General features: G+C 59.3%; 49 protein-coding genes and 3 pseudogenes (1 of these 52 only partly in view). 26 read left to right on the top strand and 26 right to left on the bottom strand.

Features of this window, described 5'->3' with window-relative positions:
* From pqqB to AC07O1_RS14650, 5 genes are all read left to right on the top strand, one after another.
* A protein-coding gene (gene pqqB, locus AC07O1_RS14670) for a pyrroloquinoline quinone biosynthesis protein PqqB (RefSeq protein WP_495089170.1) crosses the window boundary here: on the top strand, window positions 1-388 show its final stretch. Its footprint begins 524 nt before the window's first position; only the last 388 of its 912 coding nucleotides appear in the window; its start codon lies off the left edge, out of view; it ends in the stop codon at window positions 386-388.
* A 137-nt stretch (window positions 389-525) separates the two neighbouring features.
* Window positions 526-1,278, top strand: coding sequence for a pyrroloquinoline-quinone synthase PqqC (pqqC, locus tag AC07O1_RS14665; protein ID WP_495022771.1), 753 nt, complete (start codon window positions 526-528; stop codon window positions 1,276-1,278).
* On the top strand, window positions 1,275-1,550 hold the full coding sequence (pqqD, locus tag AC07O1_RS14660; RefSeq protein ID WP_494990579.1) for a pyrroloquinoline quinone biosynthesis peptide chaperone PqqD: 276 nt from the start codon (window positions 1,275-1,277) through the stop codon (window positions 1,548-1,550). Before pqqC ends, pqqD begins: the two co-directional genes overlap by 4 nt.
* Window positions 1,522-2,694: a pyrroloquinoline quinone biosynthesis protein PqqE gene (gene pqqE, locus AC07O1_RS14655; protein ID WP_495089169.1), complete on the top strand. Its 1,173-nt coding sequence runs from the start codon at window positions 1,522-1,524 to the stop codon at window positions 2,692-2,694. Before pqqD ends, pqqE begins: the two co-directional genes overlap by 29 nt.
* Entirely contained in the window at window positions 2,660-4,495 is a 1,836-nt protein-coding gene (locus AC07O1_RS14650; protein ID WP_495089168.1) for a S9 family peptidase, read from the top strand. The genes pqqE and AC07O1_RS14650 overlap by 35 nt, the downstream gene beginning before the upstream one ends.
* Before the next feature lie 50 nt (window positions 4,496-4,545).
* On the opposite strand, the gene AC07O1_RS14645 is transcribed toward AC07O1_RS14650, so the two are convergent.
* The 4 genes and pseudogenes from AC07O1_RS14645 to AC07O1_RS14630 form a co-directional block, all read right to left on the bottom strand.
* On the bottom strand, window positions 4,546-4,866 hold the full coding sequence (locus AC07O1_RS14645; protein WP_495089167.1) for a helix-turn-helix domain-containing protein: 321 nt from the start codon (window positions 4,864-4,866) through the stop codon (window positions 4,546-4,548).
* Window positions 4,859-5,214: pseudogene (locus AC07O1_RS14640) on the bottom strand (type II toxin-antitoxin system RelE/ParE family toxin). Before AC07O1_RS14640 ends, AC07O1_RS14645 begins: the two are co-directional and overlap by 8 nt.
* Window positions 5,215-5,456: 242 nt before the next feature.
* Window positions 5,457-5,777: pseudogene (locus AC07O1_RS14635) on the bottom strand (aminotransferase class III-fold pyridoxal phosphate-dependent enzyme); the annotation flags it as partial.
* Window positions 5,774-6,472, bottom strand: a complete 699-nt coding sequence (locus AC07O1_RS14630; RefSeq protein ID WP_495089166.1) for an MOSC domain-containing protein — start codon at window positions 6,470-6,472, stop codon at window positions 5,774-5,776. The gene AC07O1_RS14630 and the pseudogene AC07O1_RS14635, both read right to left, overlap by 4 nt.
* Window positions 6,473-6,573: 101 nt before the next feature.
* On the opposite strand from AC07O1_RS14630, the gene AC07O1_RS14625 reads away from it, so the two are divergent.
* A complete protein-coding gene (locus AC07O1_RS14625; RefSeq protein ID WP_495089165.1) occupies window positions 6,574-7,503 on the top strand; it encodes a LysR family transcriptional regulator in 930 nt (309 codons plus the stop codon).
* A 249-nt stretch (window positions 7,504-7,752) separates the two neighbouring features.
* Here AC07O1_RS14625 and AC07O1_RS14620 read toward each other — a convergent pair whose 3' ends face one another.
* The 3 genes from AC07O1_RS14620 to AC07O1_RS14610 all read right to left on the bottom strand — a co-directional run bounded on the left by AC07O1_RS14620 (window position 7,753) and on the right by AC07O1_RS14610 (window position 13,545).
* Window positions 7,753-9,531 (bottom strand): acyl-CoA dehydrogenase C-terminal domain-containing protein, encoded by a 1,779-nt coding sequence (locus AC07O1_RS14620; RefSeq protein WP_495011973.1) that lies wholly within the window; start codon window positions 9,529-9,531, stop codon window positions 7,753-7,755.
* Between the two features lie 193 nt (window positions 9,532-9,724).
* Window positions 9,725-11,014: a GGDEF domain-containing protein gene (locus AC07O1_RS14615; protein WP_495089164.1), complete on the bottom strand. Its 1,290-nt coding sequence runs from the start codon at window positions 11,012-11,014 to the stop codon at window positions 9,725-9,727.
* 386 nt (window positions 11,015-11,400) lie between these two features.
* A complete protein-coding gene (locus AC07O1_RS14610; RefSeq protein ID WP_495089163.1) occupies window positions 11,401-13,545 on the bottom strand; it encodes a cytochrome-c peroxidase in 2,145 nt (714 codons plus the stop codon).
* Window positions 13,546-14,888: 1,343 nt separating this feature from the next.
* Between AC07O1_RS14610 and AC07O1_RS14605 the strand changes: the two genes are divergently transcribed.
* A complete protein-coding gene (locus tag AC07O1_RS14605) occupies window positions 14,889-16,640 on the top strand; it encodes a hypothetical protein (protein WP_495089162.1) in 1,752 nt (583 codons plus the stop codon).
* Window positions 16,641-16,762: 122 nt separating this feature from the next.
* Here the strand turns inward: AC07O1_RS14605 and AC07O1_RS14600 are convergent, their stop codons facing one another.
* The 7 genes from AC07O1_RS14600 to bioB form a co-directional block, all read right to left on the bottom strand.
* On the bottom strand, window positions 16,763-18,568 hold the full coding sequence (locus AC07O1_RS14600) for a phenylacyl-CoA dehydrogenase (RefSeq protein ID WP_495089161.1): 1,806 nt from the start codon (window positions 18,566-18,568) through the stop codon (window positions 16,763-16,765).
* Between the two features lie 274 nt (window positions 18,569-18,842).
* Window positions 18,843-19,139 (bottom strand): pyrroloquinoline quinone biosynthesis protein PqqE, encoded by a 297-nt coding sequence (locus AC07O1_RS14595; protein ID WP_495089160.1) that lies wholly within the window; start codon window positions 19,137-19,139, stop codon window positions 18,843-18,845.
* A 107-nt stretch (window positions 19,140-19,246) separates the two neighbouring features.
* Window positions 19,247-19,927, bottom strand: a complete 681-nt coding sequence (gene bioD / locus AC07O1_RS14590) for a dethiobiotin synthase (protein ID WP_495089159.1) — start codon at window positions 19,925-19,927, stop codon at window positions 19,247-19,249.
* Entirely contained in the window at window positions 19,924-20,736 is an 813-nt protein-coding gene (bioC, locus tag AC07O1_RS14585) for a malonyl-ACP O-methyltransferase BioC (RefSeq protein ID WP_495089158.1), read from the bottom strand. Before bioC ends, bioD begins: the two co-directional genes overlap by 4 nt.
* Window positions 20,729-21,460 carry an alpha/beta fold hydrolase gene (locus tag AC07O1_RS14580; RefSeq protein WP_494990593.1) on the bottom strand — a complete coding sequence of 244 codons (732 nt, stop codon included), beginning with the start codon at window positions 21,458-21,460 and terminating at the stop codon, window positions 20,729-20,731. Before AC07O1_RS14580 ends, bioC begins: the two co-directional genes overlap by 8 nt.
* Window positions 21,453-22,631 carry an 8-amino-7-oxononanoate synthase gene (bioF, locus tag AC07O1_RS14575; RefSeq protein ID WP_495089157.1) on the bottom strand — a complete coding sequence of 393 codons (1,179 nt, stop codon included), beginning with the start codon at window positions 22,629-22,631 and terminating at the stop codon, window positions 21,453-21,455. Before bioF ends, AC07O1_RS14580 begins: the two co-directional genes overlap by 8 nt.
* A gap of 151 nt (window positions 22,632-22,782) precedes the next feature.
* On the bottom strand, window positions 22,783-23,838 hold the full coding sequence (gene bioB / locus AC07O1_RS14570; RefSeq protein WP_495011980.1) for a biotin synthase BioB: 1,056 nt from the start codon (window positions 23,836-23,838) through the stop codon (window positions 22,783-22,785).
* 90 nt (window positions 23,839-23,928) lie between these two features.
* Between bioB and AC07O1_RS14565 the strand changes: the two genes are divergently transcribed.
* The 5 genes from AC07O1_RS14565 (at window position 23,929) to rarD (ending at window position 29,911) form a co-directional block, all read left to right on the top strand.
* Window positions 23,929-24,669 carry a ComFC family protein gene (locus tag AC07O1_RS14565; protein WP_495089156.1) on the top strand — a complete coding sequence of 247 codons (741 nt, stop codon included), beginning with the start codon at window positions 23,929-23,931 and terminating at the stop codon, window positions 24,667-24,669.
* Window positions 24,670-24,733: 64 nt separating this feature from the next.
* Window positions 24,734-25,498, top strand: a complete 765-nt coding sequence (locus AC07O1_RS14560; RefSeq protein ID WP_495089155.1) for a TOBE domain-containing protein — start codon at window positions 24,734-24,736, stop codon at window positions 25,496-25,498.
* A 280-nt stretch (window positions 25,499-25,778) separates the two neighbouring features.
* The gene (locus AC07O1_RS14555) at window positions 25,779-27,680 is read left to right on the top strand and encodes a PhoX family protein (protein ID WP_495089154.1); all 1,902 of its coding nucleotides are present in this window, start codon (window positions 25,779-25,781) and stop codon (window positions 27,678-27,680) included.
* Between the two features lie 185 nt (window positions 27,681-27,865).
* Complete coding sequence (locus AC07O1_RS14550) at window positions 27,866-28,840, top strand: serine/threonine protein kinase (protein WP_495089153.1); 975 nt, start codon at window positions 27,866-27,868, stop codon at window positions 28,838-28,840.
* A 183-nt stretch (window positions 28,841-29,023) separates the two neighbouring features.
* A complete protein-coding gene (gene rarD / locus AC07O1_RS14545; protein WP_495022756.1) occupies window positions 29,024-29,911 on the top strand; it encodes an EamA family transporter RarD in 888 nt (295 codons plus the stop codon).
* 224 nt (window positions 29,912-30,135) lie between these two features.
* On the opposite strand, the gene AC07O1_RS14540 is transcribed toward rarD, so the two are convergent.
* The gene (locus AC07O1_RS14540; RefSeq protein WP_494990601.1) at window positions 30,136-30,654 is read right to left on the bottom strand and encodes a glycine cleavage system transcriptional repressor; all 519 of its coding nucleotides are present in this window, start codon (window positions 30,652-30,654) and stop codon (window positions 30,136-30,138) included.
* Between the two features lie 491 nt (window positions 30,655-31,145).
* Here AC07O1_RS14540 and AC07O1_RS14535 point away from each other — a divergent pair, with 491 nt between their 5' ends.
* Complete coding sequence (locus AC07O1_RS14535) at window positions 31,146-33,323, top strand: malate synthase G (protein ID WP_495022755.1); 2,178 nt, start codon at window positions 31,146-31,148, stop codon at window positions 33,321-33,323.
* A 190-nt stretch (window positions 33,324-33,513) separates the two neighbouring features.
* Here AC07O1_RS14535 and AC07O1_RS14530 read toward each other — a convergent pair whose 3' ends face one another.
* Window positions 33,514-33,960: a response regulator gene (locus AC07O1_RS14530; protein WP_494990603.1), complete on the bottom strand. Its 447-nt coding sequence runs from the start codon at window positions 33,958-33,960 to the stop codon at window positions 33,514-33,516.
* 405 nt (window positions 33,961-34,365) lie between these two features.
* Between AC07O1_RS14530 and AC07O1_RS14525 the strand changes: the two genes are divergently transcribed.
* The 3 genes from AC07O1_RS14525 to AC07O1_RS14515 all read left to right on the top strand — a co-directional run bounded on the left by AC07O1_RS14525 (window position 34,366) and on the right by AC07O1_RS14515 (window position 37,804).
* Window positions 34,366-36,306, top strand: a complete 1,941-nt coding sequence (locus tag AC07O1_RS14525) for a putative nucleotidyltransferase substrate binding domain-containing protein (protein WP_495089152.1) — start codon at window positions 34,366-34,368, stop codon at window positions 36,304-36,306.
* On the top strand, window positions 36,303-37,010 hold the full coding sequence (locus AC07O1_RS14520) for a 3'-5' exonuclease (protein WP_495022754.1): 708 nt from the start codon (window positions 36,303-36,305) through the stop codon (window positions 37,008-37,010). The genes AC07O1_RS14525 and AC07O1_RS14520 overlap by 4 nt, the downstream gene beginning before the upstream one ends.
* A 164-nt stretch (window positions 37,011-37,174) precedes the next feature.
* Window positions 37,175-37,804 carry a glutathione S-transferase gene (locus AC07O1_RS14515; RefSeq protein WP_495089151.1) on the top strand — a complete coding sequence of 210 codons (630 nt, stop codon included), beginning with the start codon at window positions 37,175-37,177 and terminating at the stop codon, window positions 37,802-37,804.
* A gap of 81 nt (window positions 37,805-37,885) precedes the next feature.
* Here AC07O1_RS14515 and rloA2 read toward each other — a convergent pair whose 3' ends face one another.
* Window positions 37,886-38,383 (bottom strand): retropepsin-like aspartic peptidase RloA2, encoded by a 498-nt coding sequence (gene rloA2 / locus AC07O1_RS14510; RefSeq protein ID WP_494990607.1) that lies wholly within the window; start codon window positions 38,381-38,383, stop codon window positions 37,886-37,888.
* Window positions 38,384-38,695: 312 nt separating this feature from the next.
* Here rloA2 and yihG point away from each other — a divergent pair, with 312 nt between their 5' ends.
* Window positions 38,696-39,583, top strand: coding sequence for a 1-acylglycerol-3-phosphate O-acyltransferase, YihG family (gene yihG / locus AC07O1_RS14505; protein WP_495089150.1), 888 nt, complete (start codon window positions 38,696-38,698; stop codon window positions 39,581-39,583).
* 1 nt (window position 39,584) lies between these two features.
* On the opposite strand, the gene AC07O1_RS14500 is transcribed toward yihG, so the two are convergent.
* Window positions 39,585-40,151, bottom strand: coding sequence for a DUF2780 domain-containing protein (locus AC07O1_RS14500; RefSeq protein WP_495089149.1), 567 nt, complete (start codon window positions 40,149-40,151; stop codon window positions 39,585-39,587).
* Window positions 40,152-40,386: 235 nt separating this feature from the next.
* On the opposite strand from AC07O1_RS14500, the gene AC07O1_RS14495 reads away from it, so the two are divergent.
* The 7 genes from AC07O1_RS14495 (at window position 40,387) to AC07O1_RS14465 (ending at window position 45,455) form a co-directional block, all read left to right on the top strand.
* Window positions 40,387-40,980 (top strand): fasciclin domain-containing protein, encoded by a 594-nt coding sequence (locus AC07O1_RS14495; protein WP_494990610.1) that lies wholly within the window; start codon window positions 40,387-40,389, stop codon window positions 40,978-40,980.
* Window positions 40,981-41,035: 55 nt separating this feature from the next.
* Entirely contained in the window at window positions 41,036-41,680 is a 645-nt protein-coding gene (locus AC07O1_RS14490; RefSeq protein ID WP_495089148.1) for a sigma-70 family RNA polymerase sigma factor, read from the top strand.
* Complete coding sequence (locus AC07O1_RS14485; protein ID WP_494990612.1) at window positions 41,677-42,351, top strand: anti-sigma factor; 675 nt, start codon at window positions 41,677-41,679, stop codon at window positions 42,349-42,351. The genes AC07O1_RS14490 and AC07O1_RS14485 overlap by 4 nt, the downstream gene beginning before the upstream one ends.
* Window positions 42,352-42,812: 461 nt before the next feature.
* Window positions 42,813-43,085 (top strand): hypothetical protein, encoded by a 273-nt coding sequence (locus tag AC07O1_RS14480; RefSeq protein WP_494990613.1) that lies wholly within the window; start codon window positions 42,813-42,815, stop codon window positions 43,083-43,085.
* 298 nt (window positions 43,086-43,383) lie between these two features.
* Complete coding sequence (locus tag AC07O1_RS14475; protein ID WP_495089147.1) at window positions 43,384-43,563, top strand: hypothetical protein; 180 nt, start codon at window positions 43,384-43,386, stop codon at window positions 43,561-43,563.
* Window positions 43,564-43,726: 163 nt separating this feature from the next.
* Complete coding sequence (locus AC07O1_RS14470) at window positions 43,727-44,374, top strand: RHS repeat-associated core domain-containing protein (protein WP_495089146.1); 648 nt, start codon at window positions 43,727-43,729, stop codon at window positions 44,372-44,374.
* A gap of 37 nt (window positions 44,375-44,411) precedes the next feature.
* Window positions 44,412-45,455, top strand: coding sequence for an RHS repeat-associated core domain-containing protein (locus AC07O1_RS14465; protein WP_495089145.1), 1,044 nt, complete (start codon window positions 44,412-44,414; stop codon window positions 45,453-45,455).
* On the opposite strand, the pseudogene AC07O1_RS14460 reads toward AC07O1_RS14465, so the two are convergent.
* Window positions 45,436-45,738, bottom strand: a pseudogene (locus tag AC07O1_RS14460) (hypothetical protein); the annotation flags it as partial. The gene AC07O1_RS14465 and the pseudogene AC07O1_RS14460 overlap by 20 nt on opposite strands.
* Before the next feature lie 126 nt (window positions 45,739-45,864).
* On the opposite strand from AC07O1_RS14460, the gene AC07O1_RS14455 reads away from it, so the two are divergent.
* Window positions 45,865-46,953, top strand: coding sequence for an RHS repeat-associated core domain-containing protein (locus AC07O1_RS14455; protein WP_495089144.1), 1,089 nt, complete (start codon window positions 45,865-45,867; stop codon window positions 46,951-46,953).
* A 120-nt stretch (window positions 46,954-47,073) separates the two neighbouring features.
* Here the strand turns inward: AC07O1_RS14455 and fdhA are convergent, their stop codons facing one another.
* The 7 genes from fdhA to glyA form a co-directional block, all read right to left on the bottom strand.
* Entirely contained in the window at window positions 47,074-48,273 is a 1,200-nt protein-coding gene (gene fdhA, locus AC07O1_RS14450) for a formaldehyde dehydrogenase, glutathione-independent (protein WP_123581242.1), read from the bottom strand.
* A gap of 199 nt (window positions 48,274-48,472) precedes the next feature.
* On the bottom strand, window positions 48,473-49,330 hold the full coding sequence (gene purU / locus AC07O1_RS14445) for a formyltetrahydrofolate deformylase (protein ID WP_494990616.1): 858 nt from the start codon (window positions 49,328-49,330) through the stop codon (window positions 48,473-48,475).
* A 139-nt stretch (window positions 49,331-49,469) separates the two neighbouring features.
* Window positions 49,470-50,102, bottom strand: a complete 633-nt coding sequence (locus AC07O1_RS14440) for a sarcosine oxidase subunit gamma (RefSeq protein ID WP_495089143.1) — start codon at window positions 50,100-50,102, stop codon at window positions 49,470-49,472.
* A 193-nt stretch (window positions 50,103-50,295) separates the two neighbouring features.
* Window positions 50,296-53,313 (bottom strand): sarcosine oxidase subunit alpha, encoded by a 3,018-nt coding sequence (locus tag AC07O1_RS14435; RefSeq protein WP_495089142.1) that lies wholly within the window; start codon window positions 53,311-53,313, stop codon window positions 50,296-50,298.
* Complete coding sequence (locus tag AC07O1_RS14430) at window positions 53,310-53,639, bottom strand: sarcosine oxidase subunit delta (protein ID WP_494990619.1); 330 nt, start codon at window positions 53,637-53,639, stop codon at window positions 53,310-53,312. Before AC07O1_RS14430 ends, AC07O1_RS14435 begins: the two co-directional genes overlap by 4 nt.
* A gap of 14 nt (window positions 53,640-53,653) precedes the next feature.
* Entirely contained in the window at window positions 53,654-54,904 is a 1,251-nt protein-coding gene (locus AC07O1_RS14425; protein ID WP_489362507.1) for a sarcosine oxidase subunit beta, read from the bottom strand.
* A gap of 23 nt (window positions 54,905-54,927) precedes the next feature.
* Window positions 54,928-56,181, bottom strand: coding sequence for a serine hydroxymethyltransferase (gene glyA, locus AC07O1_RS14420; RefSeq protein WP_494990620.1), 1,254 nt, complete (start codon window positions 56,179-56,181; stop codon window positions 54,928-54,930).
* 324 nt (window positions 56,182-56,505) lie between these two features.
* On the opposite strand from glyA, the gene AC07O1_RS14415 reads away from it, so the two are divergent.
* Complete coding sequence (locus AC07O1_RS14415) at window positions 56,506-57,546, top strand: threonine aldolase family protein (RefSeq protein WP_495022748.1); 1,041 nt, start codon at window positions 56,506-56,508, stop codon at window positions 57,544-57,546.
* The last annotated feature ends 125 nt before the right edge of the window (window positions 57,547-57,671 follow it).

Raw genomic sequence — 57,671 nt, 5'->3', positions numbered from 1 at the left:
GCACCCCGGCGACAACATCGGGCTGATCGTCGAAGACCTGCACACCGGCGGCAAGCTGTTCTACGCCCCTGGCCTGGGCAAGGTCGACGCACCGCTGCTGGAAATCATGGCTGGCAGCGACTGCCTGCTGGTGGACGGCACGATGTGGGATGACGACGAAATGCAGCGTCGTGGCGTCGGCACCCGAACCGGTCGGGAAATGGGACATCTGGCACAGAACGGCCCCGGCGGCATGCTGGACGTGCTGGAGCGGTTGCCCAAGCAGCGCAAAGTGCTTATCCACATCAACAACACCAACCCGATACTCGATGAAGACTCGGCCGAACGTGCCGAACTTGTACGACGAAATGTCGAGGTGGCTTACGACGGAATGAGTATTGAGCTGTAACAGGGATCGTCTCACGATCAATCGCGGGCAAGCCTCGCACCTCCAGTGACCGCAATTCCCTGTGGGAGCGAGCTTGCTCGCGATGGCGCCCGACCAGACGACATAAAAATTCACGGTTGTTCCGCTGGAGAACCGAAATGCCTGACACACCGCTGTCCCCCGCCGAATTCGAACAGGCGCTACGCGCCAAGGGCGCCTACTACCACATTTATCACCCCTACCATGTGGCGATGTATGAAGGCCGGGCGACCCGCGAGCAGATCCAGGGTTGGGTCGCCAATCGCTTTTACTATCAGGTGAACATCCCGCTCAAGGACGCCGCGATCCTGGCCAACTGCCCGGATCGGGAAGTGCGCCGCGAATGGATTCAGCGTCTGCTCGACCACGACGGCGCGCCCGGTGAAGAGGGCGGCATCGAAGCCTGGCTACGTCTCGGCCAAGCCGTCGGTCTGGACCCGGATCAGCTACGCTCCCAGGAACTGGTCTTGCCCGGCGTGCGCTTTGCCGTGGACGCCTACGTCAACTTCGCCCGCCGGGCCCGTTGGCAGGAAGCTGCCAGCAGCTCGCTGACTGAACTGTTCGCCCCGCAAATCCACCAGTCGCGACTCGACAGTTGGCCGCAGCACTACCCGTGGATCGACCCGGCCGGTTATGAGTATTTCCGCACTCGCCTGGGCCAGGCTCGACGTGATGTAGAACATGGTATGGCGATCACTCTGCAGCACTACACTACTCGGGAAGGCCAGGAGCGCATGCTGGAAATTCTCCAGTTCAAACTGGACATCCTTTGGAGCATGCTCGATGCCATGAGCATGGCCTACGAACTGAACCGCCCGCCTTATCACAGCGTGACCGGGCAACGGGTCTGGCATAAGGGAATAACCCTATGAGCTTCGATCGCGGCAAGATCCCGAGCTGGCGGACCGGCTACCGTTACCAGTACGAACCAGCGCAAAAGGGCCACGTGCTGCTGTACCCCGAAGGTATGATCAAACTCAACGAGAGTGCCGCGCTGATAGGCGGCCTGATCGACGGTGGGCGCGATGTCGCGGCAATTATTGCCGAACTGGACGCCCGGTTCCCCGGCGTACCCGAGCTCGGTGACGACATCGAACAATTCATGGAGGTCGCCCGTGCCAAGCACTGGATCGAACTCGCCTGAGCAGGCTCAGCCGCTACCGCCCAGGCCTGAGATCGGCCTGCCATTGTGGCTGCTGGCCGAGCTGACGTACCGCTGCCCGCTGCAATGCCCCTACTGCTCAAACCCGCTGGATTTCGCCGAGCAAGGCAAGGAGCTGAGTACCGAACAGTGGATCAAGGTATTCCGCGAAGCACGGGAAATGGGCGCCGCGCAGTTGGGCTTTTCCGGTGGCGAACCGCTGGTGCGTCAGGACCTGGCCGAGCTGATCGGTGAAGCCCGTAAACTCGGTTTCTACACCAACCTGATCACCTCGGGCATCGGCCTCACCGAGCAGAAAATCAGCGACTTCAAGAAGGCCGGGCTGGACCATATCCAGATCAGCTTCCAGGCCAGCGACGAGCAGGTGAACAACCTGCTGGCCGGCTCGAAAAAAGCCTTCGCGCAAAAACTCGAAATGGCCCGTGCGGTGAAAGCCCACGGCTATCCGATGGTGCTGAACTTCGTCACCCATCGGCACAACATCGACAAAATCGACCGCATCATTGAACTGTGCATCGCGCTGGAAGCGGACTTTGTCGAGCTCGCCACCTGCCAGTTCTACGGCTGGGCGCAGCTCAACCGCGTCGGCCTGTTACCGACCAAAGAGCAACTGGTTCGTGCCGAGCGCATCACCAATGAGTACCGCGCCAGACTGGAAGCCGAAGGGCATCCCTGCAAGCTGATTTTCGTCACCCCGGACTACTACGAAGAACGCCCCAAAGCCTGCATGAACGGCTGGGGCAGCCTCTTTCTCACCGTGACCCCGGACGGCACCGCCCTGCCGTGCCACGGCGCACGACAGATGCCGGTGCAGTTCCCGAATGTGCGCGACCACAGCATGCAGCACATCTGGTACGACTCGTTCGGCTTCAACCGCTTTCGCGGCTACGACTGGATGCCCGAGCCGTGCCGCTCCTGCGATGAAAAGGAAAAGGACTTCGGCGGCTGCCGCTGCCAGGCATTCATGCTCACGGGTGACGCCAGCAACGCTGACCCGGTGTGCAGCAAGTCAGAACATCACGGCGTGATCCTTCAGGCCCGCGAAGAAGCCGAACACGCTACCCAGACCATCGAACAACTGGCCTTTCGCAATGAACGAAACTCACACCTCATCATTAAAGGTTGAACCCATCAGCGCCGCCGAAGCCGTTGCTGCCGGTATCGACTTCGCTGAATTGCGCGTCGGCCCGCACGGCCTGTTCTGGAATGAATACCGCCCCGAAGACGCTACCTGCCGAATCTGGTACCGGCGCGACGGCCAGACCAGCTGCCTGACGCCGTCGGGGTTCAGCGTACGCAGTCGAGTCTATGAATATGGCGGCAGTTCGTTCTGCCTGAGCGCTGACGGGCTGGTGTTCGTCAACGAAGCGGATCAACAGCTTTATCGGCAATCGCTGCAAGGTGAGACGCCCCAGGCGTTGACCCAGGGCGAGTGCCGCTACGGCGATTTGCAGTTCGCTGACGGGCAGGTTCTGGCCGTCGAGGAAAACCACAATCAACACCGACTGATCGCTATCGATGTCGCCAATGGACAACGCCGGTTACTGGTTGAAGGCGCCGACTTCTATGCCGCGCCGACCCTGAGCCCAAACGGTCAGCGACTGGCGTGGATCGAATGGAGTCGCCCGCACCAGCCGTGGACCTCTACGCGATTGATGGTCGCCGAGCGTCAGGCCGACAGCAGTTGGAGCGCGCCGCGCTGTGTAGCCGGTGATGGCACTGAAGAATCCCTGCAACAACCTCGCTTTGATGAGGCCAATCGCCTGTATTGCCTGACCGATCGCGGCGGTTTCTGGCAGCCATGGATCGAATCCGAATCAGGCTTGAACCCGCTCTCCAGCGCTGAAGCGGATCACGCACCCGCGCCTTGGCAACTGGGTAGCAGCACATGGCTGCCGCTGGGTGAAGGTGCCTATCTGGCGAGCTGGACCGAGAATGGTTTTGGCCGACTCGGACTGTGCCAAGGCGATGGTTCGCTACAGGATTTCACCGGCGACTACAGCCGCTTTCGCAATCTGGCGCTGGATGAACAGTTTATTTACTGCATCGCTGCGTCGCCAGTCAGCCCATCCGCGGTGGTCGCCATCAACCGCGACACTCATCGAGTCGAGGTGTTGGCTGGCGGCGTTGCGCCGTTGCCCGCCGACCAGATCAGCTGTCCGCGAACCTTGCGCTACCCAAGTGGCAAGGGTGAAGCCCATGGTTTTTTCTACCCCGCCATGAACGGCGCCACTAAACCGCCTCTGGTGGTGTTTATCCATGGGGGCCCAACCTCCGCCTGCTATCCGATGCTCGATCCACGCATCCAGTATTGGGTGCAACGGGGCTTTGCCATCGCCGACCTCAACTATCGCGGCAGCACCGGCTACGGTCGCGCCTATCGACAGGCGTTGCATTTGAGTTGGGGCGCAGTGGATGTCGAGGACGCTTGTTCGGTCGTCGCCTACCTCGCTGGACAAGGGTTGATCGACGGCGAAAAAGCCTTCATTCGCGGTGGCAGTGCTGGCGGTTACACCACCCTGTGTGCACTGGCGTTTCAGAATGTATTTCTTGCCGGCGCCAGTCTGTACGGCGTCAGCGATCCGACCGCCCTGGTCCGCACCACCCACAAATTCGAGGGTGATTACCTCGACTGGCTGATCGGCGACCCCGAACAGGACGCCGAACGTTACAACGCCCGGAGTCCACTCCTGCACGCAGGCAATATCCGCGTGCCGGTGATTTTCTTCCAGGGTGAGCTCGACGCAGTGGTCGTGCCGCAACAGACCCGCGACATGATCAAGGCCTTAGAGGACAACGGCCTCCCGGCCGAAGCGCATTACTACCCCGATGAACGTCATGGCTTTCGCAAGGCCAGCAATCTGGCCCATGCGCTAGAGCAGGAGTGGTTGTTTTATCAGCGGGTGATGGAGCTGATGGATTTGTAATCCGTCGATGCGACCCAGGCGTCCCGAAAAGATCGTCCGAACGCGCCGCATCAAGCGAGTATTTCGATACCGTACTTCTGCACGATACTCAGTAGTTTGAGCGCCATGCCACTAGGGTGCTTGTCACCCGACTCCCACTGTTTGACGGTGGAGGCGCTGGTATTCAGATAGCGCGCGAACACTGGCTGGCTGACATTGCTGCGCTCGCGCAATTGTTTGATTTGCTCCGCTGGAATTTCAGCAGGCACAGTCGCCAGGCATGATTCATCGAATTGGCGCATGGTGGTCTTGCTGATAGCCCGGGCCGAAAGCAGAGCACTGGCCGAATCATGGATCGACTCAAGTGCTTCACTCTTGAATTTCCTACTCATGGTTTATCTCCACAAACTCTTTCATGTCCAACAACTGCTGGACTTGCCTGTCACTCAGGCCCTCATAGGCCTTGGCCAACTCCCGGAAAGCAACCAGCTCCGACCTGCTGATGTTGCTTTGGTTCTGCTTGGCAAACAAAAACTGAAAGTCCAGTAACAACCACCCTTAGCCAAGACAATCGAGCGGTGGCGATTTGCGTCCAAGCGTTTCTTCCACACTCCGCCGCCGAGATTGTCAGCCTGTCCGCTGAGCATTTCGCTGAATGCAGCAATCAGGGCTGCATCGCAAATCAACGCTTTGCTGGCTTGAGTCGCAAAGCGTTTGGTCTTGAATAACCTGAACATCATAGACATCCTTTTCACAAACATACCACTCAGTGGTATATATCTCCAATGTCAGCCACCGTGGAAACTTTTCGCAGTGGCAGCAGCCGTCCATGCCGATTCCGTTAAAAAGCCATTGTTCTAACGATCGCTCAAGCACGAGGTGGTGTTTCGCAAAGCGCGGAGACAAAAAAAACGCCCCATACCAAAAGAATCAGGCATGAGGCGACGCGTTATACCGCGAGACGGTTCGGGAGTCAGAGAGGGGCCAAATTGAGCTGAGCGCGATGGTGCAGACCGGCACCCGGATTGATCAGCGCCTGGGCCTGAGAGGCAATGGCATTCACTAACACCGAAGGGCTGTGACCAAGACTGTTGACCGCACCAGCTTGAGTGAAATCCAGATACGCGCGGTCTGCGCTGTCCCACAGCCAGGAACCCTGGCCACGAACAAAAATCTGCCGGGGTCGTTCGACACTGGGCATCAGGCACTCGCTGGAAAGGTTATCGCCCCGGGATGACCAACACCGATCCGCCGTTAAATCATCAAGGCTTGGGGAATTGCGACGCAGGTTGAACAGACTCATGCACGCAGCCCCTCAAGCGGTAGGCCGAGCAAACGTGAAGACCAGTCTTCGACCCGGCCGGTGCGCATGCGCTTGATCGCAATATCGCGCCAGCGTGAGGACAGCGCCGGGCAATCCACCAGTTTCTTCAAACCTGCATGCTCCAGAGGCTCCTGATAAAAACAGCGTAAGGCCCAGGCCACGGTCAGCCCGGGGTAGCTGCGCTGGATCAGCTCGAATGGCTGATCGGCACTGACGAAACCAGGCTTGAGCACTCGATAGAACCAGCCGCAACGACCTGCGTCCTGCGCCTGTTGCGGCAGAGACTGCAACCCCCAGCGATGGCTCAGGCGATAACACGGCGAACGCGGCTGGCTGATCTGCAGCAAAGAGCCGCCCCAGCGGAACATGTCGCCCAGACACACCTGCTCCTCCGTCAAACCATGGGTCGAGAGGTTTTCGCCGAACGCCGGTGCACACCAACCGATCTGTGGATAACGTTTGCGCCAATAGACATAGTGCTCGGCCGGGTAATGATGCAGAGCGCGTTCTGGACCTGTGTGAAAACGCGGATCGCCGTGCTCATCGCTGCCCAGGCCTTGCGGCCACAGCCAGAGTCGATTTTCAACCCGGTGCTTATCCGTATCGCTGATCAAACCTTGCCCGAGGTTTTTTGCCTTGCCTATGTAAACACCATCAACGTAAACGGTATTCATCGCGCTCTATGGCCCTGTAAGCCTTGAGAAGGCGGTTAGACTAGGCTTCTGAACGGCCATGGGCCATTTCGATTTTCCAGCTTCTTCGATAAGAATTACTTATGGATTTCAAACAACTGCGTTATTTCGTCGCGGTGTATGAAGAAGGCCATGTGGGACGGGCCGCAGAGCGCTTGTCAATCTCCCAGCCGGCGCTCTCGCAACAGATTCGCCAACTGGAACAGAACCTCGACGTCAGCCTGTTCGAACGCAGCAGCAAACGCCTGTTGCCGACCCTGGCCGCCCACACCTTGTATAACCACGCCCTGCCCTTACTCGATGGCATGCAGCGGGCCCGTGAGGCGCTGCGCAACTTCAAGGGGCAGGCGCTGCGAACGCTGGCCATCGGCGTACTGCAGACCGTACACACCAGCCTGGTGCCACAAATGCTGGAGCGGGTGCGCAAAGCGCAACCGCACCTGGTGGTGCAGATCTATGAGCTGACGGGACTTGAAATCGAAAAACGGCTGCTTAACGGTTCACTGGACATTGGCATCAGCTATCTACCGCCGCGCCAACCGGGGCTGCAGGGTGTGCTGTTGTATGAGGATGAGTTGACCCTTGTCATCCCGGCCGAGCATCCGCTGCGCGAATTCAAGAAGGTCTCAATGAGCCAGGCTGCAGAATTACCAATGTTATTGCTGGGAGAGGAGTTCCAGGTGCGACAGATCTGGCAGGCGCAATTGGCCAATCTCGGACGACGCCCGCAGGTGCAGGCAGAACTGAACAATATGGCCGGGATTCTCGACAGCCTGCCCCACACAAAACTGGCCACCGTATTGCCCGGCCGCTCCCGGCAGGAACACAGCAACAAGGCGTTGCTATGGAAACCGTTGAGTGAGCCGCGGGTACCGCTGAAGGTCGGTCTGGTGTGTCGCGATGTACAACGTCAGCAAGCCACGCTCGAACTTCTGCGCACTTTGCTGGAAGAGGTGATGAATGGCCCGGACGGACGGATAGCGAGCCCGGCAACACTGGATGTGCTGGGCTGAAAGCAGGTTCCTTGCCACAACAACTTTTCTCGCCACAAAAAGAAAACCCCGCCGAAGCGGGGCTTTGCAGACTGTTTCCCTGACATCCATTTCACTCCGCCATCCTGGCAGAATCCTACGTGTCCGTGTTGTTGCTTTGCGCTTCCTGCGCGACGTCCATGTGAAGTAGATTAGCTGTGGATCCAATCTGAGGCTATGGGAGAACGACAGTACGTAATGTAAGAGAATGCTTACATTAGGTAACATTCTTCAGAACTGCGCTGCATCCAGCAGAAACAGCGATTCACTGCCCGCCTTGACCGAGGCGCTCAGCGAGTGAATCCGCGGCAACAGGCGGGCGAAGTAGAAACGTGCCGTGCCCAGTTTGCTGGCGTAGAAGTCATCCTGCGCTTCCTTTCCAAATGCCGCCTTGGCCATCAATGCCCACATGTAGGCGTAGGCCATGTAGCCGAATGCCTGCAGATACTCGACCGACGCGGCGCCAATCTCGTTTGGATTGTTCTTCGCACGGTCCAGCAGCCAGGCCGTCAGCTCGTCGAGGGTATCGACGGCATCATTCAACGGTTTGCTGAACTCGGCCAGGTCGGCACTGGCGGTCGCAGTGAAATGACGAATCTCGTCGGCGAACAGTTTATAGAACGCCCCGCCACTACCGACGATCTTGCGACCCACCAGGTCCAGCGCCTGAATACCGTTGGTACCTTCATAAATCTGGGTAATGCGCACGTCACGAACCAATTGCTCCTGGCCCCACTCGCGGATATAGCCATGGCCGCCGAAGATCTGCTGGCCATGAACGGTGGTTTCCAGCCCCAGGTCGGTGAGGAATGCCTTGGCGACCGGCGTCAGCAAGGCCACCAGATCATCAGCGCGCTTACGGGTAGCGGCGTCTTCGCTGAACTTGGCGGTGTCCAGTTGCATCGCCACGTAAGTGGAGAACGCACGGCCGCCTTCATTCGAGGCTTTCATGGTCAGCAACATGCGACGCACGTCAGGGTGGACGATGATCGGATCAGCGACTTTGTCCTTGGCTTGTGGACCGGTTGGCGAACGGCTTTGCAGCCGATCACGGGCGTACTCGACCGCGTTCTGGTAAGAGCGCTCGCCAGACGCCAGGCCTTGAATGCCGACGCCCAGACGTTCGTAGTTCATCATGGTGAACATCGCCGCGAGGCCTTTGTTCGGCTCGCCGACGATGTAACCCACCGCCTCATCGAAGTTCATCACGCAGGTGGCGGAAGCCTGGATGCCCATCTTGTGTTCGATCGAACCGCAGGTCACCGGGTTACGTTCACCCAGGCTGCCATCGGCATTGACCATGAATTTCGGCACCAGGAACAGCGAGATACCTTTAGGCCCGGCCGGTGCGTCCGGCAGTTTGGCCAGCACCAGATGGATGATGTTTTCGGTCAGGTCGTGCTCACCGCCGGTAATGAAGATCTTGGTTCCGCTGACCTTGTAGGAACCGTCGGTCTGCGGCTCAGCCTTGGTGCGGATGATCCCCAGATCGGTCCCGGCATGAGGTTCGGTCAGGCACATGGAGCCCGCCCAGACGCCGGCGTACATGTTTGGCAGGTACGTAGCTTTGAGCTCTTCGCTGGCATGGGTGTTGATCGACACACAGGCGCCAGAGGTCAGCATCGGATACAAACCGAAGGCCAGGCTGGACGAGTTGATCATCTCTTCGACCTGGGCCGAGACCGCCTTAGGCATGCCCATGCCGCCGAAAGCAGGATCGCCACCGACACCCACCCAGCCACCTTCAGCGTAGGTCTGATATGCCTGTGGGAAACCTTGCGGCGTGGTGACCACACCGTCGCTCCAACGGCAGCCTTCTTCGTCAGCGTTACGGCTCAGCGGCGCGATGCTTTTGCTGGTGACTTTGCCGGCTTCTTCGAGAATCGCCTCGACGGTTTCAGCATCGACTGTGTCAGCCAGAGCAGGCAGTTCGGCCCAGAGTTTGGCGACCTCGAAAACTTCATTGAGGACGAAGCGCATATCGCGCAGGGGCGCTTTGTAGTCAGCCATGGCAAACCTCGTGAGAACTTGACAAGTGATTCGTAGGATCGGTTTTACGCTAGATCCCGAGTGTAACCGAACAACTTTTAAGACACATAGGGTCAGCTAGTGACTATTTTGTAAAGTTTAGTCATCAAGACCAGGCTATAGATTCTCAGTGTAGGTGCGTATGTTTCGCGGGAAAGTCTCGCGGCGCCGACACTCAACCCGCTGCGGCGTCCATACGCACTGCGCCACGGCGGTTTTGACCGAATGCCATGACGCAGTTACGCCCGGCACCCTTGGCACTGTACAGCGCCTGATCCGCCGATTTGAGCACTTCTTCCGGGGTTCGTTGCTCGATCCGCTCGGCCACCCCGATGCTGACCGTTACCGAAACGCTGGAGGCCGAGGCGCCGGCCCGGCGCTGTCGCCCCTGCTGATCGTCCTGTGGGCGGCTGTCCTGGTTGCGCAAATGGATGTCGTAGGTAGCAATCGATTCGCGGATGACTTCAAGGTGCGGCATGCACTCTTCCAGGGTCTTGCCGGCAAACACCAGAGCGAACTCTTCACCACCGTAGCGATAGGCACGTCCACCGCCGCTGATTTTCGACAGTTTGCTGGCCACCAGACGCAGCACCTGGTCGCCGACGTCGTGGCCGTGGGTGTCGTTGAATTTCTTGAAATGATCGACGTCACCCATCGCCAACACATAGTTGCGGCCCAGGCGCTGCAAGCGTTCGTTCAGGGCGCGGCGTCCGGGCAGGCCGGTCAGCTCGTCGCGGAAGGCCATTTGATAGGCTTCGTGAGCAACCGCCGCAGCGATCATCAACATCACCTGGCTGCACATGATGTTCAGGGTGAACGGCAAAATGAAGGTCTTTGGCAACATCCAGAACAGCCCGAGCAAACCCACCAACTGCGCCGCATGCAACGGCCTTGGGTTGCACCAGTACTGCACGGCCAGCAGCAGGAACGAGGCGAAGAACACCGGGTAAGACAACTGGATCAGACTCATCCAGCTGCCATGCAACGCTGGCCAGCGGATCTCCGCCAACCAGGCCAGCAGCGCTTGCGGAAAACTTTGCTCAAGGCTCAGCGCGACACTGCCAAACACCAGCAACACGGCGAAGCGCGCCACCATGTCCTGAAACAAATGAGTGCGCTCCTGCCAGGCGGCGAACAATCCATACAGCAAAGGCAGCAGCAGGCAACACAGATGGAACACTACCGCAGCGTCTTCACGGACTTTTCCGTTGTCGCGGTAATAGTCGGTCTGGGTGTCGAGCAGAAAATAGGCGGTGTACACCGTGACCATCAGAAACAGTTCACGCTGACGTCGATAAACCGCGCAGTAAGAACCGCCAAGCAACAGTACCAAGGTCGGCAGCACGTTGAACAACGAGGTGAAGAAGACGTTGAGATCCTTGACGTAGGCAGCCGCAAGCCCCGCGAGCAATAGCAGTAATGAGGGCAAAAAATGACTGAAACGTACAGCGCTGGAACGCGGCAAGGGTAAAACTCCGACCCGGCAAATCAATAGATGGCATTGTGCCTGCATTTCTCGCAATTAAGCACACGCAGAGTGACGCGCATCACACTGCACACCCTTTAACGGCAGCAAAAGCGTTCTACTTAGCGTTTTAGTCGGGAATTTTTTGCGATTAAGTCGGTGCTGCTGAGTCCTGCAGGAGCGAGCGGTGCAGCGATCCGACTTGCCCGCGAAACAGACGCTGCGGTCCTGCAGATGGACCGCATGGTCTTTCATCGCGGGCAAGTCTCCCTGAAACGCCGGTTTCCCGAGGTACCACCTGACCCGATTTCAGCTCGTCCTTGAGCCGGTAGCTCTGCCCGCAGACCTGCACGACGTGAGATCCAGCAGCACGGAGGTCATCCAGATCAAAGGTCGTTGTTGAACGGCTGCAAAGGCCCCTCTTTGATGGTGCGACCTTTTGCACCGACGGCTTTGAGCGACAACCGCGCATCTACCGCCTGCGAGCTCGTAATCTTGGGATTAATCGGCCGTCCCACCACGGAGTTTTCGTCACCCAACTCGCCTTGCGGAATCACAAGCGACGGATGATCGAATGGCGCTTGCTCCCAGGCGACCCGCGGATCGGTCAACCCGACCTCCAGGAACTTGACCAGTGCGTCCATTTCCGCGGGGGTGAAGTTTATAGGGGCAATATCCGGATCGAGGTTCGAGGTGTTGTGCTGATTCGCGCCGGGATTATCGAATCCACTGCTGTTGTTCGCATCCTGGCCACGCCGATCACCGCCGCGGTTGTAGAACTCTACGACCTGTTGCAGGGTCGCCCGGCTGCCATTGTGGAAATACGGCCCGGTCAAAGCGATGTTGCGCAGCGTCGGCACCTTGAAGGCGCCATCGACGGCATCGCGGAAGCCGACTTTGGGCGTGAGCGTCGGGTCACAGGGTATCGCCGAGCTCAATGGCACTGCGAACAAGCACACGTCGACAGTAAAAGGGTCAGGCACCTGGCCGCCTTGCAGCATGGTGTTGTATTCGCGAGTGAATGACAGCGGGTTACCCCATGGATCCTTATCGCCGACCCCCACGTCCTCCGAGGTCGGGCGCACACCGATGTTGTAGAAGGAGTTGTCATAGAGCGTAGTCAGGCCGTCAGCCATCACCATACGTTCGACGAGCGCAAGGGGCGTGAGGTGCAAACGGGTGGCTGCGCCGGTCAATTCCGGCCCGCCGTGGCAATTGATGCACCTGCCCTTGCCAGTGAAAAGATTCATACCCTCGACTTGCTGGGCATTCAATGCCTGACTATCACCCAGCAAATAGGCATCCAGCGGCGTATGATCCGAGACCAGGGTGGATTCGTACATCTGGATCGCGAGCCCGAAGAAGAGCGGGAAGTTGGCCTCCATCTGGCTATACGGCGCGCCACCCAGCGAAACCTGCTGCGTCGCGTTCCACAGCCGTGGCCGGAAGGCCTTCTGGACCAGTTCACGATAGGAAGGTCGGCGGCCGACAATGGGGGCCAATACCGAATCGGTTAATGAGATCTGCTGCTGCTTGAGTATCAGATTGTCGAGCATGCGTCGGCCGATGTCCGCGAAGGTGCGCCCGCCGCAGGACATTTCGACTGGGCTGCCGGGAGGTCCCACGGCCTGCGAGGCGGCAGAGGCATCCTTGAGTGCTAGCCGCACCTTGGCCGCAACCCCGCTGCTGTCTCTGGTAACGAAGATGGCGGCATCGGGATCGCGATTGCCGAACGGCGAGAAGCCATTGAAGACGTTATTGGCCCGGCCATCCCAGAAATTGCGCACGTTGAAGGCGGCGTTGATTACCGTAGGTGCGTTGCGCCCTGTACTACGACGGACATTGATGCCATTGACCTGGAAGATACCGTCCGGCTGCCGCTTGCAATCGTCGAAACGCGATTGACGCGGCTTGACGAAGTTGGCGTCGAACACGCCTTGTGAGCCGATCACATCGTCGGTCGAGTAGAGGATCGGTGAATTGCGATCGAGCGGATTAGCCAGCACATGGGTCGGAAAGTCGGTTTTCTTGAGCGTGTAGTTCGGGCCGCCCTTGCCACCGGATCTGGTCGTGTATGAGGCCACGTCGCCGGGGATGTCGGACGCTGCGAATGGTTTGTTGAAGAGCGACGCGACGTTCGCATTGGTGTTTCTCTGGCCGGGGTTGATCTGGTTGGTGATCCGGTGATCGGCCCCGGCGTGAAAGTGGCAAGTCGCGCAAGCGGTGGAGCCATCGCTGCCGACCTCCATGTCCCAGAAAAGGGCCTTGCCCAATTGGATCGCCGCTGTGCGATTTTGCACGTAGTCGCCCATCAGAGTGACTTCGAATCCGTCTTCGGTTCCCGAGGGGTCGGGCGGTGTGATACCGCTCAGCGGCTGCAGGGTGGGTAGTACATCCACAAGCGGTGGAGCAGCGATCACTGGTGCTGTAGCGGCGAGGGCATTCTTGAAGGGCAGACTCACTACAACCAGGCCGCCTGCGATCGCGCAGGTCAAGCGGATAGTTCGATGGATGCTCAAGTGTTTCATCATGATGACACTCTCGTTCAATATGGGGTTGTCCCGTTGCGAGATAAACTCCTGGCCAGGAATCTTGCTGCTCGCGCAAGTTATAACTCCGATTGGAAGTTGGCTGGCGTGAGGCGTAGTCGAACTGGCAAAGTGCTCTCTTGTTTTAGGCCGAATTGAAATGTTCTTTTGTCACACCACGATGGGCGTCCAAGTGGACTCTAGCTGCAATGGAAAATTTTAGTAGTCGAATTTTAAATATTTTTTATCGAACAGACCATTTGTCAGCTTAAAAAAAACAACCGAGCACAGATGAGCAGCAACAATCAGAAAGAGCGGTTACACCCCCCTCAACTTCGGTGTGAAATTCCCCACTATTGGGTGTAATTCCCCAGTAGCATCCGCGTCTTTATTCACGCAGGATCTCAGCCAATAGCCAATGTTTACGGAGCCTTCATGGCAAATTAAATATTTTTCATACGGCTGGCAGAGTAAATGCAGAGTGGGTTCACCCCATCTATAAAAGTTGGAGAGTTGGAAAATAGCAAGTGCCCAATTTGTGTGATGATATGGACCGTTGGTTTGCACCATGAACCACCCTGAACATATGAGCGCGCAGGTCGCACTACATTGGTTATCGGCATTGATTATTCTATGATCATTGAGTGCCGATTCTTACGCTGCCTTATTCAATGTATCGGCAGACGTCAAACTAACCATTACCACATTGAATATTTCGATAACGACATCGCTCATACTGTTTTTTATGGCGCGTGTATGTTTGCGCTTTAACCATTGACGCAAACACTCGTCCAGGCCGGGTGAATTACCGGTCGCCTTTGTCCTGCTCTCGAGCCCGCGAGAAAGGCTTAATCGACAACTCACGGCGGCCAGCGGCATCAGACGGGCTATCCAAGCCAATCCCTGTACTCCCCCTCCCCCACACAAAATCACAAAAAACACTGCGAGAAAAAATCACTGCATTGCTCGGTACCGGTACGAGCGATCTGCGGATGACGGTTGAGGCGGTGCGCCTGGGTTGTGGCCTGGCGCAGCAGGCCTGCCGCCATCCTCAACTTCGCGCCACACTCCCCGTGTCTGGGGACATCTCCCCCCACATCTGCGCTTCGAACAGGTCTGTGCGGAGTGCAAAAAAAAGGCGCCGCAGCCAGCATTTCCGCGCGTTAGCGACTGATTGTGCAATTAGGCACGACAACTGCTTTACACGCTCCAGGCTCAGAGAAATGTCTCTCGCGAGCCCCAATTCGACGCTGCTCTGCTCCGTATTTTTTGCGCAGCCTTAGTGCATCACCGGGTAGGCGAGTCGATTGACCGGCAACTGGCCCAGCAAGATATTGGAGAGGACCATGAGCATACGTGAAAAAGCAAAAACGCTAGCCACACCACCGTTTCACAAACGATTCAACGGCATCATCGCTCGTCCCACACTGATCGCCGGTGCGGTCGCCTTCGCTCTGGTCCTTGGGGGGGGAGGTTATGCACTTGCCAAAGGTGGGACTGCCACGCCCCCCGCCCCGGGCGCAACAACGCAGTTCCCAACGGCCACGCTCCCTGATCCGCTATTCGCGAACCAGAATGCGATTCACCAATTCGACGTCGTTGGCTTTATCCAGAACATGACCCTGGACACCAGCAATGCCGCCTGCCCTAACACCAGCGCCCCTGGCCGCTTTGGTGGTACGGTCCAACTGAATGGCGTTACGTATACAGTCCCTTGCAACACTGTTATCCAGATGCCGGCCAATACCCTGACGTGGGCCCAATTCGTCAACGGTGGATCGCTGGCCCTCAGTAAAGTCCCGCCTGCTTACCCATCGTTCGAGATCCATGTGGTTGGCAATACCGTCGGCACCAAGCAAATCGCCGGGCTGATAACTGTCTCCCAGCAATCAATCAACGCCGGCAGCGGCGTCATCACCAAGATCGACTACGCCACTGGCAACATCCAGGTTGACAGCGGCAACCCGCTGCAGCCGACGATCATCCAGATCAACGATCCGAATGGGCGCTTTGGCCGTCCCCAGAGCCCCGACCCGCGCTTCTCCGTCGATGACGCCAACCCGACTATCTACGCCGCCACCGGCTACCCGATGTGCGTGCCACGCACGGCAGGTGGGAGCGACACACTCTGCCCAGAGAAAAACCGGCCAAAGGTCGTTTCCGCGACCAGCTCTAACAACTGCCGAAACTTCAGCCAGGCTGGCGTAGCTCCCCCTAGAAGCGGAGAGCTTACCCCGCCGAGCCTGGGCCAGCTCTATTGCAGCCAGTACGTCATGAAGAGCTTCAGCGATGCTACACGCACGGCGACGGACCCCGACCCGACCCAGCAAGCACCGTTCGAAGTCGGCGACTTTATCAAATACGCTGGCACGCTGTTCAAGTCGACTACAGTGGGTGCCCCGGACTTCATCTCGGCGCACACGATAGAGGCCAGCATCGGGATCTACACTCAGCCTGGTACGCAGCCCAGCTACCTGGCTATCGGAGGTTTTGGCATCGGCAGCGCCGACCCCTCGGCGACGGCTGTCAACGGTGCGGCGCAGGAGGCGCCGAATCGGATTTTCCTCGAAGCATTGACTACCGACGTCAAGACTCCGGTCGACATTTACCTGATAGACGTCGATCCTTCGACCGGCGCGCAAACCAACCGCTGGGTGACACCTTTTGAGATGACGGGTGAGTGCAACCCTGTGGCCCTTACAACGAGCTGTTTCGGCGCCTCGGGTGGCATCACGACCCAGAACGTTGGCCCTCAGCCGCAACGTGCGAGGCTTCGGGCGACCAAGGCGCCGCTTGGGCTCCTCAGCCAGCCGACTCGTACCCTGCGCGTCATGGTGCGCTCACTCTGCGTTCCGACGGCGACCGCCAGCCAGACTGCAGTGGACAGTTGCTTGCAAAATGCCAGTAAGCTAACAGTGGCCAACGGTCTCATTGCGGGACAGTATGTGGCGCCGACGTTTGATTTCATCTTCCCGGAAAACATCAGGCCGGGCGACCCCATCGTCCCGAACGACTTCTGGCACCTGCCGTTCCTGCGCAATGGGGAAGGTGCAAGCACCCCGACTGGCGTCGGCCCGCTGGAGCCTACCCCGTGGTGAGCATGGTCTAACAACTCAGGAGCAAAGCCTTACAAGCCCGGATGCAAGGTCCGGGCTTTTTTCATTCAAAAAAAACCGCGGCTCCCGGAGGAGCCGCGGCTTTTGAAGGACTGCGTCAGGGCTTAGTAACCCAGACCGAAGTCTTCTTCTTTCATGCCCATCAGGTTGTTGGCACCCGACAGCATGGTTGCTACGTGAGTGCGGGTACGCGGCAGGATGCGCTGGAAGTAGAAGCGCGCAGTCTGCAGCTTGGCGGTGTAGAACGCCTCTTCGGTGGTGCCGGCAGCCAGTTTTTCAGCCGCCAGACGCGCCATGTCAGCCCAGAAGTAAGCCAGGCAGGCATAACCGGAGTACATCAGGTAATCCACCGAAGCGGCACCGACTTCTTCGCGATCTTTCATGGCAGCCATACCGACCTTCATGGTCAGCTCGCCCCACTCTTTGTTCAGCGCAGCCAGAGGCTCGACAAACTCTTTGAGCGCTTCGTTGCCTTCGTTGGTCTGGCAGAACTTGTGGACGATCCTGGTGAAACCCTTCAGAGCCTCGCCTTGAGTCATCAACACTTTACGGCCCAGCAGGTCCAGCGCCTGAATACCGGTGGTGCCTTCGTACAGCATGGAAATACGGCTGTCGCGAACGTTCTGCTCCATGCCCCACTCGGCGATGAAGCCGTGGCCGCCGTAGATTTGCACGCCATGGTTGGCGGATTCAAAGCCCACTTCAGTCATGAAGGCTTTGGCGATAGGAGTCATGAAGGCCAGCAAAGCGTCGGCTTTCTTCTTCTCTTCCTCGTCCACACCGTACTTGACGATGTCGACCTGTTTGGCAGTGAAGTACACCATTGCACGGTTGCCTTCGGCGAAGGCCTTCATGGTCAACAGCATGCGGCGTACGTCAGGGTGCACGATGATCGGGTCAGCGGCTTTGTCCGGCGCTTTCGGGCCAGTCAGGGAACGCATTTGCAGGCGATCGCGAGCGTACTTCAGGCCGCCCTGGAAACCGATCTCGGCGTGAGCCAGACCTTGCAGAGCAGTGCCCAGACGCGCGGTGTTCATAAAGGTGAACATGCAGTTCAGGCCTTTGTTCGCCGGGCCGATCAGGAAACCGGTGGCCGCGTCGAAGTTCATCACGCACGTCGCGTTACCGTGGATACCCATCTTGTGTTCCAGGGAACCGCAGGTCACAGCGTTGCGCGAACCGACCGAACCGTCAGCGTTTGGCAGGAACTTGGGAACGATGAACAGGGAAATACCTTTGGTGCCGGCCGGTGCATCCGGCAGACGTGCCAGAACGATGTGGACGATATTGTCGGCCATGTCGTGCTCACCGGCCGAGATGAAGATCTTGGTGCCGGTGACTTTGTAGGAACCGTCAGCCTGAGGTTCGGCCTTGGTGCGCAACATGCCCAGGTCAGTGCCGCAGTGCGGTTCGGTCAGGCACATGGTGCCGGTCCATTCGCCGGAGACCAGCTTGGTCAGGTAAGCCTCTTGTTGCTCAGGTGTACCGTGTTCGGAAATGGTGTTCATCGCGCCATGGGACAGGCCTGGGTACATGCCCCACGACCAGTTGGCTTCGCCAACCATTTCGCTGACTGCCAGCCCCAGCGACTCCGGCAAGCCTTGGCCACCATGCTCTATGTCATGGGCCAGACTCGGCCAGCCACCTTCGACGAATTGCTTGTAGGCTTCTTTGAAGCCCGTCGGGGTCTTAACGCCGGTTTCGCTCCAGGTGCAGCCTTCGGTGTCACCCACACGGTTCAGCGGAGCCAACACCTGCTCACAAAACTTGGCGCCTTCCTCGAGAATGGCGTCAACCATATCCTTCGTTGCGTCCTGGCAAGCCGGCAGGCTCTGATAGTGCGCTTCGTAACCGAGCAGTTCGTCACGAACGAAGCGAATATCACGCAAGGGGGCCTTGTAGTCAGGCATAGCGATAAACCTCTGCTGATGAAACCGGGAATGAACGACCGCGTTGGTTTGTCGTGGCGGTCAAACAGTTGTTTGAAACATACGTTTACGACCAAACCTTGTCAAGCGTCGATCATTTGCCGTTCGTCATCGCCTGCCGCAACGCCACGCACGCAAAGGCCCACAGCCATTACCTGCGCAAAGACGGTGTAGGAAATATTAGTTGAAAGAGAAGGACATGCCCGACAGAACGCCATGCAACGCACGGCGCAGGAGCAGAAAAATCAGCGTGGGATCACGCGTAGGTATTGATCAGCGTACCGAGCATTTCATCGGACGCCTTGGCGACTTTGACCCCCAGTTCCGCCTGAATCTTGCCCATGGACATATCGACCATGCTGCTCGCCAGATCCGATTGCTGGCTGCGATCTACCGAGCGCAGGCGATCGACCTGGGCCTCGGAAGACTGGCTGGTGAGCGCGCGTTCGACAGTCGTGTTGGCGATCTGGCCGGCAGCCTGATCGACACGATTCTGCCCTGTCTGGAGAGTGTTCAGACCAGCGTAGAAAGCGGTATTCCCTGAGATTTCCATGGAAGAACTCAATCCTGCAGAGGATAAACAGCGTCCATTGAAGCAGACCCACCCGGAAAAGGCCCGATAAAAACACTAATGGCATAGTGCCTTATCATAGGCAAAATCTAGTCTAGAAGGTCCAGTTGCAAATACTCGGCCACCGCTTCTGCTGTGACAACCTTGAGCTTGGGCACCCGACCGAGACACGGCGCGGGCAACCGTTCGGCCAGAGTCGCGAGATTCTCCTCCAGACGCGAAGTCTTGGGATCGATGATGTTGGCCACCCAACCCACCAACTGCAGACCGTCCCGGGCAATCGCCTCGGCCGTCAGCAACGCATGACTGATGCAACCCAGGCGCACACCCACTACCAGAATCACCGGCAAAGCCAGGGCCATCGCCAGGTCCGACAGGTTGTCCTGATCGGCCAACGGCACTCGCCAACCGCCAGCGCCTTCGATCAACGTGAAGTCGGCCTGCTGGCCCAGAATATGCCGCATCGGCGCCAACAACGACTGAACAGTGAGCGCCACGCCCGCCTCGCGGGCCGCCAGATGGGGTGCGATCGCCGGCTCGAATGCCACCGGGTTGACCTCGGCATAACTCAGCGGCAATGAGCATTCAGCCAGCAACGCCAGTGCATCGGCGTTGCGCAGCCCCTTGGGCGTCAGCTCACAGCCGGAGGCCACCGGTTTACCCGCCGCCGTGCTCAATCCCGCCGAGCGCGCAGCATGCAACAGGCCTGCGGCGATGGTGGTCTTGCCGACATCGGTATCAGTGCCGGTGATGAAATAGGCTGCACTCATAAAGGTTTCTCCAATACGGCGTAGACCACTTGGTAAGTCGCAGGCAGCCCTTGTGCCTGACGAAACTGTTCATAGGCCTGGATCAAACCGAGTATCCGCGCCCGGCCCGTCAAACCACCCGGCCGACCGGGGTTCAGATTGTGCGCGCCCAAGGCTTTGAGCTCGTGAGTCAGGCTGCGCACGTCCGGGTAATGCAACACATGCGGGCGAGTTTCCAGGCTGACTACACGCAAACCGCTGGCAGCACACAGCCGCTGATAAGCGCTGAACTGGCGGAAGCGATTGACGTGAACCATGCCATCCACCTGGCTCCAGCTATCGCGCAATTCATACAACGTACCGACGCACAGACTGGCAAACGCCAACACGCCACCAGGCTTCAGTACGCGATGCGCCTCACTCAGCACCGAGCTGAAGTCCGCACACCACTGCACCGCCAGGCTGGAAAAAACAAGCTCGCAACTCTGCGCCTGCAACGGTAAACGCTCGGCATCGCCGGCGATGAAATGTACTGCACCACCTAACGGGCGAGCGTGGTTGAGCATGCCTTCTGCAATGTCCAGCGCCAGCCCTTCGCTCTCGGGGAATGTCTGACCCAGAACGCGACTGAAATAACCCGTGCCGCAGCCCATATCCAACCAGCGACCGGGGGAGAAGTCACCCGGCAAGCGGCTCAGCAATTCACCGCCAACCGCCCGCTGCAACTCAGCCACGCTGTCATAACTGGCCGCCGCGCGGGAAAAGGACGCCGCTACCTGACGCTTGTCGGGCAGGCCGCCGGGAAGATTGGGGAGGGACAAATCAGTCATCACCGGACTCATGCAAAAAGGCCTGGATCGCCCCCGCCACACCGTGGGGGTCTTCCAGTAGAAACGCGTGGCTGGCCTGTTCAATCAGACCGATTTCGACATCCGGCAACAACGCCAGCAACGCCCCCGCCGCTTCGGCCGGGACCAGGCCGTCGAGCCCGGCAAACAGATGCAACTGCGGGCCACGGAAGGATTGCAAGGCCTGGCGGGTATCCAGTTGCGCGAGCAACTCCAACCCGCTCAACAGGGCTGAAGGCGGTGTATTCGGCGCACCACCGAGCAACAGACGCGCTATGCCGCGCGGGTCATTGGCGCCTTGGGCGCAGAGCAGGCCGAAACGCTTAAGCGTCCCCCGCGGGTCGGCCCCGCACCCGGCAAGAAACGCATCAAAGGTTTCCCCCTGCATCGCGCTCGGCCATTCGTCATGGGCAACAAAACAAGGATTACTGGCCATCGTCAGCAAACCGCAGCAACGATCGCCACGTCGGGCGGCCAGTTCCGAGGCGAGCATGCCACCCAGTGACCAACCACCCAGCCAGGCATTGTCCGGCAGGATTGCGTCGAGTTCGTCGAGCCACTCATCCAGGTCACCCGATTCAAGCTCCGGTAACGGTTCGATATCGACCCGCAGGTGTTCGTCCAGCCCCTGCAAAGCAGCCGCCAGCGGTTCCAGCGGCGAAATGCCGAGGCCCCAACCGGGCAGCAGAATCAGTCGATCACGCATGGCTTGGCTCCGGTCCCAATTCGCTAAAGCAGTCTGCCAGTCCATTTAACAATAGCTGGACCTGAGCCTCGCTGTGGGCCGCGGACAAGGTCACGCGCAAACGTGCGCTGCCGGCCGGCACGGTCGGCGGACGAATCGCAGTGACCATCAAGCCGCGCTCGCGCAACATCTGCGACAAGCGAACGGCGCGCCCGCTATCGCCGATCATGATCGGCTGGATCGGCGTAAAACTGTCCATCAGTTCCAGACCAATCTGCTCGGCGCCGTGGCGGAACTGGCGGATCAGCGCATTCAGGTGCTCACGTCGCCAATGCTCGCTGCGCAGCAGTTCGAGGCTTTTGAGCGTGGCACAAGCCAGTGCCGGCGGTTGGCTGGTGGTGTAGATGTACGGCCGGGCGAACTGGACCAGGCTTTCGATCAGCTCTTCGCTACCGGCGACGAACGCCCCCGCCGTGCCGAAGGCTTTACCCAGCGTGCCGACTAATACCGGCACATCCTCCTGACTCAAACCAAAGTGCTCGACGATCCCGCCGCCGTTGGCACCCAACGGACCAAAGCCGTGGGCGTCATCGACCATCAACCAGGCGCCTTTGGCTTTGGCCACCCGGGCCAGCGCGGGCAAATCGGCGAGGTCGCCGTCCATGCTGAACACGCCATCGGTCACCACCAGCGTGTTGCCGGTGGCTTTTTCCAGACGCTTGGCCAGGCTGATCGCATCGTTATGCAGATAGCGATTGAAGCGAGCGCCGGACAACAGCCCGGCATCCAGCAACGATGCATGATTGAGCCGGTCTTCCAGCACCGTATCGCCCTGCCCGACCAGCGCCGTGACCGCGCCGAGGTTGGCCATGTAACCGGTGGTGAACAGCAGCGCCCGCGGGCGGCCGGTCAAATCGGCCAAGGCTTCTTCCAGCGCATGGTGCGGGGCGCTGTGGCCGATCACCAGATGTGAAGCGCCACCGCCCACGCCCCAACGAGCCGCCCCGGCGCGCCACGCTTCAATCACTTGCGGATGATTGGCCAGGCCCAGGTAATCGTTGTTGCAGAACGCCAGCAACGGCTGACCGTCGACCACCACTTCCGGGCCTTGGGGGCTTTCAAGCAGAGGACGATGGCGATAAAGGTTTTCGGCACGACGAGCAGCAAGGCGTGCGGCGAGATCGAAAGACATGCAGGCCTCGGGGGCAGATCACAGGATGTGGGTAATTGCCCAATCCCAATGTAGGAGCGAGCTTGCTCGCGATGACGGTCTGACATTCAACATTGACGTTGACTGTGCCACCGCTATCGCGAGCAAGCTCGCTCCTACAGGGGGGCGAGGTTCAAACAGCGGCGTTATAAAACTGCTCGCTGCTCTTCTGTTCCACCAGCGCCTGCTCGATGGCCGCCTGATGCACTTCGTCAGCGTGCTCTTCGCGAGCTTCCGGCAGGATGCCCAGGCGCGAGAACAGTTGCATGTCCTTGTCAGCCTGCGGGTTGGCGGTGGTCAGCAATTTATCGCCGTAGAAAATCGAGTTGGCACCGGCAAAGAAGGCCAAAGCCTGCATCTGCTCGTTCATCGCCTCACGGCCAGCGGACAGACGCACGTGGGACTGCGGCATCAGGATTCGCGCAACCGCCAGCATGCGGATGAAGTCGAACGGGTCGACGTCATCGGCGTTTTCCAGCGGCGTACCGGCGACTTTTACCAGCATGTTGATCGGCACCGACTCCGGATGCTCTGGCAAGTTGGCCAGCTGGATCAGCAGATTGGCGCGGTCATCGAGGGACTCACCCATGCCGAGAATGCCGCCGGAGCAGATTTTCATTCCGGAGTCACGCACGTACGCCAGCGTTTGCAGGCGCTCGCCGTAAGTACGAGTTGTGATGATGCTGCCGTAGAACTCGGGCGAGGTATCCAGGTTGTGGTTGTAGTAGTCCAGACCGGCCTGGGCCAGGGCTGCGGTCTGGTCCTGATCGAGACGGCCAAGAGTCATGCAGGTTTCCAGGCCCATGGCCTTCACGCCTTTGACCATTTCCAGCACGTAGGGCATGTCTTTGGCCGACGGATGTTTCCAGGCTGCACCCATGCAGAAACGGGTCGAACCAATGGCCTTGGCGCGAGCGGCCTCTTCGAGGACCTTCTGCACTTCCAGCAGTTTTTCTTTTTCCAGACCGGTGTTGTAGTGACCGGACTGCGGACAATATTTGCAATCTTCCGGGCAAGCACCGGTTTTGATCGACAGCAGCGTCGAGACTTGCACGCGATTGGCGTCGAAATGCGCGCGGTGCACCGTCTGCGCCTGGAACAGCAGGTCATTGAAGGGCTGAACGAACAGCGCTTTGACTTCGGCTAAAGACCAGTCATGACGCAGGTTGGCAGTGGTGCTGGCGCTCATTGGCAATTCCTTGTTTATGCTTGGCAAGCGGCTGCGGCATGTAATACCCACAGACGCGACACGGATGTTCGGCATATTTAAGGAAGAGACATGCACTGTCAACCACAATACAAAGGACCGGTTTACATCTGGTCAAAAAACAAACAGACCTGTTTGCTCTGTGACGAACTCACCGACACCCCTCACCCCATCTGCACACCTTGTGAAAGTGAGCTGCCCTGGCTCGGTGATCACTGCCAGGTTTGCGCCCTGCCCTTGCCCATGGCCGGTTTGACTTGCGGCCAATGTCTGAAAAAGCCCCCGGCCTTTCAACAGGTCGTAACACCCTTTACTTACAGCTTTCCGATCGACAGCTTGATTACCCGTTTCAAGCACAACGCAAAGTGGCCGTTTGGGCGCTTGCTGGCCGAACTACTCAGCCAATCGCTGCAACATCGCTTTGATGAGGACCTCGCACGGCCCGAGGCCCTGGTCCCTGTGCCCTCGGCCAACAAGCGCCTGCGCGAGCGCGGCTACAACCAGGCGGCGATGCTCGCTCACTGGCTCGGCGACAGCCTGAACCTCCCCTGCGATGAACGCCTGCTGCTGCGGACTCAGGACACTGCCGCGCAACAGGACCTGGATGCCAAGGCGCGCAAACTCAACCTGCGAAGGGCATTCACCCTGCTGCCCGATGCGCAGATCAAAGGTCGGCACCTGGCGTTGATCGACGATGTACTGACCACCGGCGCCACCGCCGAAAGCCTCGCCCGCTTGTTAATGAACGCGGGAGCCCGACGGGTCGACGTCTATTGCCTGGCCAGAACCCCCAAACCCGGCGAGTTGACCTGACTTGACTCTCACGCGCCAAGGCGCCAACGTCCAACCCCATCAATACAGCTCGTAGCGCGCCGCCATGTCCTTGCCCACGCTTTTGACTCAACACATCGTCCGTCGTCCACAGCGCATCGCCTTGCTGCAACACATTGCCGAGCAAGGCTCGATCACACGCGCCGCAAAAAGCGCGGGATTGAGTTACAAGGCGGCCTGGGATGCCATCGATGAGTTGAACAACCTCGCACAGAAGCCTTTGGTCGAACGCAGCGTCGGTGGCAAGGGCGGCGGTGGCGCGAAGTTATCCACAGAGGGTGAGCGGGTATTGCGGCTCTATCAACGTCTGCAAGCCTTGCAAGCTCAGGTGCTGGAGGCCGCGGAAGATGCCAGTGACCTGGACCTGCTCGGCCGTTTGATGCTCAGGACCAGCGCGCGTAATCAACTGCACGGCAAGGTCGTGGCCATCGACAGTCAGGGGCGCAATGATCTGGTCCGCCTGGAGCTGGCCGAAGGACTGACGATCCAGGCGCAGATCACCCACGACAGCACCCTGCGATTAGAGCTGGAAATGAGCACTGAAGTGGTGGCGTTGATCAAGGCTGGCTGGCTCGATTTGCTGGCTATCGATCAGGCTGCAACACCTGGACACAATTGCCTGAGCGGGATTATCGAAGAAATTCTCGACGCCGAAGACGGCCCCAGCGAGGTACGGATCGCCCTGCCTAACGGGCAAACCTTATGTGCGTTGGCCGAGCCGTTACACCTTAGAACCTTGGTGCTGGCGACTGGAAAACCCGTCCTGGTGCAGTTCGCACCGTCCAACGTATTGCTCGGCACACCGCTATAACCAAGGGCGGACGCATATCCCGTAGCAGCTGCCGAAGGCTGCGTCCGGCTGCGTGTAGCAGCTGTCGAGCCTGCGAGGCTGCGTTCGGCTGCGCAGCAGTCGTAAATTCAGGCACTGCAATTCTGACCTTTTATTGAGTTAACCGGATTGCGAGTGCTTCGCCCTCGGACGCAGCCTTCGGCAGCTGCTACGGGGGCTCGGCGCAGCTTGAAAAATTATTGAAACATTTCCTTCATCGGCGCTCGTTAAGGTGCCTGCAAAAACCTGCAGGGAGCTTGATGTGAATCTATTGGAAGAAAACCAGCCCACCGACCTCGAAAAAATTGTCGGCCTAAGCCGCCGCGGCTTTATCAGTGCCGGCGCCCTGTGTGGCGCGGCGATGTTTCTGGGCGGCAACCTGCTGAGCCGCAGCGTTCTGGCCGCCAGCGTCAGCACCGGCTCAAGCGAACTGCTGGGTTTCAACAGCATTGCCACCGCCACCAGCGACACCATCAGCCTGCCGCCGGGCTACACATCGTCGGTACTGATCAGTTGGGGCCAGGCGTTGCAAAAGAACGGCCCGGCTTTCGACCCGAGCGGCAATGGCACAGCCCAGGCCCAGGAAGTCCAGTTCGGCGACAACAACGACGGCATGAGCCTGTTCGCCTTCCCCGGCGACCATGACCGTGCGCTGATGGCGATCAACAACGAATACACCAACTACCGCTACCTCTACCCCCATGGCGGCATGCCCCAGTCGGCGGAAGATGTGCGCAAGGCTCTGGCCAGCGAAGGCGTCTCGGTGATCGAAGTGCAACGCAAAAACGGCCAGTGGCAATTCGTCCAGGGCTCGCGCTACAACCGCCGCATACACGGCAACTCGCCGCTGCGCCTGAGTGGCCCGGCCGCCGGGCATGACCTGTTGAAAACCAGCACCGACCAGCACGGCAAAAAAGTCCTCGGCACGTTCCAGAACTGCGCCAACGGCAAAACGCCGTGGGGGACCTATCTGACCTGTGAAGAGAACTTTACCGACTGCTTTGGCAGCAGCAATCCCGAGCAGAAATTCGACACCGCGCAGAAACGCTATGGCGCGGTAGCGACCAGCAAAGAAATCAACTGGCATCAACACGACCCGCGTTTCGACCTGGCGAAAAACCCCAACGAACTCAACCGTCACGGCTGGGTCGTGGAGATTGACCCCTTCGACCCACAGTCAACCCCGGTCAAACGCACCGCCCTTGGCCGCTTCAAACATGAAAACGCCGCACTGGCCGAAACCAGCGACGGTCGCGCCGTGGTGTACATGGGCGACGATGAGCGCGGCGAGTTCATTTACAAGTTCATCAGCCGCGACAAAATCAATCACCGCGACCCGAAAGCCAACCGCGACCTGCTGGATCACGGCACGCTGTATGTTGCGCGTTTCGATGCCGGCGACGGCAACCCGGATCATCCAAAAGGCCAGGGTCAGTGGCTTGAGTTGACCCACGGTAAAAACGGTATCGATGCCGGCAGCGGTTTTGCCGACCAGGCGCAAGTGTTGATCCACGCGCGCCTTGCCGCCAGCGTGGTCAACGCCACACGCATGGACCGTCCGGAATGGATCGTCGTCAGCCCCAAAGACGGCCAGGTCTATTGCACCCTGACCAACAACGCCAAGCGCGGCGAAGACGGCCAACCGGTCGGCGGCCCGAACCCGCGGGAGAAGAACGTCTACGGGCAGATTCTGCGCTGGCAGGAAAACCACGACGACCACGCGGCCATGAGCTTTTCCTGGGATCTGTTTGTAGTGGCGGGAAATCCTGCCGTACATGCCGGTAGACCCAAAGGCGGCTCGTCGAACATCACCCCGCAGAATATGTTCAACAGCCCGGACGGCCTGGGTTTCGACAATGCTGGCCGACTGTGGATTCTCACCGACGGCGACGTCAGCAACAGCGGAGACTTCGCTGGCATGGGCAACAATCAGATGCTCTGCGCCGATCCGGCCAGCGGTGAGATCCGTCGGTTCATGGTCGGCCCGGTGGGTTGCGAAGTAACCGGTATCAGCTTCTCGCCGGATCACAAAACGCTGTTCGTCGGTATTCAGCACCCGGGCGAGAACGGCGGTTCGACCTTCCCGGAGCACTTGCCCAACGGCAAGCCGAGGTCGTCGGTAATGGCGATCACCCGTGAAGATGGCGGAATCATCGGCGCGTAACGATCGTTCCCTACGCTCTGCGTGGGAATGCAGCCAGTGACGCTCTGCGTCACTGCCGAAGCGATTGCTGCGCGTCCAGTGAGACATTCCCACGCAGAGCGTGGGAACGATCAACCACTAAAGACGCTCCGTCTGCGCTACCATGTCTGGCCGGACGCGGCAGCCTGCTGCGCGCAGGAGTCAGCATGGCCCATCCGTTTGAAACCCTTACACCCGACCTGGTGCTCGATGCTGTTGAAAGCATCGGCTTTCTCAGCGACGCCCGTATTCTGGCGCTCAACAGCTACGAAAACCGCGTTTACCAGGTCGGCATCGAAGACTCCGAGCCGCTGATCGCCAAGTTCTACCGCCCACAGCGCTGGACCAACGAGGCGATCCTCGAAGAACACCGCTTTACCTACGAACTCGCCGAATGCGATGTTCCAGTGGTAGCCCCCATTGTGCACAACGGCGAAAGCCTGTTCGAACACGCGGGTTTTCGTTTCACCCTGTTCCCACGCCGTGGCGGCCGTGCGCCAGAGCCGGGCAACCTGGATCAGCTGTATCGCCTCGGGCAATTGCTCGGCCGTTTGCATGCGGTCGGTGCCACCCGTCCATTCGAACACCGCGAAGCCCTCGGGGTGAAAAACTTTGGCCAAGATTCACTGACGACCTTGCTCGAAGGCAATTTCATTCCTCGCAGCTTGCTTCCTGCCTACGAGTCGGTCGCCCGCGATCTGCTCAAGCGGGTGCAAGAGGTCTACCAGGCCACGCCCCATCAGAACATCCGCATGCACGGTGACTGCCACCCCGGCAACATGATGTGCCGCGATGAAATGTTCCACATCGTCGACCTCGACGACTGCCGCATGGGCCCGGCGGTGCAGGATGTGTGGATGATGCTCGCCGGCAACCGTCAGGAATGTCTCGGTCAGCTGTCCGAATTGATGGACGGCTACAGCGAGTTCCATGACTTCGACTCGCGTGAGCTGGCGCTTATCGAACCGTTGCGTGCTCTGCGTCTGATGCACTACAGCGCCTGGCTGGCCCGACGTTGGGATGATCCGGCATTCCCCCGCAGCTTCCCGTGGTTCGGTACGGAGCGTTATTGGGGCGATCAGGTATTGGCATTGCGCGAGCAGCTTGCGGCGTTAAACGAAGAACCTCTGAAATTGTTCTGATCCCTTGTAGGAGCGAGCTTGTTCGCGATATGGACGTTAACGATAACGCGTGTTTTCTGAATAAACGCGTCGCCCTTGAGTCCATCGCGAGCGAGCTCGCTCCTACAAAAAAAGCGAACACGACACATCTATACAACCACCCTACAATCACTGCTTTGTTAGCTGCCTAAGCAAGGATTCTGCATGCAAGCCGCCAACCCGCGTCGCGGGTACACTCTGGGTCTGACCGCCTACATCATTTGGGGACTGTTCCCGCTCTACTTCAAAGCCATCGCCAGCGTGCCCGCTGTGGAAATCATCGTCCACCGGGTGCTCTGGTCTGCGCTGTTTGGCTCACTGCTGCTATTGGTCTGGAAGCACCCTGGCTGGTGGCGCGAACTGCGCGAAAACCCGCGGCGACTGGCGATTCTGGCCTTGAGCGGCATGCTGATCGCGGCCAACTGGCTGACCTATGTGTGGTCGGTGAATAACGGCCGCATGCTCGAAGCCAGTCTCGGCTATTACATCAATCCGCTGGTGAACGTGCTGCTGGGCATGCTGTTGCTGGGCGAGCGTCTGCGGCGCATGCAGTGGTTGGCAGTGAGCCTGGCGACCATTGGTGTGGCGCAGCAAGTCTGGCAAGTCGGCAGCCTGCCGTGGGTATCACTGATACTGGCGCTGACCTTTGGTTTCTATGGACTGATCCGCAAGCAGGCACCGGTCAAGGCGTTGCCCGGGCTGGTGGTGGAAACCTGGATGCTGGTACCGATTGCCCTTGCATGGTTGCTGCTCAACCCGGTAGCGACCAGCGCTCAGGTTGAGTTCTGGGGGACTTCCCAAGCGTGGTGGCTGGTGGCCGCAGGGCCAATCACCCTGGTGCCGCTGGTGTGTTTCAACGCGGCGGCACGACACTTGCCCTACACCACCCTGGGCTTCCTGCAATACATAGCGCCGACCCTGGTGCTATCGCAGGCAGTGCTGTTGTTTGGCGAGCATTTGTCTTCAAGCACCTTGATCGCATTCGTGTTTATTTGGGCAGGTCTGGCAATTTACAGCGTGGATGCCTGGATCAGCCTGCGCCGGCGCGCCTGATCAAAAAACACACAAAGCTCTGCAGGCCACGATTGACGTGGCCTGCAAGCATCTTTCCCAAGGTTATCCACAGCGTGATCCCCGCCGTCTGTGCACAAGCCCTTGAAACTGTTCGTTTTTTGCTCAGTTCCTGAAGAACCCCGGCCGGCCCGGGCTTGCGGTGCATCTCTACAGGTTATCCACAGGCAGGTGCACGTTTTACTTGGATAACCTTTGCCTCTGGCTTACACCTCGCTACGCAGCACCAATTCGACCATCAAGTCATCCGCCAGAGTTTCCAGGCGCGCCTGCAATACATCCAGGGACAAGGTCAACGGCACCGCCAGAATGGCTTCGGCATGGAACAGCGGTTCGCTACTCATGGGTGCCGGCCGCACATCAGTGACCAGCCGCTCCAGGTTCACACCCTGTTCGGTCAACAGCCGCGTGATATCGCGCACAATCCCCGGCCGGTCATTGCCCACCAGCTCCATAGCGATCGGCTTCCAGGTGCAGGATTGCTCGATACTGCTTTCGGCAATCATCACGCGGATACCTTGCTCTGACAGCCCTTGCAGCGCATCCACCAATTCATCATAGGCTTCGGCCGGCACGCCGACCCGCAGGATCCCGGCGAATTGCCCAGCCATGCGCGACATACGACTTTCCAGCCAGTTGCCGCCGTGCTCGGCAATGCACTGGGCGATGCGCTCGACCTGACCGGCTTTATCCGGGGCGAATACGGTAAGTACGAGGTGGTCCATGGCGCAGCCCTCTTGTCATGACTTTTATTATAGAAGGGCAAGTATAGGCAAGCCTTGCATCCATGCGGTCAAACTGCCTTGCTGCTTACCCTGTAGGAGCGAGCAAGCTCGCTCCTGCAGAAAACTAATCGTGTACTGTTTTTATATTTATCTGGAACAATCCAATAGTTTTTTGAGAACATCCTGTCCCCCAGCGTGACCGGATAGCTGGCTTAAGTCGCTAAACGACGTATTTAGTCTAATTTTCACAACCGCAATTCATCATGTAGTATGCCGTAGCGCGCACTACATAACGTTGGATCGATGTCTGCCAAGGCGCCATCGCAACCCCGAAAAGCCCTATCAGCAAGGCTTGGAGCCGTTGATTGGACCCACCCAGCCGCCAGCAATGGCATGTACTGGTGCGGGGGTTTGTGGTTTAAATGGCCAGAGGCTTCATTGTTAAATTGAAGAGCTGAAAAGCGAAATAGCTGAGCAGAGTGAGGCAAGCAATGACTGAACACGTTCAAGTCGGTGGCCTGCAGGTCGCCAAAGTCCTGTTCGACTTCGTGAACAACGAAGCCATTCCCGGTACCGGCCTCACCGCCGATAAGTTCTGGGCCGGTGCTGACAAGGTCATTCATGACCTGGCACCGAAGAACAAAGCCCTACTCGCCAAACGCGACGACCTCCAGGCGCGAATCGATGCCTGGCACCAGTCCCGAGCAGGCCAGGCCCATGACGCCGTGGCCTACAAAGCCTTTCTGCAAGACATCGGTTATCTGCTGCCAGAAGCGGCCGATTTCCAGGCAACGACGCAAAACGTCGACGACGAAATCGCTCGCATGGCCGGTCCACAACTGGTCGTACCGGTGATGAACGCCCGCTTCGCCCTCAACGCCTCGAACGCTCGCTGGGGCTCGCTGTACGACGCGTTGTATGGCACTGACGCCATCAGCGAGGCCGATGGCGCAGAGAAAGGCAAAGGTTACAACAAGGTCCGTGGCGACAAGGTCATTGCCTTCGCCCGCGCCTTCCTCGACGAAGCCGTGCCATTGGCGGCCGGCTCCCACGTCGACTCCACCGGCTACAAGATCGTCGACGGCAAACTGGTGGTCAGCCTTAAAGGTGGCAGTAACAGCGGCCTGCGCAACGACGCACAGCTGATCGCCTTCCAGGGCGACGCCGCGGCGCCGTCCGCGATCCTGCTGAAAAACAATGGTCTGCACTTCGAAATCCAGATCGACGCCAGCTCCCCCGTCGGCCAGACCGACCCTGCCGGCGTCAAAGACCTGCTGATGGAAGCTGCGTTGACCACCATCATGGACTGCGAAGACTCGGTCGCCGCTGTCGATGCCGATGACAAAGTGGTGATCTACCGCAACTGGCTCGGCCTGATGAAGGGCGACCTGTGCGAAGAAGTGTCCAAGGGCGGCAAGACTTTTACTCGCACCATGAATGCCGACCGCCGCTACACCGCGCTCGACGGTAGCGAACTGAGCCTGCACGGCCGTTCCCTGCTGTTCGTGCGTAACGTTGGCCATTTGATGACCATCGACGCGATTCTCGACAAAGACGGCAACGAAGTGCCGGAAGGGATTCTCGACGGTCTGGTCACCAGCCTCGCAGCGATTCACAGCCTCAACGGCAATAGCTCGCGCAAAAACAGCCGCACCGGCTCGGTCTACATCGTTAAACCGAAAATGCACGGCCCGGAAGAAGCGGCGTTCACCAACGAGCTGTTCGGTCGCATCGAAGAGGTTCTCGACCTGCCACGCAACACCCTCAAAGTCGGCATCATGGACGAAGAGCGGCGTACCACGGTCAACCTCAAGGCCTGCATCAAAGCGGCCAGCGAGCGTGTGGTGTTCATCAACACCGGTTTCCTCGACCGCACCGGCGATGAAATCCACACCTCCATGGAAGCGGGCGCGATGGTGCGCAAAGCGGCCATGAAGTCAGAGAAGTGGATCGGCGCCTACGAGGACTGGAACGTCGATATCGGTTTGAGCACCGGCCTGCAAGGTCGCGCCCAGATCGGTAAAGGCATGTGGGCCATGCCCGACCTGATGGCCGCGATGCTCGAGCAGAAAATCGCTCATCCGCTGGCCGGCGCCAACACTGCCTGGGTGCCATCGCCGACCGCAGCTGCACTGCACGCGCTGCACTACCACAAGGTCGACGTGTTCGCCCGTCAGGCCGAGCTGGCCAAGCGTGGTCGCGCGTCGATCGACGATATCCTGACCATCCCGTTGGCGAGCAACACCCACTGGTCGGCCGAAGAAGTCCAGAACGAACTGGATAACAATGCCCAGGGCATCCTCGGTTATGTGGTGCGTTGGATCGACCAAGGCGTGGGTTGCTCGAAAGTACCGGACATCAACGACGTCGGCCTGATGGAAGACCGTGCCACGCTGCGTATTTCCAGCCAGCACATCGCCAACTGGTTACGTCACGGCATCGTCAATGAGGCCCAGGTACTGGAAAGCCTCAAGCGCATGGCGCCGGTGGTTGATCGCCAGAACGCCAACGACGCGCTGTACCGTCCGCTGGCACCGGACTTCGACAGCAACATCGCCTTCCAGGCGGCCGTCGAACTGGTAATCGAAGGCACCCAACAGCCGAACGGTTACACCGAGCCGGTCCTGCACCGTCGCCGCCGCGAGTTCAAGGCCAGGAATGGTCTGTGAATAAGCGTTAGCGGTAGATAACAAAAAGCCCTGATCGCAAGATCAGGGCTTTTTTGTGTTCGCTTGGATTGTGCAGTGAGTCCATCGCGGGCAAGAACTAGGCGTCCCCCCTGCTCCTACGGACTGCATGTACCTGTAGGAGCGAGGCTTGCCCGCGATGGCGATATGACAGGCAACCTAAATTCGCCCCCTACGGCACCACTCCCAGCTCATGCTTCACCAGCGCCAATAACTGGCCAGCATCGATCGGCTTGAGCAGGAAATCCACCACACTCAAGTGCATCGCATCAATGGCATCGCGGACATCGGCGTCCCCGGAAATGATGATTATTGGCAGCTCCGCCCGCTCCGACTCGCGCACCTTGCGTATCAAATCCAGACCATTGCACGGTGCCATCCGCAGATCGGTGATGAGCAGACCAATCGATTTATTCGAGTCCAATAGTTCCAGCGCCGCTTTGCCGCTGGCTGCGGTCATGCAGCGAATGCCATCCAGACCAAGAATTTCCGCCAACAGCTCGCGCGCGTCCTTATCGTCATCGGCGATCAACACGCGCTGCGGCGGCAGATCCGGTTCCAGCATGACGGCGCTCAGCGCCTCGCGCTCGGCATCACTCAAAATATCGTGGTCAGACATACGTTTCTCTACGTTTTCTAATCAATCCCCTAGCACAGTGGTCTGACATCGCTAAGCCAGACTCCAATGTGCACTTCGTCGGATAATTTTCCAAGAGGGCTTATGAAAGGTTTTTCGCACTTATTGCGTAAGACAACTCTTACTAGTGGCCTGTGTGGCTAGTTCGTTAGCTCAAATTCGGATGCCGGCGGCCCAGAGCCAAGGCGCTGTGACGAGTCATAGCCCGCTATGGCGAGGAACAGCAACGCAGGATATGGGCTGCTGGCGCCGAAGTTGACTAACAGAACTAGCCACACAGGCCACTAGTACAGCGGCTACATAGACTTACGTCCAATGGGCACCCTGCGTAGAGGGGCCGACCATGGCTAATGATCTGACAACGACAATTCAAAAAAGACTGCGGTAATGGTTATGAGTAAAGCGGATGCCTTCACCCAGGCAGGGAAAACCGCGGTGTTGCAGAACATCCACGGCACCATGCAATTCCTTCAGCGGTTCCCGCCGTTCAATCAAATGGAAAACGCTCACCTGGCTTACCTGGTCGAGCAATGCCGGCTGCGCTTCTATGCGCCGGGCGACAGCATCATCAAACCCGCCGACGGGCCGGTTGAGCACTTTTATATCGTCAAGCAAGGGCGAGTGGTCGGTGAACGCCCGCACCCCGCCAAGGGCGGTACCGAAACCACCTTCGAAATCACCACTGGCGAGTGTTTCCCGCTTGCCGCACTGCTCGGCGAACGTGCGACCCGCACCGAACACCTGGCGGGGGAAGACACCTTTTGCCTGCAACTGAACAAGTTGGCCTTTATCAAGTTGTTCGCGCAATCGAGCCCGTTCCGCGACTTCGCTCTGCGCGGGGTCAGCAGCCTGCTTGATCAGGTCAACCAGCAAGTTCAGCAAAAAGCCGTGGAAACCCTCGGCACCCAGTATTCGCTCAACACCCGCCTGGGCGAGTTGGCCATGCGCCACCCGGTGTCCTGCAGTCCGATGACGCCATTGCGCGAAGCGGTGACGCTGATGCACGAGCAGCAGGTCGGCAGCATCGTCGTGGTCGATGAACAAAAAGCCCCAATCGGCATTTTCACCCTGCGCGACCTGCGCCAGGTGGTCGCCGATGGCACCAGCGATTTCAACCAGGCCATCGAACAGCACATGACCCAGGCGCCGTTTTTCCTGACGCCGGATCACAGTGCCTTCGATGCTGCAATTGCCATGACCGAACGGCATATCGCGCATGTCTGCCTGGTCAAGGATCAACGCCTGTGCGGCGTGGTCTCGGAGCGTGATCTGTTTTCCCTGCAACGGGTCGATCTGGTGCAACTGGCGCGGACCATCCGCAACGCGCCTCGGGTGGAAAACCTGGTGGCGATTCGCGGCGAAATCGGCCAACTGGTGGAGCGCATGCTCGCCCACGGCGCATCCTCGACCCAGATCACCCACATCATCACCTTGCTCAACGACCATACGGTGTGCCGCGTTATCGAGTTGACGCTGGCGGACAAGGGCGACCCCGGTGTGCCGTTCAGTTGGCTGTGTTTTGGTAGCGAAGGTCGTCGCGAGCAGACGCTGCATACCGATCAGGACAACGGCATTCTCTTCGAAGCGAAAGACGCCGCACACGCCGCCGAGATCCGTAGCAAGTTGCTGCCACTGGCGCAGCAGATCAATCAGAGCCTGGCGCTGTGCGGTTTCACGCGGTGCAAGGGCAACATCATGGCCGGCAACCCCGAGCTGTGTTTGTCTCGTGCCGAGTGGGCCCGGCGTTTTGCGGCGTTTATCCGTGAAGCGACTCCGGAGAACCTGCTGGGCTCGAGCATCTATTTCGACTTGCGGGTGGTCTGGGGTGATGAGCAGGGCTGTGAGCAATTGCGCCGTAACATTCTCCTGCAGGTTGCCGACAACCCTCTGTTCCAGCGCATGATGGCGCAAAACGCCTTGCGCCATCGCCCGCCCGTGGGGCGTTTGCGCGAGTTCGTCCTGGCCCGCAAAGGCAACGAAAAAGCCACACTGGATCTGAAAGTTCAGGGGCTGACCCCCTTCGTCGACGGCGCACGACTGTTGGCTCTGGCCAACGGCATTGAAGCCAACAACACCCTGGAACGCTTGCGCCAACTGGTAGCCAAGGAGGTTATCGAACGGCTGGACGGTGCTGCCTATGAGGAGGCCTACCACTTCATCCAGCAAACCCGCATGCAGCAACATCAGCTGCAATCGCGCGAAAACCTGCCCTACTCCAACCGGGTCGATCCCGACAGCCTCAATCACCTGGATCGGCGAATCCTGCGTGAGTCATTGCGCCAGGCCCAACGTCTGCAAAGCAGCCTGATGCATAGGTATCAGCTATGAACCTGTTCTCCTGGCTGCGTCTCAACAGCCCGACACTGACCGCCGAGCAGAAACTGCGACTGGAGCGCTTGGCGGTCCCCCCGGAGCCGGGCGAATGCAGCCTGCGCGAGCAGCGTTGGGTGGTGCTCGATCTGGAAACCACCGGGCTGAACCTGAACAAGGATCTGGTGCTGTCCATCGGCGCGGTGGTGATTGAGGACGGCGCTATCGATTTCAGCCAGCAATTCGAGCGAACCCTGCAGCGCCCTGAGCACAAACTCAGCCCCAGTGTGCTGATCCACGGTCTGGGTCCCAGCGCCATCGCCGCCGGGAGCGATCCGGTCGAAGCCTTGCTGGACTTCATGGAGTTCGTCGGCGACAGCCCGTTGCTGGCCTTCCATGCGCCGTTCGATCAGCACATGCTCGGGCGAGCCTTGAAGGACAGCCTGGGTTATCGCTTGCAGCATCCATTTCTGGACATCGCGGACATGGCGCCGCTGCTCTGTCCCCAGGTGCACATCCGCGAAGCCGGACTGGATGACTGGCTCAAGCATTTCAAATTGCAGGTCGGCGAACGCCACCACGCCAGCGCCGACGCCCTGGCCACCGCCGAACTGGCGTTGATCCTGTTCAGCCGTGCCCGGCAGCAGCAGATTCATAGCCCGCTGAATCTGCAACAGCGCCTGAGCCAGTGGAAACGCCGGCAGCAAGCGCATTCGTTTTAACAAATAATCGCCGGCCCCTACGGGGAGGTGGTCACCCCCAGGATGAAGGTGCAGGAGCGAGGCTTGCCCGCGAAGCGATTCCACCAGCGACACAGAACCCTCGCCAGCAGCCCCGGAACTTACTAGGCTAAACCCCTGTTCCCTGATCACCGCCGAGGAAAGCCATGTTCACCCCCAGCATGACCTTGTTCCACAACCCTGCCTCGCCCTACGTTCGCAAAGTAATGGTGCTGCTCCACGAAACCGGTCAACTGAACCGTGTGGCGCTGCAAAACAGCCAACTCAGCCCGGTCAGCCCGGACGCTGCCCTCAATCAGGACAACCCGCTGGGCAAAATCCCGGCCCTGCGCCTGGCCGACGGCAACGTGCTGCACGACAGCCGGGTGATTCTCGATTACCTCGACCATCAACACGTCGGCAATCCACTGATCCCCCGTGATGGCTCGGCCCGTTGGCGGCGCCTGACCCTGGCCTCGATGGCCGATGGAATCATGGATGCCTCGGTGCTGGTGCGCTATGAAGTCGCCCTGCGCGCCCCGGAAAAACACTGGGACGAGTGGCTCGAAGCCCAACGCGACAAAATCCGCCGCGCCCTGGCCGTTCTTGAGCAAGACGCCATCGCCGAACTCACCTGCCATTTCGACGTCGCCGCCATCAGTGTCGCCTGCGCCCTCGGTTACCTGGACTTCCGCCACCCGGACCTGAACTGGCGCGCAGCCAATCCGAAACTCAGTGCCTGGTATGCCGAAGTCAGTCAGCGACCGTCGATGATCGAAACTCAGCCGCCGGTTTGAACTCAGTACTGATCGTCCCCACGCACCAGCGTGGGTGCGATCAAAAACTACTCATGAATCAGGCCCAGCGGTAAAGCCGAATCAGCAATCGGGCTTATCCGCCGTAAAGCGCCGCGCCGGGTTCACTGCCGCGCCGAACCCACGCAACGCCTTGGCGCCGATCAGTAGCGGGTAGTTGAAGCTGCTGCGGTCAGTCAGGTTGACCTCGACGGTGCGTTTGACGTTGCCCAGGCACAGTTCCAGATCGACGACCGGGCGCCTGCTGACTTCGCTCACGCCGTCGTCTTCTTCATCGGCGCGGTTTTTGATTTTGCTGATCCGCGCGATCTTGTGCTCATAGACCTTGCTGCTTGCGCCCTTGGTCGCCAGGCGGAAACGCACCCAGTTTTCGCCATCACGGGTAAAAGTCTCGATGTCCTTGGCCGACAGCGATGCGGTCAGGGCCCCGGTGTCCATTTTGGCTTGAAGGGTCTCACCGAGCTCCGGCAGCTTGATGTATTCGTAGCGCCCGTAAAGGGTCGGCTCGGCGGCCATGACCGGCAGGGCCAGGAGGGACAACAGAACAAGAACGGATTTCACGGTGGGAGGGTTCCTTGGGGGAATGGGGCGATGACGTCGAATTCTAGACCGCAAAAAGCACAGTAAGTTAGATCGTTCCCACGCTCTGCGTGGTAACGCAGCCCGTGACGCTCTGCGTCACAAGAGCGGACGCAGAGCGTCCAGCGAGGCATTCCTTTGCGGCGCGTGGGAACGATCATCCAAGGGATCGGCGTTGCAATTCGAAAACCACCCTACCCAACCAAAGGTGAAACATTCGTCAGTGCGTCAGCATTTGGCCTCTGACCCCAAGCTGCTTATCATGGCGCGCCCTGATGATCTCAAGAGTTATTTATGCGCCGCCTGCTCACCGGCAGTTTCGTTACCCTGCTGCTGTTGCTCAACACCCTGGCCCTGTTCGGACCGCTGATGGTGTTTGCCCTGTTCAAACTGATCCTGCCCGGCCGCCTGCGCGATTACGCCTCCTGGGCGGTGATGTGGATCGCCGAAACCTGGGCCGAAATCGACAAGCTGATCTTCGCCCGGTGCATCCCCACCCAATGGGACATTCGCGGCGGTGAAGGTCTGCGGCAGGACACCTCCTACCTGGTGATCAGCAACCACCAGTCCTGGGTCGACATCCCGGCACTGATCCAGACCCTCAACCGACGCACGCCGTTCTTCAAATTCTTCCTCAAGAAAGAATTGATCTGGGTGCCGTTTCTCGGACTCGCCTGGTGGGCGCTCGACTACCCGTTCATGAAGCGCTACTCCAAGGCGTTTCTGGCCAGACACCCGGAGCTGCACGGCAAGGATCTGGAGATCACCAAAGTCGCCTGCGAGCTGTTCAAGCGTCAGCCGGTGACCGTGGTCAACTACCTGGAAGGGACCCGTTTCACCCCGACCAAACGGGCGCAGCAACATTCACCGTTCGCCCATTTGCTCAACCCCAAGGCCGGCGGCGTGGCCTTCGTGCTGGCGGCCATGGGCGAACAACTGGATGCGGTTTTGGATGTTACTGTGGTTTACCCGCAGGAAAAGATCCCGGGCTTCTGGAGTTTGATCAGCGGTGATGTGCCCAAGGTGATCATCGACATCCAGACCCGAGAGCTGGACCCGGCGTTGTGGCAGGGTGATTACGAAAACGATCCGGTGTTTCGCCAGACCGTCCAGAACTGGGTCAACCAGCTCTGGACCGAGAAGGACCAGCGCATCGACGCCTTGCGCGCCGAGCGTCGTTGAATCAGCTACCGGCGCCCCAGATCCCGCCCAGGCTTTGCAGCAGCGAACCGCCAACGCCCTGCTGACCGAGGAATTGCAAAATCACCGGGGCAAACAGGCCGACCATTCCGCTGTCCATGCCCAAGGCGCCGAAGGCATTGTTCAGGTCGTTGGTGTCTTTGACATTGCCCAGCAGGCCGTCCAGCAATGGTGATTGGCCAGACTGGCCGCCGAGCATTGTGCTCAAACCACCCAAGCCGCCCAATGCACCGTTACCCGTGAGCTGATCCAGGCCCGGCACGCTTTTGCCCAGCAGCGAATAATCACTGCTGCTCAGCTGATTTCTCGCCAGCCCGAGCATCGCGCCGGTACCGCCGATCGCCTGTTCCGGAGTGATATTGAGCTGCGAACCGAGCGTGTCGAGCAAACCGGCCGCTTGCGGTATTGCCGCGACCGCTGCGTCGCCGCTCTGATTGCCTTGCGCACCGGAGACTGCGTTGGCCACATCGCTCAGGTTGAAAGCGGCGAAAACCGGGCTTGCCGCCAGGGTCATGAGCGAAGCCAGTGCAATACCGCGTGAAATCTTCATCGAAACAACCTCTTGGGCCATGAATGCCACCCAACGGGTGGCGCAAAACAGTCCGTTGGACTGGCAAGGACCAGGATTGTTCCCCGCGTCTGCTGCGTTGCGCCAGCCGTTCGGCAAGCCTTGTGGAGTCCAGCCGAAATAAATTTTCCGCGCACCGCATCCAGTGTTCGCCCGCCTGCGTATATCAAGCACGGACAGACATTCCTGGCCGATTCTCCTAATAAGGATCATCACCATGAAACGCACTTCGATTAAAACCCCGCTGATCGCCAGCCTGCTGACCCTGGCCCTTTCCAGCAGTTTGGCCCTGAGCACCGCACAAGCAGCCGACATGAGCCACGACAGCGTGATGGTCGGTGGCCAAAGCATGATGCCGAGCAAAGACATCATTGATAACGCCGTCAACTCAGCCGACCACACCACCCTGGTCACCGCCGTGAAAGCCGCCGGGCTGGTCGACACGCTCAAAGGCAAAGGTCCGTTTACCGTGTTCGCACCGGTCAACTCGGCGTTCGCCGCCCTGCCCGCCGGCACCGTCGACACCCTGCTCAAACCGGAAAATAAAGCCACCCTCACCCATATCCTTACCTACCACGTGGTCGCCGGTAAGCTCGACATGACGGAGCTGACCAAACGCATCAAGGCCGGTGGCGGCAAGGCTGAACTGACCACCGTCAGCGGTGGCAAGCTTTGGATCATGATGAACGGCCCGCACAACATCGTGCTCAAGGATGAGAAAGGCGTCACCGCCGACATCACCACCTATGACGTTAACCAGTCCAACGGCGTGATCCAGGTCATCGACAAAGTGCTGCTGCCTAAAAGCTGAGCATTGATGCCGGCCCTGCGCATCAGGGCCGGCGTTTGCTTTGAGGGACCTGCCCGTGAATGGAACAACGGCGCGCCGTGAACTAACCTCTGCCTGCAACCGGCACAGCGCGCAGCCAACCGCCTCTATATCGTCAACCTGGAGAACCGTCATTTCCACCGACGACGCCGATCAGCTCAAACAGCTTCTGGCTCAGTGTTCACTGGGCGATCGAGGCGCGTTTGAAACCCTCTACCGCCGCGTTGCCCCGCGTTTGCACGGCGTGGCGTTGCGTTTCATGGGACATCGCGATCTGGCTGAAGATGTGCTGCAAGAGAGCTTCGTGCGGATCTGGAACAACGCGTCACGCTACCAGGCGCACCTGTCGGCGCCACTGACCTGGATGATCAACATCACCCGCAATCAGGCCATCGACCAGTTGCGCAGGCATCGTGACCGGGCTCTGAGCAAATTCGCGGAGCAATCGCTGGTCGACGACGCCCCTACTGCCCAGGAACTGTTGAGCAATGCGCGCGACGTCAGAGCCTTGAACCGCTGCCTGGAGAACCTCGAAGGCATGCAGCGTCAATCGATCACCGTCGCCTACTTTCAGGGCTTGTCGTGCTCTGAGCTGGCCGAACAGTTGGCCGCGCCATTGGGCTCGGTCAAGTCCTGGATTCGCCGCGGTATGGAGCGCCTGCGCAGGTGCCTTGAAGCATGAACGACCTGACCCCCCGCCTGCGCCGCGCGCTGGCCGCCGACTACGCCATTGGCTTGATGCCCGCTGCGGCCCGCCGGCGTTTCGAACAACTGCTGCGCGAGGATGCCGCGCTGCGCGCTGAACTGGCCCGGTGGCAGGAAACCCTCGTCAGCCTGAACGAGCCGCTGGTCGAAGAGCCGGTGCCGGATCGTGTATGGCGGGCCATCACCGCGCGCATCGAACCGCAGCGATTACATGTGCCCGAGAAACGCCCGTTCTGGAATTGGCTACGCGTCACGGCTGCGGTGTGCTCGCTGCTGGTGGCCGTGACCCTGGGCATTCTCTACACCCGCGACGACGCCCGTTACAGCGCGACACTGCTCAGTGCTACCGAACAACCTGCGCTGCGGATCAAGGCCCATGACGACTACCTGCAAGTCGAGCCGCTGACCCTCGCCGCCGTAACGCCTGGGCGCAGCCTGGAATTGTGGGCCATTCCGGCTGATGGCAAACCCATCTCCCTTGGCCTGCTACCGGCTGACGGCAAAGGCCGGATCAACCTGAGCGAAGAGCAGCAAATCCTGCTCGGCACACCGATTGCGTTGGCCGTCAGCCTTGAACCCCAAGGCGGCTCGCCGACCGGACAACCGACCGGGCCAGTGTTGTATCAGGGGCCGTTGGCGGCGTTGTAGGTTGCAGTGATCGTGTTGATCGTTCCCACGCTCCCGCGTGGGAATGCAGCCCGTGACGCTCTGCGTCACATCCAAGAGCGGACGCGGAGCGTCCAGTGAGGCATTCCCACGCGGAGCGTGGGAACGATCAGGCACGATCAGGCAGCTCAGGTCTTACACCTTTCTCGGAAATCCCCTCACGCGCGCGCCTTGCACCGCCCGAAGCATGAAGCTTATAGTCCGCCCGTCGCCCACATGGCGACCGGGTTTGGCGACCCGAGGAATAAACGGTCAAAAGCTTACTGCTTCTTTGGCAGGATCTTTTGCACCCGCAAGGTTGCGTTATGGCAGCTGTGCGTGGGAGACCTTCGGGTCTGCCGGTTTTTCCGTATGTTCCCGGTTCGCCAACCCGCGTACAGCTGCCACCCTTTCGTTTGGCGACGATTGAGTGGTGGCTCTAACCGAACTGCGGAGTTTTACCCATGAACCGATACATGCCCATCACCGGCATCGACAACGACTTCCACTCCCTGCTCATCGACACCCAGGCACCCCTCGACGTGCTCCACGACACGGCCGCCTACCGCATCCGCGCCGTGACCCAGTTACTGGAAAACCTTGCCCTGCGCGAAGAAATCAGCAGCGACGCGCTGGTCCTCCATGACTTCGCCCGAGTCCTCGCCATCCCCCTGCGCGACGGCTGCGACTTGATGGACGTGATCGGACGGCGATTGCAGGCGCAAGCTTCGGCATAAAAAACTCACGCCGATCGTTCCCACGCTCCCGCGTGGGAATGCAGCCCGTGACGCTGTGCGTCACATCCAAGAGCGGACGCAGAGTGTCCAGTGAGGCATTCCTTTGCGGCGCGTGGGAGCGATCAACCCGCTTCTGAGACAGTCAACCGCCCGTCCGAAACACCAGACTCGTCGATGCGACCTGTAATTTCTGACAGTAGACGAAACATCATCCAGGACTTAAAACTTTATCAACAGGGTTTCACCCCTACAGACGGATACCTTGCACATCACTGTCTAACTAATAAAAGGAACTTAAATGATTACTTACATCTACACCGCCCGCGCGGTTAATGGCACTCACAGTAACCAATATGGATCAGTGGACGCAGACACCCCCAAAGAAGCAAAAAAGAAAGTCAAAGGCAAATTCACTTATCCAGTGAAGGTCGAAGTTATAGTGTTCCCAGAAGCGGTGACAAAAAACAGACTTATTTAAAGCACTCACCTCAAACCTCGATTTAACCTCGCGGCCCATCGTCGATGGTTGATGATTTCGGCCTCTCTACAGCCCGCCCCTAGCAGTTCTGCTAGTAGGCAGCGTTGGCCAATTCAGGGAGAGTAATAACCTGAATCGACGCACCTCTCAGGGAATTCATCCCATGCCGACGAACCGCGAAACCCTGCTCTGCCGCTACCACTACGACCCACTGGATCGCCTCGCCGCTTGCACGCCATCGGCGCAGGCCAGCACCCAGCGCTTCTATCTGAAAACCCGTCTGGCCACAGAGATTCAGGGCTCGGTGCAGCGCTCGATTTTTCAGCAGGAAGATCAACTGCTGGCGCAACAACAGCGCCAGGGCAGCGCCGTCGAAACCACCTTGCTCGCCACCGATCACCAGCGCTCCATATTGAACGCACTCGACGCGACGCAGCCACATCCCCTCGCCTACACACCCTACGGCCATAGCGCCCCGGAAAACGGCCTGCTGGGCTTCAACGGCGAACGCCCGGACCCGGTGACCGAGCACTATGTGTTGGGCAATGGCTATCGGGCGTTTAACCCGGTGTTGATGCGGTTTAACAGCCCGGACAGTTTGAGTCCGTTTGGGGAGGGTGGATTGAATGCGTATGTGTATTGCGCTGGGGATCCGGTGAATCGGAGCAATCCGACAGGGCATATTTGGGCGTGGGTGAAGTATGTATTAAGAAAGCTTGGGGTTATGAGAAAGGCTACACAAAAACCGATCAGCGTCCCCGACTCTAGCAGTTCTGCTAGTAGGCAGCCTTGGCCAATTCGGGGAGAGTAATAGCCAGAATCGACGAGCCTTTCAGGGAGTCACCCCCATGCCGACGAACCGCGAACCCCTGCTGTGCCGCTACCACTACGACCCACTGGATCGCCTCGCCGACTGCACGCCATCGGCGCAGGCGAGTGCACAGCGTTTCTACCTGAAAAGCCGTCTGGCCACCGAGATTCAGGGCTCGGTGCAGCGTTCGATCTTTCAGCAGGAGGATCAACTGCTGGCGCAACTACAGCGCCGGGGCAGCGCCGTGGAAACCACCTTGCTCGCCACTGATCAACAACGCTCGGTGTTGCACGCGCTCGACGCGAAACAGCCCCATCCCATCGCCTACACACCTTATGGCCATCGCACCCCGGAAAACGGCTTGCTCAGCCTGCTCGGCTTCAACGGCGAGCGCCCGGACCCGGTGACCGGGCATTATGTGTTGGGTAATGGCTATCGGGCGTTTAACCCGGTGTTGATGCGGTTTAACAGCCCGGACAGTTGGAGTCCGTTTGGGGAGGGTGGGTTGAATGCGTATGCGTACTGCGTAGGGGATCCGGTTAATAGAAGTGACCCCACCGGGCATTTCCCTAATTTGTTTAAAGGTCTATTAAACATTTTAGGGCTCAGAACACCACGATTCCGAGGAGCGGCCACTGCATCCCAAGACATGATGGCCACCACAAACGCAGCGCGTATGGTTACCCCGATGGGAAACTCAGCTTCGCCAGTCACACCGCCCTTGGGCAGCGCGCCCTCTTCGAGAACATTTACTAACCTTCCTTCTGAACCTCCCGCTTATTCTTCCGGGAATTTCACTGGCCTTAGGCCTCCACTTCAACACGGCGCTCCCCCCACTTATCGCACGTCACCACCTGGTTACGATACGAACGGGATACCAATCAAAATAAAACGGCATAAGTGGAAGGAACCGAAGGAAGGCCCCGCTCCCACTTATTGGGAAGCTATGGATTTACCAGTCCCCTATAGGAGTGGCAGACTGGCGAGCCAGAGTAGCGATATATTCGACACTCCAATATCCCGCGAACAAGTCGCCCATAACAGAGCGCTCCTCAGGGAGTTTATAAGAAGACGGAGATAGTTGCAGCGTGTTTTTTCACGCTGGTAAACATTTCATCCGGATCAATCACAAACTTCTTCGGCACACCAGCATCGAACTCGCCGTACCCACGTGGCGCGTCATCAAGGCTGATGACTTCAACACCCACAATGTCGGCGATTTTGATGCGGTCCCACATGATGGCTTGCATCCGTTGGCAGTTGTACGTCATGGCCGTGAGCACGGGCTTCGAAGCATACAACGTCGACCCCGTCGCCCAAGTCGACGTAGCCATGGGACCCGCCGGCTCGCGCAGCGCTAACGATCAGGCCGACCGGTGTGGGCGGTTGGTGCGGGCGGCCTGACCTACCACTTTTACTAGCTAGGCAACCCAGGGCATCTGCCTGATTCTGAGACTCCCAACCTAAGGTTCTTTCAGAAAGCGATGCCTATGTATTCCATTCGCGAAACCCTGCTCTGCCGCTACCATTACGACCCACTTGATCGCCTGGCCGCTTGCTCACCATCGGCGCAGGCGAGCACCCAACGCTTCTACCTGAAAACCCGTCTGGTCACCGAGATTCAAGGCTCGGTGCAGCGCTCGATCTTTCAGCAAGGCGATCAGCTGCTGGCGCATCAACAGCGCCAGGGCAGCGCCGTCGAAACCACCCTGCTCGCCACCGATCAACAACGCTCGGTATTGAACGCACTCGACGCGACGCAGCCTCATCCCTCTGCCTACACACCCTACGGCCATCGCGCTCCGGAAAACGGTTTGCTCAGCCTGCTCGGCTTCAGCGGCGAACGACCGGACCCGGTGACCGGGCACTATGTATTGGGCAATGGCTATCGAGCGTTTAACCCGGTGTTGATGCGGTTCAACAGCCCGGACAGTTGGAGTCCGTTTGGGAAAGGTGGGTTGAACGCGTATGCGTATTGCGTGGGGGATCCGATTAATCGGAACGATCCAACGGGGCACGTCCCATCACTATTTTCGAAGCTTTTTGGCCTCCTGGATGACTTCAAGCTCCCGGCGAACAAGAAGATAATTACAACTGAAGTCACTACTCATAATTCGACCTACAGCGCTGTAGAGGGAAGCGAGTCGAGTTTTATCAATGGCATTTGGACGACTATCAAGCAATCACTTCGAAGAAACTCGACAACGACACACGAATCAATGTCACCACCAAGGCAACATATACACGACGTGGTTAGTAAAGTAACTGACCCTCAACCTTTCGTTAAAAGGCTTGGGGCAGTCAACACGAATTTAGCCAGCCATGGGGATAACACCCTTCCCATGGAGCATGCCATGAAGTATGAACAGCTCGTTCAGGAAGTAACTTCCGGAAACCTTAGTAATACCGGTGCCCATGTTGAAGCAGCGGCTATGTGGGCAGCAAAATATGCTCAAGACCGACGACCTGGCGACTTGGTCGGCATCGCCTTCAATGGAGTTGGGGGTACTCTTTTGAGTGGTGCGCAAGACCATGCCCTCCAAAAGTCCGGAGCGGCGTTACGCCGAGCATCACCTTAAAGCTGATTCTGGAGGAATTAACTTTTCAAGGGGTCAAATTGAGCGTTCTCATCATTACCCGCCAGATGCTGTAAGAAAAAAGGGCGACATCACGTCGCCCTCCTTGCACTCCAGACGCTCTTACGCCGCACTAAACAACTTATGCGGATCGATCACAAATTTCTTCGGCACACCGGCATCGAACTCGCCGTAACCACGTGGCGCGTCATCAAGGCTGATGACTTCAACACCCACGATGTCGGCGATTTTGATGCGGTCCCACATGATGGCTTGCATCAGTTGGCGGTTGTACTTCATGACCGGGGTCTGGCCGGTGTGGAAGCTGTGGGATTTGGCCCAGCCCAGACCGAAGCGAATGCTCAGGCTGCCCATTTTCGCGGCGGCGTCGACTGCACCCGGATCTTCGGTGACGTAGAGGCCAGGGATGCCGATTTTGCCAGCAACACGAACCACGCCCATCAACGAGTTGAGCACGGTGGCCGGTGCTTCGTGTTTCACGCCGGCATGGCCGTGACCACGGGCTTCGAAACCGACCGCATCGACGGCGCAGTCCACTTCCGGTTCGCCCAACAGTGCAGCGATCTGCTCGTGCAGCGGGGTGTCCTGGGACAGGTCGGCGATTTCAAAACCCTGGGCCTTGGCGTGGGCCAGGCGGATCGGATTGACGTCACCGATGATCACCACTGCCGCGCCTAACAGGCGAGCAGAAGCGGCAGCGGCCAGACCGACCGGACCGGCACCGGCGATGTACACCGTGCTACCCGGGCCAACACCAGCGGTCACTGCGCCGTGGTAACCGGTGGGCAGAATGTCGGAGAGGCAGGTCAGGTCACGGATTTTTTCCATGGCCCGGTCGCGATCCGGCAGTTTCAGCAGGTTGAAGTCGGCATACGGCACCATCGCGTATTCGGCCTGGCCGCCAGTCCAGTCACCCATGTCGACATAGCCATAGGCACCGCCGGGACGCGCCGGGTTAACGCTCAGGCAAACACCAGTGTGCATCTCTTTGCAGGAACGGCAACGGCCACAGGCGACGTTGAACGGCACCGACACCAGGTCGCCGATCTTCAGGTTCTCGACATCACTGCCTTTCTCGATCACTTCACCGGTGATCTCGTGGCCCAGAACCAGACCGGTCTGGGCCGTGGTACGGCCACGCACCATGTGCTGGTCCGAACCACAGATATTGGTAGACACCACACGCAGGATGACACCGTGTTCGATCTTCCTGCCGCGCGGGTCCTGCATTTTGGGATAGTCGATTTTTTGTACTTCGACCTTGCCATTGCCCAGATACACCACACCACGATTACCAGACATGCTTTCACCTCGCTGTTGTTTTTATGTAGCGCTCGCGTCGCCAATGGGAGGCAGCGCGTTGATTGCTCGGGTTTATTGCCTGTGTGTTTCTGTATTGTTTGAAAGGACGCCTCGCGGGCAAGCCTCGCTCCTACAGGCGTACGCGCTCGTCGCAGGAGCGAGGCTTGCCCGCGATGGGTCGCGAAGCGGCCCCCAAAATCTAAAGAACGACGGTTCTATTGGCGTTTAGAAATACGCGTCTTTCTATGTGATACCCAACCGCCCGCGCCAACGTCAGCCCTTCGATGTCACGCCCCTTGGCGATCAGGTCTTCGGGATAGTGGCTGTGGTCCACCGCTTCCACACCCTGGGCGATGATCGGGCCTTCGTCCAGGTCGTTGTTGATGTAGTGCGCAGTCGCGCCGACCAGTTTCACGCCTTTGTTGTACGCCTGGTGATACGGCTTGGCGCCTTTGAAACCCGGCAGCAAGGAGTGATGAATATTGATCGCCTTGCCATCGAGTTTGCGGCACAGCTCCGGCGACAGCACTTGCATGTAGCGAGCAAGGATCACCAGTTCGGCACCAGACTCTTCGATGACTTGCCACACCTGACGCTCTTGCGCCGGCTTGTCGTTCGGGTCCAGCGGGAAGTGGTAGTAGGGAATTCCATGCCAGTCGGCCAGGGGCTTGAGGTCCGGGTGATTGGAAACCACCGCGGCCACGTCCATGGACAACTGGCCGATGCGTTGGCGGTAGAGCAAGTCGTTGAGGCAGTGATCGGCCTTGGAAACCATGATCACTACTTTTGGCCGGTGGTGCGGCGGTGTCAGTTCGAAAATCATCCCGAAAGCGTCGGTCCGCTCGGCCAGACCCGCGCGGAACGCCTGTTCGTCGAAGTCGTCGGGCTGACGGAATTCCACACGAATGAAGAAGCGGCCGGAAAGCCGATCATCGAAGGAGTGGTGCTCGGTGACGTAGCAACCCTGTTCGAACAGAAAACGGGTCACCGCATCCACCGTGCCCAGGACGCTGGGGCAATCGGCGGTCAAAATCCATGTGTCTGGGGCGCGGCTCATAGTGCGGTGACTCCTGTAGCGAACTGATCGTTCCCACGCTCCGCGTGGGAACGCCGCCATGGACGCTCTGCGTCCGTTTTTGTGACGCAGAGCGTCACGGGATGCATTCCCACGTGGAGCGTGGGAACGATCATCCGTATCAGGCCTGAACGCTAAGGCCGTATTCCGCAGCTGCATCCTGCAACCACAGCCACCAGTAATCGGAGAAGCTGCGGCGGATCAGCAGTTCCCAGGTGTCTTCGGCGGTGTGGCGGATCACCAGTTGCGACTTGGCAAACACGGTGCCGACGGCTTTACCCACCGGGAAGTTGTTGGGGTGCACGTCGTAGCTGGTGGATTTCATCAGCACTTCGCGGACTTTCGGGCCACTGAGTTCGAGAATCTGTTGGCCGCCGCTGACGTTGACGATGGAGATGTGCAGAGCACCCAGCGCTTCACGCAGTTTTTTCTCGGCAGCGAACTCTTCACCGCTCGGCACGATCAGCAGCCATTCGTCCGGCCCCATCCATTGCAGACTGGTTTCGCCTTTGGCGACGACGGTCAGGGCCACTGGCAATTCCAGGCCCAGGGCCTTGTGCACGCCAGCGGCGAACGCTGGATCATGGCCGTCGCCACGAATGGTCAGATGGCCGAGGAGTTTTTTCTCGCGCACGGTCACGCCGGCGTTCTTGCGGCCCTTGCCCACCAGGCTGGCGAGGTCGGCATGATGCAACGACGACTCGGCCTTGGCCCCGGAGGTTGGGCGTTGTTGGTAAACATTGGCTGCGGTCATAAAGCACCTGTTCTGAATTCTGTTGGTTCCGGCCCTTGTGGTGGCTGCTCTATCGCCATCGCGAGCAAGCTCGCTCCCACAGTGGACTGATGCCTGGCACAAATTTTTCTGGCGACTTCAATCCTGTGGGAGCGAGCTTGCTCGCGATGCAGACGACGCGGTTTCACGGCGCGCCCACAGGACCCGAGGCCATTTAAACGTTCTGGCGATCGCCTTTCGGATCGAAGAACACCGAAGAAACGATTTCCGCTTCGATCACGCTGCCGTCGGCCAGAGGTGCGAAGACTCGCTCGCCCAGACGCTTGAGGCCGCCTTTGACCACAGCCAGGGCAAACGAGTAGCCCAGGGAGTTGTGGGCATAGCTGGAGGTCACGTGACCGACCATGCTCATCGGAATCGCTTGCTTGGTGTTGAACACCAATTGCGCACCTTCCGGCAGCCATTTGGTCGGGTCGATCGGCTTCAGACCAACCAACTGTTTGCGTTGATCACGCACGCAGTCTTCCCGGTTCATGCCGCGCCAGCCGATCCAGGAGAACGGTTTGGTGCGGCCAACACACCAGCCCATGTTCAGGTCGTCCGGGGTCATCGAGCTGTCGGTATCCTGACCGACGATGATGAAGCCCTTCTCGGCCCGCAGTACGTGCATGGTTTCGGTGCCGTACGGGGTCAGGTTGTACTTTTTGCCGGCCTCGACGATTTTTTCCAGTACGCCCATGGCGTAGTCGGCCTGCACGTTAACCTCGTAGGACAGCTCACCGGTGAACGAAATACGGAACACCCGCGCCGGTACACCGCCTACCAGGCCTTCTTTCCAGGTCATGAACGGGAAGCCGTCCCGGTCCAGATCGATGTCGGTGACTTCGCTGAGCAGCTTGCGGCTGTTCGGCCCGGACAGGGTCATCGTCGCCCAGTGGTCGGTGACCGAGGTGAAGTACACCTTGAGCTCTGGCCATTCGGTCTGTTGGTAGATTTCCAGCCATTGCAGCACACGAGCAGCGCCGCCGGTGGTGGTGGTCATCAGGAAGTGGTTGTCCGCCAGACAAGCCGTAACGCCGTCGTCGAACACCATGCCGTCTTCTTTACACATCAGGCCATAACGGGCCTTGCCCACATCGAGCTTGGTCCAGGCGTTGGTGTAAACGCGGTTGAGGAACTCCCGCGCATCCGGGCCCTGGATATCGATTTTGCCCAGTGTCGACGCATCGAGCAGGCCGACGCTGTCGCGCACGGCTTTACATTCGCGTTTGACGGCGGCGTGCAGGTCTTCGCCGTTTTTCGGGAAGTACCAAGGACGCTTCCATTGACCGACGTCTTCGAACTCGGCGCCGTTCTTCACGTGCCAGGCTTGCAGGGCGGTGTAACGCACTGGCTCGAAGATATGGCCACAGTGACGACCGGCTACCGCACCGAAGGTCACCGGCGTGTAGTTCGGGCGGAACATGGTGGTGCCCATTTGCGGGATGGTCACGTTCAGGGAACGTGCCGCAATGGCCAGACCGTTGACGTTGCCGAGTTTGCCCTGGTCGGTACCGAAACCCAGTGCGGTGTAGCGTTTGACGTGCTCGACCGATTCGAAACCTTCACGGGTCGCCAGTTCGATGGCGGCGGCGGTGACGTCGTTCTGCAGGTCGACGAATTGCTTCGGCGCCCGTGCAGTGGCTTTTTCATGAGGCACCTGGTACAGCGCCAGGGTTGGCTCTTCCAGACGGGTCAGGGCTTTTGGCAACACGCCCTGGACCACTTTGAACCCGGCTTCGCTGGCAGCGCGCACGCCACCTTCAAAACCATCGGCCAGCGTGTCGCCAAGGCTGTACACGCCATTCACACCACCGACGCACACGCGTTTTTGCGGTGCTTCGCCCGGTACGAAACCGAGGATGTCTTCACGCCAGATCGGCTTGCCGCCCAGGTGCGAAGCGAGGTGAACGACTGGGCTGTAGCCGCCGGAGCTGGCCACCAGATCGCACTCCAGCCATTCGCCAGGGCTGGTCACGGTGTGGGCCTTGACGTCGATGGCCGCAACGCGAGCCGCGGTCACATGTTTGCTGCCACGAGCTTCGACCACTGCGCTGCCGGTCAGAATACGGATGCCTTTGGCCCGTGCTTCTTCTACCAGCGCACCGCGCGGATTGCTCCGTGCGTCAGCGATGGCCACCACTTGCAGGCTGGCATCGAGCCAGTCCAGCGCCACGCGATAGGCGTGATCGTTGTTGGTGGAAAGCACCAGTTTCTTGCCTGGCGCTACGCCATAACGACGGACGTAAGTCGAGACTGCGCCGGCCAGCATGTTGCCCGGCACGTCATTATTGCCGTAGACCAATGGACGCTCGTGAGCGCCGGTCGCCAGCACCACACGCTTGGCGCGGACCCGGTGGATACGCTGACGCACTTGACCGATCGGTGCACGGTCGCCGAGGTGATCGGTGAGGCGCTCGTGAATGGTCAGGAAGTTATGGTCGTGGTAGCCGTTGACCGTGGCGCGCGGCAACAGCAGCACGTCCGGCAGGGATTTCAGTTCAGCAATGACGCTGGCGATCCATTCGGCGGCTGGTTTGCCGTCGAGGCTTTCGCGGGTGTCGAGCAGGCTGCCGCCGAACTCTTCCTGTTCGTCCGCCAGAATCACCCGGGCACCGCTGCGCGCGGCTGCCAGAGCGGCTGCCAGACCAGCAGGGCCAGCGCCGACGATCAGCACGTCGCAGTGCTGGTTCATGTAGTCGTAGGTATCCGGATCGTTCTCGGTCGGCGAACGGCCTAAACCTGCGGCCTTACGAATGTATTTCTCGTAGGTCATCCAGAACGATTGCGGGTACATGAAGGTTTTGTAGTAGAAGCCCGGCGGCATCAGCTTGCCGCCGACCTTGCCGAGAATCCCCATCATGTCGTTGTTGACGCTCGGCCAGCCGTTGGTGCTGCTGGCGACCAGGCCCTGGTACAGCGCCTGTTGAGTGGCGCGCACGTTAGGGATCTGCGTGGCTTCAGTGGCGCCGATCTGCAGCACTGCGTTCGGCTCTTCGGCACCGGCGGCGAAGATGCCACGCGGGCGGGAGTATTTGAAGCTGCGACCGATGATATCCACACCGTTGGCCAGCAAGGCTGCGGCCAGGGTGTCGCCTTCGAAGCCTTTGTAGCTCTGGCCGTTGAAGGTGAAGCTCAAGACTTTATTGCGGTCGATCCGGCCGCCGTTGGACAGACGATTGATCTGGCTCATACCTTCTCTCCCAGAGCCGTCGCGGCCGCTTTCGGACTGTCTGCTTTACCGGTGAATTGCGGCTTGGCGCCGATCTTGTAGGTTTCGAGAATCTCGTAGGTCACGGTGTCACGGGTGGCGTTGAAGTACTGACGGCAGCCGGCGACGTGATCCCACAGTTCGTGGTGCAACCCGCGTGGGTTGTCACGGAAGAACATGTAGTCGCCCCACTGCTCGTCAGTGCAAGCGTTCGGGTCCAGTGGGCGCGGGATGTGCGCCTGGCCGGATGCATGGAATTCCTCTTCGGAGCGCAGTTCGCCGCAGTGAGGACAGAAGATGTGCAACATAGGGATTTCTCCTGTTAGTGGGCGACAGCTGCAGCGCCGTGTTCATCGATCAACGCACCGCTGTGGAAACGGTCGATGGAGAATGGAGCGGCCAACGGGTGCATTTCACCCTTGGCCAGGCTTGCGGCAAACACGTTGCCCGAGCCAGGTGTCGCTTTGAAGCCACCGGTACCCCAACCGCAGTTGAAGAACATGTTCGGAACCGGGGTTTTCGAGATGATCGGGCAAGCGTCCGGAGTGGTGTCGACGATGCCGCCCCACTGACGGTTCATGCGTACGCGGGACAACACCGGGAACATCTCGACGATGGCCTGAACGGTGTGTTCGATCACCGGGTACGAACCACGCTGGCCGTAGCCGTTGTAGCCGTCGATACCGGCGCCGATCACCAGGTCGCCCTTGTCGGACTGGCTGATGTAACCGTGTACGGCGTTGGACATGATCACGCTGTCGATAATCGGCTTGATCGGCTCGGACACCAGCGCTTGCAGCGGATGGGATTCGATCGGCAGACGGAAACCGGCGAGTTTGGCCATGTGCCCGGAGTTACCTGCGGTGACCACACCGACGCGCTTGGCGCCGATGAAGCCCTTGTTGGTTTCCACACCGATGCACACACCGTTTTCCTTACGGAAACCGATCACTTCGGTCTGTTGAATCAGGTCCACGCCCAAGGCGTCGGCGGCACGGGCAAAGCCCCAGGCCACGGCATCGTGACGCGCCACGCCGCCGCGACGCTGGACGGTAGCGCCCATCACCGGGTAACGAGTGTTTTTCGAGCAGTCGAGGTACGGGATCTCGTCCGCCACTTGCTTGGCATCGAGCAGTTCGCCGTCCACGCCGTTGAGGCGGTTGGCGCTGACCCGACGCTCGGAATCACGGATGTCCTGCAGGGTGTGGCACAGGTTGTAAACGCCACGCTGGGAGAACATCACGTTGTAGTTCAGGTCCTGGGACAGGCCTTCCCAGAGTTTCATCGCGTGTTCGTACAGGTGCGCCGATTCGTCCCACAGGTAGTTGGAGCGAACGATGGTGGTGTTGCGCGCGGTGTTACCGCCGCCCAGCCAGCCTTTCTCGACCACGGCCACGTTGGTGATGCCGTGCTCCTTGGCCAGGTAGTAGGCGGTCGCCAGACCATGCCCGCCACCGCCGACGATGACCACGTCATAGACCTTTTTCGGGGTCGGCGTGCGCCACATCTTCTGCCAGTTTTCATGGTGGCTGAGGGAGTGTTTGAAGAGGCCGAAGCCCGAGTAGCGTTGCATAGTCATTTACTCCAAAACTGCTCTCAGCGGTAAACCGGGAAGTCCGCGCACAGGGCTGCCACATTCTTCGCCACATCGGCCTCGACATCGGCATCGCCGAGGTTGTCGAGAATGTCGCAGATCCAGCCGGCCAGCTCGACGCACTGAGTGACCTTGAAGCCGCGAGTGGTGACCGCCGGGGTGCCGATTCGCAGGCCCGAGGTGACGAACGGCGACTGTGGATCGTTCGGTACGGCGTTCTTGTTCACGGTGATATGAGCGCGACCCAAAGCGGCGTCAGCTTCCTTACCGGTGAGGCCCTGACGGATCAGGCTGACCAGGAACAGGTGATTGTCGGTGCCGCCGGACACTACATCGTAGCCGCGTTTGATAAAGATGCTGGCCATGGCCTGGGCGTTGTCGATCACTTGTTGCTGATAAACCTTGAAGCCAGGCTCCAGCGCTTCCTTGAAGCACACCGCTTTAGCGGCGATCACGTGCATCAGCGGGCCGCCCTGACCACCAGGGAATACGGCAGCGTTGAGTTTCTTTTCCAGCTCTTCGTTGGCACGGGCCAGGATCAGACCGCCACGTGGACCGCGCAGGGTTTTGTGAGTGGTGGTGGTGACCACGTCAGCGTACGGCAGCGGGTTCGGGTACAGACCGGCAGCGACCAGACCGGCGACGTGAGCCATGTCGACGAACAGATAAGCGCCGACTTTGTCCGCGATCTGACGGAAGCGTGGGAAATCCAGGGTTTTCGAGTAGGCCGAGAAACCGGCGATGATCATTTTTGGCTTGTGCTCGACCGCCATGCGCTCGACTTCGTCGTAATCGATCAAGCCAGTGTTGGTGTCGATGCCGTACTGCACAGCGTTATAGAGCTTGCCGGAGAAGCTGACCTTGGCGCCGTGGGTCAGGTGACCGCCGTGAGCCAGGCTCATGCCCAGTACGGTGTCGCCGGCCTGCAACAGGGCAAGGAACACCGCTGCGTTGGCCTGGCTGCCAGAGTGCGGCTGGACGTTGGCGTAGTCGGCACCGAACAGCTGCTTGGCGCGTTCGATGGCCAGGGCTTCAACCTTGTCCACGTGCTCGCAACCGCCGTAGTAGCGCTTGCCCGGATAGCCTTCAGCGTATTTGTTGGTCAGGCCGCTGCCTTGCGCTTCCATGACGCGTTTGCTGGTGTAGTTCTCCGACGCGATCAGCTCGATGTGATCTTCCTGACGTAGCTCCTCGGCATTCATGGCCGCCAGCAGTGCATCGTCATAACCCTGGATTTGGTCTTGCTTGCTGAACATCGCGTCTCTCCCAGCGGCGGCGGTGCGCCATTCGTCTCGGTGAGGCCTCTGTCCTTGGACAGTGCCCTTTGGATGCGATGGTATGACCGGCGCAGACAGGCCAAATGCCTATGGACGCCACGTAAAGGTGCGTTTACGACATAGGCTGGCGCATGGAGATAAATGACCTTAAACAGACTGCGATGCCAGGGGGTAAATACCTACCGACTGTCGGCCCCTCACCACAGGGTGTTTACCTTGAGCCTTTTGCTACAGAATCAGCAGATGTGCGCTTCCTGCGATTCTGGTTAAAGTGCGCACCATCATCGACCACAGGATCCGGCCATGACCGATAAGAGCCAACAATTCGCCAGCGACAACTATTCCGGCATCTGCCCTGAAGCCTGGGCGGCCATGGAACAGGCCAATCAAGGCCACCAACGCGCCTACGGCGACGATGAGTGGACCGCACGCGCTTCGGACGACTTCCGCAAACTGTTCGAAACCGACTGCGAAGTGTTCTTCGCCTTCAACGGCACCGCAGCCAACTCGCTGGCACTGTCGTCGTTGTGCCAGAGTTACCACAGCGTAATCTGCTCGGAAACCGCCCACGTCGAAACCGACGAATGCGGCGCACCGGAATTCTTTTCCAACGGCTCCAAGCTGCTCATCGCAGGCACCGAAAACGGCAAACTGACCCCGGAATCGATCCGCGAAATCGCCCTCAAGCGCCAGGACATCCACTACCCGAAACCACGCGTCGTGACCCTGACCCAGGCGACCGAAGTCGGTAGCGTCTACACACCGGAAGAGATCCGCGCCATCAGCGCCACCTGCAAAGAGCTGGGCCTGAACCTGCACATGGACGGTGCGCGCTTCTCCAACGCTTGCGCGTTCCTCAATTGCTCGCCCGCCGACCTGACCTGGAAAGCCGGCGTTGATGTGCTGTGCTTCGGCGGGACGAAAAACGGCATGGCGGTGGGTGAAGCGATTCTGTTCTTCAACCAGAAACTCGCTGAAGACTTCGACTACCGCTGCAAACAGGCCGGGCAACTGGCTTCGAAAATGCGTTTTCTCTCGGCGCCGTGGGTCGGCCTGCTGGAAAACGACGCCTGGCTCAAACACGCCCGCCACGCCAACTACTGCGCGCAATTGCTGAGCGAGCTGGTGAGCGACATTCCAGGGGTTGAACTGATGTTCCCGGTGCAAGCCAACGGCGTGTTCCTGCAACTGTCGGAATCGGCCGTCGCGGCGCTGACCGCCAAGAGCTGGCGCTTTTACACCTTCATCGGCAAAGGCGGCGCCCGCTTCATGTGCTCGTGGGACACCGAGGAAGAGCGGGTACGAGAACTGGCGGCGGATATTCGAGAAGTGATGTCCCGCTAACCCCCGTCACCCTGATCATTCCCACGCTCCGCGTGGGAATGCCTCTAGGGACGCTCCGCGTTCCTGCCTCACCGCCTACGTAGAGCCGAACACCGTTGTGACGCAGAGCGTCACGGGCTGCATTG

The sequence above is a fragment of the Pseudomonas sp. GW821-FHT07G10 genome, assembly GCF_059418545.1.
This window is presented reverse-complemented; position numbering and strand designations above follow the sequence as displayed.

Bases quoted from the DNA above. Each gene is read 5' to 3' on its own strand.
- AC07O1_RS14540 (WP_494990601.1), bottom strand. From the start codon at position 30,654: ATGGACCACCTCGTACTTACCGTATTCGCCCCGGATAAAGCCGGTCAG.
- bioB (WP_495011980.1), bottom strand. From the start codon at position 23,838: ATGAGCGCCAGCACCACTGCCAACCTGCGTCATGACTGGTCTTTAGCC.
- bioC (WP_495089158.1), bottom strand. From the start codon at position 20,736: ATGACTGATTTGTCCCTCCCCAATCTTCCCGGCGGCCTGCCCGACAAG.
- AC07O1_RS14535 (WP_495022755.1), top strand. From the start codon at position 31,146: ATGACTGAACACGTTCAAGTCGGTGGCCTGCAGGTCGCCAAAGTCCTG.
- fdhA (WP_123581242.1), bottom strand. From the start codon at position 48,273: ATGTCTGGTAATCGTGGTGTGGTGTATCTGGGCAATGGCAAGGTCGAA.
- AC07O1_RS14600 (WP_495089161.1), bottom strand. From the start codon at position 18,568: ATGCCTGACTACAAGGCCCCCTTGCGTGATATTCGCTTCGTTCGTGAC.
- AC07O1_RS14465 (WP_495089145.1), top strand. From the start codon at position 44,412: ATGCCGACGAACCGCGAACCCCTGCTGTGCCGCTACCACTACGACCCA.
- AC07O1_RS14530 (WP_494990603.1), bottom strand. From the start codon at position 33,960: ATGTCTGACCACGATATTTTGAGTGATGCCGAGCGCGAGGCGCTGAGC.
- AC07O1_RS14415 (WP_495022748.1), top strand. From the start codon at position 56,506: ATGACCGATAAGAGCCAACAATTCGCCAGCGACAACTATTCCGGCATC.
- AC07O1_RS14480 (WP_494990613.1), top strand. From the start codon at position 42,813: ATGAACCGATACATGCCCATCACCGGCATCGACAACGACTTCCACTCC.
- AC07O1_RS14550 (WP_495089153.1), top strand. From the start codon at position 27,866: ATGGCCCATCCGTTTGAAACCCTTACACCCGACCTGGTGCTCGATGCT.
- AC07O1_RS14440 (WP_495089143.1), bottom strand. From the start codon at position 50,102: ATGACCGCAGCCAATGTTTACCAACAACGCCCAACCTCCGGGGCCAAG.
- AC07O1_RS14525 (WP_495089152.1), top strand. From the start codon at position 34,366: ATGGTTATGAGTAAAGCGGATGCCTTCACCCAGGCAGGGAAAACCGCG.
- rarD (WP_495022756.1), top strand. From the start codon at position 29,024: ATGCAAGCCGCCAACCCGCGTCGCGGGTACACTCTGGGTCTGACCGCC.
- AC07O1_RS14560 (WP_495089155.1), top strand. From the start codon at position 24,734: ATGTCCTTGCCCACGCTTTTGACTCAACACATCGTCCGTCGTCCACAG.
- pqqD (WP_494990579.1), top strand. From the start codon at position 1,275: ATGAGCTTCGATCGCGGCAAGATCCCGAGCTGGCGGACCGGCTACCGT.
- AC07O1_RS14520 (WP_495022754.1), top strand. From the start codon at position 36,303: ATGAACCTGTTCTCCTGGCTGCGTCTCAACAGCCCGACACTGACCGCC.
- AC07O1_RS14430 (WP_494990619.1), bottom strand. From the start codon at position 53,639: ATGTTGCACATCTTCTGTCCTCACTGCGGCGAACTGCGCTCCGAAGAG.
- yihG (WP_495089150.1), top strand. From the start codon at position 38,696: ATGCGCCGCCTGCTCACCGGCAGTTTCGTTACCCTGCTGCTGTTGCTC.
- AC07O1_RS14595 (WP_495089160.1), bottom strand. From the start codon at position 19,139: ATGGAAATCTCAGGGAATACCGCTTTCTACGCTGGTCTGAACACTCTC.
- AC07O1_RS14605 (WP_495089162.1), top strand. From the start codon at position 14,889: ATGAGCATACGTGAAAAAGCAAAAACGCTAGCCACACCACCGTTTCAC.
- pqqC (WP_495022771.1), top strand. From the start codon at position 526: ATGCCTGACACACCGCTGTCCCCCGCCGAATTCGAACAGGCGCTACGC.
- AC07O1_RS14625 (WP_495089165.1), top strand. From the start codon at position 6,574: ATGGATTTCAAACAACTGCGTTATTTCGTCGCGGTGTATGAAGAAGGC.
- AC07O1_RS14620 (WP_495011973.1), bottom strand. From the start codon at position 9,531: ATGGCTGACTACAAAGCGCCCCTGCGCGATATGCGCTTCGTCCTCAAT.
- AC07O1_RS14500 (WP_495089149.1), bottom strand. From the start codon at position 40,151: ATGAAGATTTCACGCGGTATTGCACTGGCTTCGCTCATGACCCTGGCG.
- AC07O1_RS14435 (WP_495089142.1), bottom strand. From the start codon at position 53,313: ATGAGCCAGATCAATCGTCTGTCCAACGGCGGCCGGATCGACCGCAAT.
- AC07O1_RS14610 (WP_495089163.1), bottom strand. From the start codon at position 13,545: ATGATGAAACACTTGAGCATCCATCGAACTATCCGCTTGACCTGCGCG.
- purU (WP_494990616.1), bottom strand. From the start codon at position 49,330: ATGAGCCGCGCCCCAGACACATGGATTTTGACCGCCGATTGCCCCAGC.
- bioF (WP_495089157.1), bottom strand. From the start codon at position 22,631: ATGTCTTTCGATCTCGCCGCACGCCTTGCTGCTCGTCGTGCCGAAAAC.
- AC07O1_RS14475 (WP_495089147.1), top strand. From the start codon at position 43,384: ATGATTACTTACATCTACACCGCCCGCGCGGTTAATGGCACTCACAGT.
- AC07O1_RS14515 (WP_495089151.1), top strand. From the start codon at position 37,175: ATGTTCACCCCCAGCATGACCTTGTTCCACAACCCTGCCTCGCCCTAC.
- AC07O1_RS14470 (WP_495089146.1), top strand. From the start codon at position 43,727: ATGCCGACGAACCGCGAAACCCTGCTCTGCCGCTACCACTACGACCCA.
- AC07O1_RS14630 (WP_495089166.1), bottom strand. From the start codon at position 6,472: ATGAATACCGTTTACGTTGATGGTGTTTACATAGGCAAGGCAAAAAAC.
- bioD (WP_495089159.1), bottom strand. From the start codon at position 19,927: ATGAGTGCAGCCTATTTCATCACCGGCACTGATACCGATGTCGGCAAG.
- AC07O1_RS14485 (WP_494990612.1), top strand. From the start codon at position 41,677: ATGAACGACCTGACCCCCCGCCTGCGCCGCGCGCTGGCCGCCGACTAC.
- AC07O1_RS14580 (WP_494990593.1), bottom strand. From the start codon at position 21,460: ATGCGTGATCGACTGATTCTGCTGCCCGGTTGGGGCCTCGGCATTTCG.
- AC07O1_RS14650 (WP_495089168.1), top strand. From the start codon at position 2,660: ATGAACGAAACTCACACCTCATCATTAAAGGTTGAACCCATCAGCGCC.
- glyA (WP_494990620.1), bottom strand. From the start codon at position 56,181: ATGTTCAGCAAGCAAGACCAAATCCAGGGTTATGACGATGCACTGCTG.
- AC07O1_RS14495 (WP_494990610.1), top strand. From the start codon at position 40,387: ATGAAACGCACTTCGATTAAAACCCCGCTGATCGCCAGCCTGCTGACC.
- AC07O1_RS14425 (WP_489362507.1), bottom strand. From the start codon at position 54,904: ATGCAACGCTACTCGGGCTTCGGCCTCTTCAAACACTCCCTCAGCCAC.
- AC07O1_RS14455 (WP_495089144.1), top strand. From the start codon at position 45,865: ATGTATTCCATTCGCGAAACCCTGCTCTGCCGCTACCATTACGACCCA.
- AC07O1_RS14645 (WP_495089167.1), bottom strand. From the start codon at position 4,866: ATGAGTAGGAAATTCAAGAGTGAAGCACTTGAGTCGATCCATGATTCG.
- AC07O1_RS14565 (WP_495089156.1), top strand. From the start codon at position 23,929: ATGCACTGTCAACCACAATACAAAGGACCGGTTTACATCTGGTCAAAA.